The following is a 56,468-nucleotide window of genomic DNA, read 5'->3' on the forward strand; positions in this document are numbered from 1 at the left end:
CCGCCCTTTAACTCTTTCACATGGTCATTCCAACGTACAATCGCACCCCAGCCCCCGGGACCGGGATTGCCGGAACACGCGCCATCGGTGAAAGCTTCAATATGCTTCACGCGGCAGCTCCCGACAGTTCAAGACCATATTCCGTTGCGGATGTAACCTGGCGATGGAAGCGCATCCGGCGCACGTATTCCATCGGATCTTTTTTCATCACAAAGCTGCCATCGGGCACATTCAACCAGTCATAAAGACGGGTCAGCATGAAACGCACGGCAGCACCGCGCGCCAACACCGGCAGCGCATCGATTTCAGCCGTCGAAAGTGGACGAACTGCGTTATAGCCGCGCAGCAAAGCAGCACCCTTGGTGAGATTGAAGGAGAAATCCTTCTCAAAGCACCAGGCATTCAGACAAACGGCCACATCGTAAGCGAGAATATCGGTACAGGCGAAATAGAAATCGATGAAGCCCGAAAGCCTGTCGCCAAGAAAGAACACATTATCCGGGAACAGATCTGCATGGATAACGCCTTGCGGAAGCCCTTGTGGCCAGTTCTTTTCCAGATAATCGAGATCACCTTCAGCTTCGGCCACCAGCCCCTCTTCCACGCTGTCAGCACGGGCTTTTGACAGATCCCACAACGGACGCCAGTCCTGCAGCGTCAGGCCGTTGCGTCGGCGCATGGGAAAATCTTCCCCCGCCAGATGCATTTCAGCCAGTCCGCGACCAACCTCTTCGCAATGTGCAACCGTGGGCTTACGCATCCACATGCCTTCAAGGAAGGTGACGATGGCTGCCGGACGCCCTGCAAGCTCACCAATCGTCACACCATCACGACGGACAACAGGCTGCGGGCATTCCAGACCGCGCCTTGAAAGATGCTCCATCAAATTCAGGAAAAACGGAAGCTCATCACGGTTCACGCGCTTTTCGTAAAGTGTGAGAATGAAAGAGCCTGTCGTGGTATGCAGAAGATAATTGGTGTTCTCCACGCCTTCCGCAATGCCCTTATAGGATGTCAGCGCACCGATATCATATTGTTCTAGAAAAGCGCCAAGCTCGATTTCGTTTATATCTGTATAGACGGCCATGCCGCTTATTTCCCTTGCATGAACTTTGGTATTCCGACGACGCGGTTTTCGCCGTTGACGAAGGCCATATCCCGCACAGTCAGTTCCACGTCGCGTATTTCACGATTGACGAGGAAATTTTCAGTTTCAATCGTGGTCTCGGCGAGTTCAATTTTGACGGTGAAGCGGTCCTTGAAAGCATCCATAATTTCATCGACGATAATTTCAGGTGCGGATGCACCGGCAGAAAGTCCCACCACCGAAATATCGCCAATCTGATCCCATTGAATATCCGATGCGCGCTGCACCAGCATCGACATGCCTGCACCGGCCTTTTCCGCCACCTCAACAAGGCGCTTGGAATTGGACGAGTTGGGGGCGCCCACGATCAGAAACAGATCGCAGCCAGGTGCTGCCGCACGCACCGCATCCTGACGATTGGTGGTAGCATAGCAGATCGATTCTGCGGCTGGCGCTGTCAGATTTGGAAACCGCCGCTGCAACTCAACGATGATCCCCGCCGTATCGTCCACCGAAAGCGTTGTCTGGGTTACAAAACCCAGATTATCAGGATCGGCAAACTCGATTGTGCGTGCGTCTTCCACTGTCTCAATCAGCGTGACAGTGCCTTCCGGCAATTGCCCCATCGTACCGATGACTTCAGGATGCCCGGAATGACCGATCAAGATCACATGACGGCCAAGACGCTGATGACGCATCGCCTGTTTATGAACCTTGGAAACCAAGGGACAGGTCGCATCAAGATAAAACAAGTTCTTGGCTTCAGCATCCGCAGGCACAGATTTCGGCACACCATGAGCGGAAAAAACCACCGGCTGATCGCGATGCTCTGCCGGTATCTCGTCTAGTTCCTCGACAAAGATCGCGCCGCGCGATTGCAAGCCTTCAACAACATAGCGGTTATGTACGATCTCATGGCGCACATAAACTGGCGCGCCATATTTCTTCAAGGCCAGCACGACGATCTGGATTGCCCGGTCAACACCTGCGCAAAAGCCGCGCGGGCCGCAGAGGCGAATTTCCAGAGGGGGACGTTTATCGGTCATGAAGCATGCTCGCTTGATAATCACATAGGCCGGAGTTGGGCTGTAACACGGTCTTTGTCAAGACCTGACACCCTTCCGATATCGCCAGAACCACGTTCCGACAACCCCCAGCAGTGCCAATGCAAGCCCGTACCAGGTCAACGCATATTGCAGGTGATTGTTGGGAAAGTCGATGATGGTAATGCCGCCGATTGGCAAACCACCAAAATTCGGCGTCTTATCCGCATCAATAAAGAACGGCACGGCATCATCAAGCGAAGGAATATCCGCGCTTTCGGCCATCGCCGCCCAGTCCTTCCAATAAAAGATGTTCTTTGCAATGTCATTGTCTGGAACGAAATAGCCCGGCTTCGACGTGAGCGGATCACGGGCAAGGCCGGTGATCGTCACAGGTCCATCCAATTGACCGTCGAGCCGCGTTTCAGGATCTTTCCTGTCGTATGGCACAAAACCACGATTGACCAGCACAAAACGGCCATCCTCAAGCATCAGCGGCGTATAGACATTAAAGCCAGACTGGCCGTCATAGGTCGCCAGAAAATGACGCTCACCCTGATGCATGAAAGTGCCGGAAACCGTAACCGGACGATATTCGACCGATCCCTCATCGCGATAGATTTTTTCCATTTCAGCCAGAGGGATTGGAGCCTCATGAACACGCTGCTCTGTGGACGCAAGCAATGCTTCCTTCCAGTGCAGCCGCTCAACCTGCCACGTTCCCAATGCAACCAGAATCAAAAATGCGATTAAAGACGCAATCAGCGTAGCCCACGGAAACCTGCGCGACTTTTGTATCTGGTTCATTGACCATCATCCAGACGCCCCTGAGACGCCTTGTTGCGATATTGCATATTGATCAGAATACCCTTGATTGCGCGCATGGCAACAAGGCTGAGAATAATTGCCAGCGGCACCCACAAAATGAAATGCACCCAGAGCGGTGGCGCGTAATTCACGTCCAGCCACAGAGCCAGACCCACCACAATAACGCCGATGATAAGGATCACAAAGGCGGCCGGACCGTCGCCTGAATCCGCAAAAGAATAATCAAGGCCACATGCCTGACAGCGCGGCGCAACCGCCAAAAACCCGTTAAACAGCTTGCCCTCATCACAGCGCGGACAGTGACCAAGAATGCCGCTCTTTATGGGATCGACGGGTGGGTAAGGATTATGGTCGGACATGTTAACCCCACAAAAAGTGGAAAAAAGGAAAAGGCGGCCATGTTTCCAAGGCCGCCTGCAATTCAATCAGCACATGGATTATCCGCCGTGCATGGGTGCACCCCAGCCACCCCATACATAGATGGTGAAGAACAGGAACAGCCAGACGACATCCACGAAGTGCCAATACCATGCAGCCGCTTCAAAACCGAAATGCCGCTCCGGCGTGAAATCACCGCTCATCGCGCGGAACAGAATAACCAGCAGGAAGATCGTTCCGATGATGACGTGGAAGCCGTGGAAGCCAGTCGCCATGAAGAAGGTCGCGCCATAAATCGAGTCTTTGAACTCGAAAGGTGCATGAACATATTCGTAATACTGGACAAACGAAAACAGCACACCGAGCGCCACTGTCAGCGTCAAACCGATAATCATGCCCGAGCGATCCTTGTGCAGCAGCGCATGATGCGCCCAGGTCAGTGTCGTGCCTGAAAGCAGAAGGATAACCGTGTTGTAGAGCGGAAGATGCAGCGGATCGAGAACCTCAATTCCCTTTGGTGGCCACTGGCCGCCGGTGAATTCGGCGCGCGCGACCTGATGCACTTCATTCGGAAACAGGCTTGCATCGAAAAATGCCCAGAACCATGCAGCAAAGAACATGACTTCCGAGGCGATGAACATGATCATGCCGTAGCGCAGATGCAGGGCCACAACGCGGGTATGATGCCCCTCATGGCCTTCCCTGATCGCATCAGCCCACCATGCATACATGCAGTAAAGAACAATCGCGAGGCCAATGAAAAATATCCATGGCGTTGCCAGATTGATGCCAAAAAATGGCAGATCACCCGCATTGATATAGCGCATCCATGCGATACCGCCGATTGCCAGCACAAATGCGCCAACTGAGCTCAGAAATGGCCATGGGCTTGGCGCTATAATGTGGTAATCGTGATTTTTTTCGTGAGCGTTCGCCATGTCTCTCCCCATGCAACCCCTCAGGGCCCTCTCTCATGCATTTCAGCCCTTGCGCCTAAGGCAGCATCAGGCAGTTCCCTTCCCGGCACACCATAAAGCTGTGCGGCTTGTTTGTCTTTGCGGCATTATGTGCCGCACGTATTCAATCAGCTTCCACCGCTGTTTCCGATGACGCCCTTCGCATTTGCCACGGGCGCAGGCTTCTCGATCGGAAAGAACGTATAGGAAAGCGTAATTGTTTTCACATCTTTCAGATCAGGATCATTGATGATCTCCGGATCGATGAAGAACACCACCGGCATTTCCATGCTCTCATCGGGCTGCAAGGTCGTGTCGGTAAAGCAGAAGCATTCAACCTTATTGAAATAAGCGCCTGCCCGGGCTGGTGCGACATTGAAGCTCGCACGACCGTAAGTCGTCTGATCAAAAAGATTCTGCGCCTCATACTTGATCATCAAGGTTTCCCCAATGCGCAAGCTGACTTCACGCTCGACCGGCTTGAAATCCCAAGGCAGACCGTTTGACGTATTGGCATCAAAGCGGACCTTCATGGTTTTATCGAGTATGGTGTCGGAATATTGTTCGACGCGCTGGGTGGTGCCACCGTAGCCTGTCACCTGACAGAACAGACGATACAATGGAACGGAAGCGTAAGCTGCACCGACCATGCAGGCGAAAAAGGCAACACAAGCGATTGCAACCGTGCGGTTGGAACGGTTGAGCTTTTTTTGCTTCTCGTCGATGTTCTGCTGATCTTCCATCTTCTCCTCCCGAAAACGTCTGGTCAGTTTGTTGTTAAATCATCCCATCCCATGAATGGCCGTCATTACATTGGCCGCATAAACATGTTTGCACCGAGTTTTGCGACCGTACCGATATAGACAAGCACCACAAAAAGCAGAAGTGCGATTGCAAGCCCGATAGAACGATTACGCTGTGCCTTTTTCTGCGGCTCAGTCGGCACAATCAGTTCCAGCTCTTCCTTCACCGGCTCTTGCGCTGGCTTATCAATCACAACACTCTCCAATTCAGCCCGCTCCTCACAGGAACCCAAATCCAGTCAGAAGCTTGACCGCCAAAGCTTCAAACAACAGCACCGCAAAAATCACGGACAGATAAATCAGCGAAAAGCGGAAAAGCTTACGCGCTGCAAGCAACATCTGCGTTTCGGTTTCAGCCGCCCACATGCGCCATGCATAATAGACGAATGCCAGTCCGAGCAGAACAGAAATAACGCCATAGAAAATGCCCGCAAAGCCCATGATCCATGGCAGCACACCAACCGGCGCCATCAGAACAGCATAGAACAGAGCCTGCCTGCGGGTCGACAATTCGCCCTTCACATTGGGCATCATCGGAACACGGGCCGCTTCGTAATCATTTGATGTGAAGAGCGACAGTGCCCAGAAATGCGGCGGGGTCCACAAAAAGATGATCAAGAACAGAACGGTGCTGTCCCAAGTGATTTCACCCGTTGCAGTAGCCCAACCAATCATTGGCGGGAAGGCCCCAGCGGCACCGCCGATCACAATATTCTGTGGCGTCGAGCGCTTGAGCCACATGGTATAAACAACGGCATAAAAGAAAATCGTGAAAGCGAGGAGTGCTCCCGCCAGCCAATTGACCATCAGGCCAAGAGTAACCACTGAGAAGGCTGATAGTGTGAGGCCAAAGGCCAGCACCTGATTGGGCTGGATGATGCCAGCTGGAACCGGACGGTTGCGCGTGCGTTTCATCACGGCATCAATATCGGCATCATACCACATATTGAGCGCGCCCGACGCACCTGCGCCAACCGCAATGCAAAGAATGCTGATAGCAGCCAAGACAGGATTCATATGGCCGGGTGCGAGCACCAGACCGACAAGGCCGGTAAATACCACCAGCGACATCACACGCGGCTTCAGCAGGATAAGATAATCCCGCGCCGTCGCCTCAGAGAGTGCGAATGCTTCGTCGGAAACCGTGTTTTTTTCCACCAGAGACATTGACTTTACAACCTCGAATTCAACCGACCGATGCCGCGTCCTGCCCTGAACGCCCACCGGTATTCCAACAAACCCTACCTCCCGGAAATGCATTCACCCCTATCGGATTTTCCGAACCGCAACGCCAGCCAAGGGCTGACATAGCTGAATGCCGCTCGCACATATCATAGTTTTACAAAAGGGCGAACCCATTTCACAGATTCGCCCCCGTCCTAAACGTTACTTGATACGCGGCAACTGTTCCCACTGATGGTATGGTGGCGGCGATGAAAGCTGCCATTCGAGCGTTGTCGCACCCGGACCCCATGGGTTTGCACCTGCTTCTCGCTTCTTCGCAAATGCTTCAAACACATTGTAGAGGAAGATCAGCACGGCAAAACCGGAAATGTAGGAGCCGTAAGACGACACCATGTTCCAGCCCGCATAGGCATCCGGATAGTCGATATAGCGACGCGGCATACCAGCAAGACCGAGGAAGTGCTGCGGGAAAAACACCAGATTAACGCCGACAAACGTCACCCAGAAGTGCAGCTTCGCAGTGAACTCATCGTACATGTAGCCGCTCATCTTCGGGAACCAGTAATACCAGCCTGCAAAGATTGCGAACACAGCACCCAGCGACAGCACGTAATGGAAATGTGCAACCACATAATATGTGTCATGCAAAGCCCGGTCGAGACCGGCATTGGCAAGCTGCACACCCGTCACACCACCAATGGTAAACAGGAAGATGAAGCCAACAGCCCAGAGCATCGGCGCGCGGAAGGTTATAGAGCCACCCCACATCGTCGCGATCCATGAGAAAATCTTGATGCCCGTTGGCACCGCAATCACCATCGTTGCGAACATGAAGTAACGCTGCGTATCGAGTGACAACCCGACCGTATACATGTGATGCGCCCAGACCACGAAGCCGACCACACCAATCGCAACCATCGCATAGGCCATGCCGAGATAACCGAAAATCGGCTTGCGCGAGAAGGTCGAAATGATGTGGCTGACGATGCCAAATCCCGGCAGGATCAGAATGTAAACTTCCGGGTGACCGAAGAACCAGAACAGATGCTGGTAGAGAATTGGATCACCGCCACCTTCCGGTGAGAAGAAGGTCGTACCAAAATTGCGGTCTGTCAGCAGCATCGTAATACCGCCTGCAAGAACCGGCAGCGACAACAGAAGCAGGAACGCAGTCACGAGGACAGACCATGCAAAGAGCGGCATCTTGTGCAGCGTCATGCCCGGAGCACGCATATTCAGAATGGTGGTAATGAAGTTGATCGCACCAAGGATCGAAGACACGCCCGCGATATGGAGCGCCAGAATGGCGAAATCGATCGCCGGTCCCGGCTGGCCACTGGTTGAAAGCGGCGGATAAAGCGTCCAGCCACCGCCAACACCCCATGTACCGGGTGAAGCAGGCATAAACAGCGAGATCAACAGCAGCAGCAATGCAGGTGGCAGCAGCCAGAAGGAAATGTTGTTCATGCGTGGGAACGCCATATCCGGCGCGCCGATCATCAGCGGGATCATCCAGTTGGCATAACCACCGATCAATGCAGGCATGACCATGAAGAAGATCATGATCAGCGCATGCATCGAGGTGAACACATTGAACATGTGCTTGCCGGCATCCAGAGCAGCATCGCCCTCAACGCCATAAACCATCGCCGCAAGGCCATGGAAAATCTGAATGCCCGGCTCCTGCAACTCGGCACGCATGGCGATCGACAATGCGCCGCCAATAATGCCCGCCGTGATTGCAAAAATCAGGTAAAGAGTACCGATGTCTTTATGATTGGTCGAGTAAACCCAGCGTACCCAGCCCTTTGGCTTATGGTCGTCGTGGGCTCCATGCTCGTGAGCTGCTGTGCCAGCCATGGAATTCGCTCCCGTTTTTCAACAGTCTTGCGTATCGAAGTCTTAAAGACCCGCCGCAGCTACTTTATCATTTGTATCGCCTTCAAGCTCAGCCTGAAGCGCCTTGTTCGCACCCTGAAGGTCCGATGCTGCGGCCGTGAGCCATGTGTTATATTGCTCGTCCGAGACAACACGCACGGCAATCGGCATGTAAGCGTGATCCTTGCCACATAGTTCCGAACACTGGCCGTAATAAAGGCCTTCTTTGTCAGCCTTGAACCAAGCCTCATTGATGCGACCCGGAATAGCATCCATCTTCACGCCAAAAGCCGGAATTGTCCATGAATGGATAACATCGGCGGCGGTGACCAGAAGACGGACTGTCGTTCCAACCGGCACGACAACTTCATTGTCAACAGTCAGAAGACGCGGATAGATAGCGCGGTTTTCTTTGCCAGCCGCAGCCCGCTCTCCATCCTTTAGGATAAGAGAATCAAAACTGACCGGCGTCTCGGTCTGATACTCATAGCCCCAGTACCACTGATACCCCGTCGCCTTGACGGTCAGCGAAGGATCTTCGGGCGAATATTGCGCCGTCAGGAGCTGGAATGATGGCACCGCCAGAAAAAGCAGTACAATCACCGGACCCACCGTCCAGATGACCTCAATTGCCGTATTGTGGCTGGTCTTGGATGGTTCAGGATTTGCGTTCGCGCGAAACTTGAAAGCGCACCAGAACAGCAAAACCAGCACAAGCAGTGTGATGGGTACGATAAACCAGAGCGTATAACGCTCGAACCAATGAATCTGCTCGGCAATGCCCGTAGCAGCAGCTTGAAATGTCATTTCCCACGGACGCGGCTGATCCGCCAGAGCGGCACCGCTTGTCCACAGCAATGCGATAGCACCAACGACGGCGCCCCTCGTTGTGGCAACAAATTTATCCACCAGAACTCTCTCCCTTTTCGCCCTTGCAGGCTTGGACGCCGGACGTTAAGACGGCCGTATCCCCCGTCAGCGTTCAAACCACACCTTACCGCACACCGCAAGCGAGGCGAATATGTTCCTGTGCGGCATTTTTGCGCGCAGCCCTGCGTCAGAGCCCCGCATCCTGCGCGCTTGCTTGAGGTTCTTTGCATGACGAAAACTTGGGAAAACCCACAGAAACCCATAATGAAGCCATGATTTAGCAAGAGGTTTCCGTTACCGTGCCGATCGAAAATGGATATAACTGCCCAAACGCATCTTGGGACGCATCTGGGTGCAAAACCGGCATTGCCTTTGCGATTAAGGCCCGGAGGCGACAATAGCTTTTCACGGCCTGCTTCGCACGGTAACGTCACGGTGATTCGATCTGGAGATTTCATGTTTTTCCGTCCATCCGCCCGCTGCTCGATTTTCCCTCGTTTTGCCACCCTTGCAACGGGTGCTGCTCTTGCTGTGGCAGTCGCAACAACGCCATCCCTAGCGCAGGAAAAGCCCGCGCAGCTTCCAGCGCCAACGCAGGCACCGGCAGCACAGCCGCAATCGCCAGCAACACCGCAGCAGAGTGGCACGCTCAAGTCGCAGCATGGTGCGTGGGCAATTCTCTGCGATACGCCAGCGGGTGCCAAGACCGAACAATGCGCGCTTATCCAAAACGTGGTTGCGGCTAAACGCCCAGAACTTGGTCTATCGGTTGTGGTTCTGAAGACAGCCGACAACAAAGCGCGCATCCTGCGCGTTCTCGCCCCACTCGGCGTGCTGCTGCCAAACGGCCTTGGCCTCAATGTCGATGGCAAGGATATCGGTCGCGCTTATTTTGTGCGCTGCTTTGAAGATGGCTGCTATGCAGAGGTCATCCTTGAAGATGAGCTGCTCAAGACGTTTCGCAACGGCAAGTCTGCAACCTTCATCGTCTTCCAAACGCCTGAAGAAGGTGTGGGCATTCCTGTAGATTTAAAGGGATTTGGCGAAGGCTTCGACGCTTTGCCATAAGCTCAAGGTTGTTCTCGACCGATTTAACGCTTACATCCTGTGGCAAACACATGCCGCAGGATTTATTTTATGAAGAGCCTGATCGATAGTTTCGATGCCAACCGCGACGATATAGAACGCCTTGTTTCGCAAAGCCTGAAGGGCAGTGACGATGGCGAGCTGTTCATGGAATATCGGGAGGCGGAAGCACTTGTTTTCGACAATGGACGCCTCAAAACTGGCTCTTTCAATCAGGATCAGGGGTTTGGTCTGCGCGCAGTTTCCGGCGAAGCCATTGGCTATGCCCATGCCGGAGACTTGTCACTTGCAGCGCTCAAGCGCGCTTCCGAGGCCGTTTCAGCCACTTTAACGGGCCACAGCGGCGCCTATGCCGCCGCCCCCGCAGGCACCAACCGCCATCTTTATACCGACGAAAACCCGATCGGCTCGCCAACCTTTGATGCAAAGGTTCAGCTTTTGCAAAAGATAGACGCTTATTTACGCGCCAAAGACCCCAAAGTGCGGCAGGTTTCTGTTTCCATCGCCGGATCATGGCAGCAGGTGGAAATTCTACGTGCCGATGGCCATTTCGTGCGCGATATTCGCCCGATGGTGCGCCTGAGTGTTTCGGTTGTGGCCGGCAATGGTGACCGTCAGGAATCCGGCTCGCACACACTCGGCGGACGCAAAGGCTTTGGCGATTTCATCACCACCGAAAGCTGGCAAGGCGTTGCCGATGAAGCACTGCGTCAGGCGCTCGTCAATCTGGAAGCCATCCCCGCGCCCGCTGGCACTTACGACATTGTGCTTGGCAACGGCTGGCCGGGCGTCATGCTGCATGAAGCGGTCGGTCACGGACTTGAAGGCGACTTCAACCGCAAGAAAACATCTGCCTTTGCAGGTCTGCTCGGTCAGCAGGTTGCATCGAAGGGCGTCACGGTCGTTGATGATGGCACGATTTCCGAGCGTCGCGGCTCGCTGACCATTGATGACGAAGGAACACCGACCAATCGCACGGTGCTGATCGAAGATGGTAAGCTCGTCAATTATATGCAGGACCGTCAAAACGCGCGCCTGATGGGGATGAGTGCTACCGGCAACGGGCGGCGTGAATCCTATGCACACGCCCCTATGCCGCGCATGACCAACACCTATATGCTGTCGGGTGACAAATCACCGGAAGAGATCATCGCTTCCATGAAGAAGGGGATTTATGCCGTCTCTTTTGGTGGCGGACAAGTCGACATCACCTCCGGGAAGTTCGTGTTCGGCTGCACGGAAGCCTATATGATCGAAGACGGCAAGATAGGCGCGCCGATCAAGGGCGCAATGCTGATCGGCAATGGCCCGGATGCGATGCAGCGTATTTCGATGATTGGCAATGACATGAAACTTGATACCGGCTCCGGCAATTGCGGTAAGGGCGGACAATGGGTTCCGGTCGGCGTTGGTCAGCCGCACCTTCGCATGGATCAGGTGACGGTCGGCGGCACGGCGGTTTAAATCCTGCTCATGCAACTGATCAACAAATATCTGCCAGATTATGGTTTCAGCGAAGTGCATGGTTGTGATGTCAGCGCTTCACCGGAAGTCGTCTTGCGGGCAGCCATGAGCTACCGGCCCGAAACAGACGCGTTTTTCCGCAGCATGATTGCATTGCGTGAAATGCCTATGCGCGCGCTTGCACAATTGCGTGGGCGCGAAAAGGCTGTTGCGCCACCTTTTGGCCTGCATGAATTTACACTGCTCGAACATCGGCCCGGCGAAGCACTGGTTTACGGACTCGTGGGGCAATTCTGGAAAACGGATTTCGGCCTCTATCAGATGCAAAGCGCTGACGATTATCTGGCTTTCAAGGTACCCGGCGTTGCAAAGCTTGCACTGGCCTTCACCGCAACCGAACAAGACGGCAAAACGCGCCTTGTCACCGAGACGCGTATTTTTTGCCCGGACCGCGCCAGCCACCGGCGTTTCACACCTTACTGGTATCTGATCCGGCCTGTCAGCGGCATGATACGGAGCCGTATTCTCAACGCAATCAGGCGTGCCAGCGAAACAGCAATTTGATAAAGGCCATCATATTGCAATCCAAAGCGTATAAAGTGCAAACTCATTCAGGATTGTGTGACGGAGGAGACGATGCCTGAAACGCCATATGACTGGAGCGGAAAACAGCCTGAGAAGCACTCACGCCAGAAGCGCATGATGGTGATTGCGGCGGCGAGCATGATCGCCCTGCTTTTCACGCTGGCCGTGGTGGATGCGATCCTCATTCTGCTTGATTGAAATTATCATTCCGTGCAATTTTTATTGCGATCAAGCACTCAGCCCATCGGTAACCGTGATCACCGTTCTGCTCACCAATCCTGATTGTCGGATGCGAGCCACAGAGCGGTTTTTGCAATGTCGTTCCGCCCGTCCCATAGGTGTTATGGCGGCAATCCTATAGGTCGATCAGGATTGCCGCCCTGTGCGCGATTGAGCGTATTGGTCGTGCGAGCCCGAATAGCATTCACCCGTATGCCTTCCGGTGCCGCTCTCTGCCTGCTTTCAGATTTCCGGGTTTTCCTCCAAAAGCCCTTCGACAAAATCAAAAAGGCCCGGACGGCGATCGCGGCGCAGACGCTCGGCAACGATAATCCCTTTGATGCCGGAATAGGAGCGCTCAAGGTCTTCATTGATGACGATATAGTCGTATTTCACCCATTTCTGGATTTCAAAACGCGCATTCTGCAAACGGGTTTCGATCACATCAGCGGCATCTTCCGCCCGGCGGTTAAGACGGTTCTGCAATTCGCGCATCGTGGGCGGCAGAATGAAGATCGACACCACATCGGCAGGCATTTTGGCCTGCAATTGCTCGGCCCCCTGCCAGTCGATGTCAAACAGCATGTCCTGGCCGTCCGCAAGCGCTTCCTCAGCGGTCTGGCGCAATGTTCCGTAGAAATTGCCGTGCACTTCCGCCCATTCGATCAACTCGTCATTATCACGCAGCCGTTCAAATTCACGCTTGGTGATGAAATGATAATGGACGCCGTTGATTTCGCTCTGGCGACGCTCACGTGTGGTGACGGAGATCGACAGCGACAGTTTCATATCCGGATCACTGAGCAGCTGCCGCGCGATTGTGGATTTTCCCGCGCCCGATGGCGACGAAATCACCACCATCAAGCCTCTGCGTGCAATGCCATATTCGACCGAAGAGATGGCCATTTTCCGTTACTCCAGATTCTGTACCTGTTCGCGAAACTGATCGACAACCGCTTTCAGCTCAAGGCCGATTGCCGTGATCGATGCTGCATTCGATTTTGAGCAAAGCGTATTGGCTTCGCGATTAAATTCCTGTGAAAGAAAGTCAAGCTTGCGCCCGATTGGGCCTCCGTCAGCAAGTAGCTTGCGCGCAGACGCCACATGGGTTTCAAGCCGGTCCAGCTCTTCCTGAATATCTGCCTTTGTCGCCAGAAAAGCCGCTTCCTGATAAAGCCGCGCGTCATCAAAATCGCGTCCGGTTTCCATCAGCAAAGCCACTTGATTGTTCAGCTTTGTACGAATGGCTTCTATGCTGCGGGATGGATCATTGCGTGCTTCCTGCGTCAGTCGTTCAATCGTATCGACATGCCCGGATAAAATAGTGAAAAGCGACTGTCCCTCATGCGTGCGCGCTTCGGCAATCGCTTTCAGCGCCCCCTCAAAAGCCGCAACGACCGCGGCCTCAAGGCCTGCACGGGCATTTTCGTCATCGCTGACCTGTGCCTGATCGATAACTCCGCGCAGTGACAGAATGCCATCAACGCTTGCAGGCTGAAGTCCATGGCGGGCCTGTAGTTCCGCACCAAGTTTCAGCACCTCATCAAGCATCGCTTTATTGATGGTGAAGCCTGCCTGCGCTTCTGCGCGTTCAACCGCGAGACTGGCCTGAAAGTTGCCGCGTGAAAAATAGCGCGCCAGAAGCGAGCGCACGGCGTGTTCAGCGATTTCCAGCCCCTGTGGCAGACGCAGCCGCAGATCCAGTCCCTTGCCATTGACCGAGCGAACTTCCCAAACGATGCGCGCTTCATTATCCGCTGCGCCATATTGCATCGCGTGGCGCGCAAACCCCGTCATACTCTGAAGCGCCATATGCTCTTTCCCTCAATGCGAAATAAAACCGCCCATTACTGGGCGGTGTTTTGCTGCTGTAGCTGGTTCTTTTCCTGTTCAACCGCACGCCATTTGCGCACATTGGCGTTATGTTCGGCCAAGGTCTTGGAAAAGACATGACCGCCTGTCCCATCCGCCACGAAATAGAGGTCTTCCGTATCCAGCGGATTGGCCACAGCTTCAAGCGCTGCACGACCCGGATTGGCAATGGGTGTCGGCGGAAGTCCATTGATAATATAAGTATTATATGGCGTTGGCTTTTCGAGGTCCGACTTGAAGATCGGGCGATCGGATGGCTTACCTGCACCGCCAAACAATCCATAGATGATCGTCGGATCGGACTGGATGCGCATACCCTTGTTCAAACGATTGACAAAGACCGAAGCCACATGCGGGCGCTCCGAAGCAATGCCCGTTTCTTTTTCAACAATCGAAGCAAGCGTCACGAACTCATTCTTGTCCTTGATCGGCAGATCAGGGCGACGCTTCTCCCACGTTTCATCAATCAGCTTCTGCTGCGATGCAATCATGCGGTTGATGATTTCTTCGCGCGTTGTACCGCGTGTGAAATTAAGCGTATCGGTAAAAAGCCCGCCTTCCGGCGGCATTTCTTTTGGCATGTCGCCAACCAATATTGGATCTGCCGAAATACGATCGAAGACCTGCTTGACCGTCAGGCCTTCCGGGATTGTCAGCGGATACATGATCGACTTGCCACTGATGAGAATATTCATCACATCGCGCATCGTCGCACCGGCTGGGATGGCATATTCGCCAGCTTTCAGATCATTTTCATGACCGTAAGCGCGCATACCATAACGGAAAATACGGGCATCACTGACGATTTCGCGGTTTTCGAGGCTGTTGGAAACTTCCGACACACCGGCACCACGCTTCACGAGGAAGGTGGTTTCCGCGGTCAGAGGACCAGCAGCGTCAAACTGAAGCTTGCCAAAATAGAACAGCGCCGAGGCGCCAAGCAGAAGCAGCACCAGCAGCGACAACATGAAATTCATGAAGACGACGATCTGGCTACGCGCATGACGCGACCGCTTACGCGGCGGCGGCGTACCCGGTTCCGGGCGAAGAGCCTCTGAAGCCGACTTTGGCACGAAAGGCTTGGATGCCGCGGCCTGTTCAGGTGTTGCGGTAGCCTGTGGCTGCTGCTCAGCAGGACCGGCTCCGGGCTTTTCTTCTGAACTCACTCCATCACCTCGTCCTGAACCTCATATGAAACGGCATACAAATCAAACAAATTCTGTCAGATCACACTAACGCAATTAGCAGGTTTAAACATCGCATCGGGTTATATTTTGGCAAAAACGCGGAGAAATCCCCGCGTTTTTGAATAAATCGTCATTTCTTAGTAATCTACTCAAGAGTAACGGCGCAGAACCAACGAAGCGTTTGTGCCACCAAAGCCGAACGAATTCGACAAAGCCACATCGATTTTGCGTTCGCGCGCTTTGTGCGGAACCAGATCAATTTTGGTTTCGACCGCCGGATTGTCCAGATTAAGCGTTGGTGGCGCAATGTTGTCGCGAATTGCCAGCGTTGAGAAGATCGCTTCTGCAGCGCCAGCAGCACCAAGCAGATGGCCGATTGCGGATTTTGTCGAAGACATGGAAATCTTCGAAGCCGCATCACCGACGACGCGTTCAACGGCACCCAGTTCGATTGTATCGGCCATGGTCGACGTGCCATGTGCATTGATGTAATCAACCTGATCAGGAGCAATATCTGCACGCTTCAGTGCCGCAACCATGCAGCGCTCTGCACCTTCGCCGCTCTCGGTTGGAGCCGTGATGTGATAAGCGTCACCCGAAAGGCCATAGCCAACCACTTCGGCGTAAATCTTTGCACCGCGTGCAAGAGCATGGTCCAGCTCTTCGAGAACCACAACGCCTGCACCCTCACCCATGACGAAACCATCGCGGTCACTGTCATAAGGACGCGAAGCTGCGGTCGGATCGTCATTGCGCTTGGTGGACAGCGCCTTGCATGCGGCAAAACCTGCCAGCGAAATGCGGCTAACCGGCGATTCCGTACCACCGGCAACCATCACATCTGCATCGCCAAAAGCGATCAGACGCGCTGCATCGCCAATGGCATGAGTTCCGGTTGCGCACGCCGTTACCACGGAATGGTTGGGGCCGCGCAGTCCGTGTTTGATGGAAACATGGCCGGAAGCCAGATTGATCAGACGACCGGGAATGAAGAAAGGCGAAATACGGCGGGGGCCTTTGTCGCGCAGCGTATAGCCAGCTTCAACAATGCCCTCAATACCACCAATACCGGAACCGATCAGAACGCCGGTGCGAATCTGATCTTCGTCGCTTTCCGGATGCCAGTTTGCATCGTCCAATGCCTGATCGGCAGCGCCGACCGCATAAACGATGAACGGATCAACCTTGCGCTGTTCCTTGTGTTCCATATGGAGGTCGGGATTGAAGGTGCCATTGGTGCCATCGCCAACCGGAATACGGCAGGCGATCTGGCAGGCCAGGTCATCAACTTCAAACTCTGTGATGCGGCGAGCACCGCTTTCACCGGCAACAAGACGTTTCCAGGTCTCTTCGACACCGCTTGCCAGCGGCGACACCAAACCAAGACCGGTGATGACGACACGCCTCATATCCACCCCTTAAATTTGATAAATTTCATTGGAGCCATCCCGCAGGCGAAAATGCCTCATACGGACGATGCTCACTTAAATATCGAACTGCATATGAAACGACCGCATCGGGCCATTTCCAGCAATCGCTCTTCGCTTTTTCCGGGCACAGGGCTTAAACGCCTGACCAGAAGACAAGCAGGGCCGGGATTCGGAAGAATCCCAGCCCTTAAGCTCAGATTAGGCAGAAGCCTTATCGATGAACTTTACAGCGTCGCCGACCGTGAGGATCGTTTCTGCTGCGTCATCAGGAATTTCAACGCCGAATTCTTCTTCGAAAGCCATGACCAGCTCGACGGTGTCGAGGCTGTCTGCACCAAGATCATCGATGAAGCTTGCACCTTCGGTGACCTTGTCGGCATCTACACCCAGATGCTCAACAACGATTTTCTTGACGCGCTCTGCGGTATCGCTCATGTCGGAACCTCGACCTGTTTGTTTACTTGCTCTGCCTTGGTTAGCGGCATGCATGATTGTAATCAAGTTATAAGATGCCTGCCAAGTTTAGAGTACACTTCCTTTGACAGACATCCTGTGGATATTCCTTGCGGAACAGGATTACGGCATCTCTCTATCGAAACACCGGAACTCTCGTCGGGCGCATTACCATGCTTCTTGAGCGAGGCAAAGCGCATTTTGGTTTTCACCATCCGACTTTAAGACTTTTTATACCGTAAAATATTGATTGAACAGCCTGTAAAAGACCATCAAATCATAGCCATGCCGCCATTGATATGCAGCGTCTGACCAGTCACGTATGCGGCTTCGTCGCTTGCCAGATAAACAACCGCAGCAGCAATATCACCACCAACGCCCATACGCTTCATGGGGATACTGCCCATGATTGCTTCCTTCTGCTTCTCGTTCAGCTTGTCGGTCATCGCCGATTCGATGAAGCCCGGAGCAATGCAGTTCACCGTGACATTACGGCTTGCGATTTCCTGCGCCAGCGACTTCGAAAAGCCGATCAAACCAGCCTTGGACGCGCAATAATTTGCCTGACCCGGATTGCCAGTCACACCGACAATCGACGTAATATTGATGATACGGCCATTGCGGCGGCGCATCATCGGATGGGTCAATTCGCGCGTCAGATTGAACACAGACGTCAGATTGACATTGAGCACCGCATCCCAGTCTTCGTCGCTCATACGCACAAAAAGGCCATCACGGGTGATGCCGGCATTGTTGACGAGAATGTCGATGCCGCCCATTTCTTCCTCAGCCTTCTGACCAAGTGCCTTGACGGCTTCGCGGTCGGAAAGGTTGGCAGGAAAAATGAAAGTGCGCTCGCCGAGATCGGCAGCCAGTTCTTTGAGCTTTTCTTCGCGTGTGCCATGCAGGCCGACGATTGCGCCCTGTGCATGAAGTGCACGGGCAATCGCCTCACCTAAGCCCCCGGTCGCACCGGTTACAAGAGCCTTGCGGCCAGTCAGATCAAACATCTCAGATCCTTTAGCTATTCAATGCAGCGAGCGCCGCAGCTATTTCTTCAGCCGAACCAACGGTTACGCCGCTCACATCTTTGGAAATGCGGCGCGCAAGACCCGTCAGGACTTTGCCTGAACCTACTTCATAAAGCGTCGTGACGCCATTGCCTGCAAACCATTCGACAGTTTCGCGCCAGCGCACCTGGCCTGTGACCTGTTCAACCAGCAAATCGGCAATCTCATTGGCATCCGTCACAGGTGCCGCGCGCACATTGGCAATGAGCGGTACAACCGGATTGTGCTTTTCAACTTGTGCCAGCGCTTCGCGCATGGCATCGGCAGCAGGAGCCATCAGTGTCGAATGGAACGGTGCAGAGACAGGCAGCATGATGGCGCGCTTGGCGCCCTTTTGAGAAGCAAGCGAAGCTGCAAGTTCTACAGCAGCCTTGGCGCCTGAAATCACAAGCTGACCGCCGCCATTGTCATTTGCGATCTGGACCGGGCCAGAAGCTTTGGCTTCCGCGCAGATGGATTCAACATCGCTGTGCTCAAGACCGATAATGGCGGCCATTGCGCCTTCACCAACCGGAACAGCCTTCTGCATCGCATTGCCACGAATGCGCAACAGACGCGCGGTATCGGCGAGCGAAAAAGTACCGGCAGCACAAAGGGCTGAATATTCGCCAAGCGAATGGCCGGCAACATAGGCAACCTTGTCTTTCAACGAAAAGCCCTGCGCTTCCATGACGCGCAGCGTCGCAATGGAAACCGCCATCAAGGCCGGCTGCGCATTGGCGGTCAGAGTGAGCACATCTTCCGGGCCTTCGAACATCGTGGCGGAAAGCTTTTCACCCAGAGCCGCGTCCACTTCCTCGAAAACAGCGCGCGCTTCAGCGAACTGCTCGGCCAAAGCTTTGCCCATGCCAACTGCCTGGCTACCCTGCCCCGGAAAGGTGAATGCTACCGCCATGAATGCCTCACTTTAATACAACAATTTTGCGCGATGTGCCCCATCACAGGGCGAAAAGTCAAGTATTTGTGGTTTTTTACGCCCCCCAACGCTTGCAAAGCAGGGGAAAAGCACGTATTGAGCGCCCGTTCGTTGCTGGCATTAGCTGGGGGCTGAACGGAGGAGCGTGCAGTTCTTCAACACTTTGTTGAATTGTCCGTGGAAGTCGTAAGCGCTTCTGCCTCCCGTGTCTCCGCTCTCGATTGTCTTTACCCAAGCGTCCTTTCTTCTCCGGTTTTCCGGCAAAAGAGAAGTCGCAGAGGCTTAGCCGTTAGTGTCAGCGAAATGAAACAGAAGAAAGGCAAAGCCAATGGCTCTTTATGAACATGTGCTTCTTGCCCGCCAGGACATTTCCCAGCAGCAGGTCGACGCTCTCGTCGAACAGTACAAGGGTGTCCTCGAAGCTAATGGCGGCAAGGTCGGTAAGGTTGAAAACTGGGGTCTTCGTCCCCTCACCTACCGCATCAAAAAGAATCGCAAGGCGTATTACACGCTCGTAAACATTGATGCACCGGCAGCAGCCGTTGCTGAAATGGAACGCCAGATGCGTATCAACGAAGACGTTCTTCGTTTCATGACCATCCGCGTTGAAGAACACGAAGAAGGCCAGTCGGCTATGCTTTCGCGCCGCGACGAACGTCGTGACCGCGATGGTGATGACCGCGGCCCACGCCGTCCACGTGAAGGCGGTTTCGACCGTGGTGATCGCGGTGATCGTGGCCCACGTCGTCCACGTGACAATGAAGCTGGCGAAGGAGCATAATCATGGTTGATATCAATCAGATCCCAACCCGTCGTCCCTTCCATCGTCGTCGCAAGACCTGCCCTTTTACAGGTCCAAATGCACCGAAGATCGACTACAAGGACATCAAGCTCCTGCAGCGTTATATTTCGGAACGCGGCAAAATCGTTCCTTCGCGTATTACGGCTGTCAGCCAGAAGAAGCAGCGTGAACTCGCCAAGGCGATCAAGCGCGCTCGTTTCCTCGGCCTGCTTCCATACGTTGTTAAGTAAGGTCTGAGTGAAGTAAGACTTTTGGGGAGGCGATTCTTCGCCTCCCGATTCTTCCCGGATACGATGGGCGTAACCGGAGTACGAAAATCCCAAGTTGGGGCTATCGCGTGGAAACGCCGCCTCTAACTGCAAAACCGGGAAAGCCGGAGCAGGACAGCGAATTTATGAAGTTCAATGGAACCATCATTGGAGTCGGCATATTGGCGGGGCTTGCCTCGGCACTGATGTCGTCTGGCGTCATCGCCCAGTCGGGTATGGCGGTGGTTCTCTATTTCCTGACACCGCTACCGATTTTTGTTGCTGCACTGGGCTGGGGTTCGAGCGCGGGGATTATCGCTGCTGCTTGCGCCACCCTTGCTGTTGGTGTCGTTGCAGCACCTTTAGCAGCGCTGCTTATGGCTCTGACAAGCTATGCGCCAGCGGCGATCGCTGCTTATCTTTCAGGTCTTGCCCGCCCTGCCTCCGAACTCGGCGGCCCGAAGGATTTGATGGTCTGGTATCCGCTGTCGGACATCGTTTTCCGTCTCGCGCTGATGGTTGCTGCAAGCTTCATCATCATCGGTTTTATTCTGGGCTTCGGACCAGATTTGGCACGAGAATTCGCCAACACCTTGATCGACAGCCTCGCAGCCGCTGACCCACAATTCACGCCAAGCGACGAGATGCGCCAGAATGTCAGTGCGCTTTTGATGGTGGCACTGCCAGCAGTTCAGCCTGCAGCGTGCCTGGCTATTCTCGTCGGCAATCTTTATCTGGCTCTGCGGCTGACCGCCCTTTCGGGCCGGCTGCGCCGTCCGCGTGATGACTGGCCCGCAACCATGCGGATGCCACGCCCAGCGCTTTTGGTTTTTGCGGTCGCACTTGCTGTTGCATTCTTGCCGGGCCCTGCCGGTCTCATTGCGACGGTGGTTGCGGGTGCACTGAGCTTCGGTTTCATGATTGCAGGTCTTGCGACCTTCCATCAGCGCACGCGTGGCAAGCCATGGCGCCCGGTCGCGCTCTGGCTCATCTATGTCGCGATCATACTCTTCGCATTCCTGCTTGTCGTCTTCATGGTTTTCGGCCTTTTCGATACATCGCGCGGCGCACCAATTTCGAAAATTCCGAACACAGACAACCAATAAATCCAAATTTAAATCTCGAAAGGAAACTCAAATGGACGTTATTCTTCTGGAACGCATCGCTCGCCTCGGTCAGATGGGCGACACTGTCAAGGTTAAGGACGGCTTTGCCCGTAACTTCCTTCTGCCACAGGGCAAGGCTCTTCGTGCCAACGAAGCCAACCTCAAGAAGTTCGAAGGCCAGCGCGCACAGCTCGAAGCTCAGAACCTTGAGCGCAAGACAGAAGCTGAAGCCGTTGCAACCAAGCTTGATGGCGAATCCTTCATCGTTGTTCGTTCGGCTGGTGAAACCGGTCAGCTCTACGGCTCGGTTTCGACCCGTGACATCGCTGACATCATCACTGCAAATGGCTTCAACCTGCACCGCAACCAGGTTGAACTGAAGCATCCAATCAAGGCCATTGGCGTGCATGAAATCGTCATCTCGCTGCATCCTGAAGTCGAAGTTACGGTTTCCGTAAATATCGCTCGTTCAACTGAAGAAGCTGAACGTCAGGCAAAGGGTGAAGACCTGACTTCGATCGAAGCCATCTACGGCATCGAAGAAGCTCCTCTTGCTGAAGAATTCTTCGACGAAGACGAAGAAGCAGAAGATCAGGCTTAATTTAGCCATCGATTGAGTTGTGCGTGCCTGCTTTTATTGCAGGCATTCCCACAATGGTAAACTTTATATGATCATGCCCGGCGGTCTCTGTCGGGCATTTTCTCTTTTCAGATCAGAAAATTTGCCTATTCTTCATATTAGATTGTGATTGGAGAGGGTGCTGACGGAAACGTTCGTGCTTGCTCAGGCTATAAGCCAGAGGCCAATTGACCGAAGGGGAATTGCCTGAAAATCTGATGACAGCGCGGCGCATAATTCAGGGAACACGCCGCTCTGCCATGCAACCGTACGAATGTTTGCACTTGCTCCAATCATGCATCGACCCAAAATCGGAATCGATTTTGGAAAACACGATGCGAACCTGAAGATTAGAGCGTCTCTTGCGCGTCCTGTGGACGCAAGGCGCTCTGAGGAGGGAGATGGGGCCTATGCATGCAATGCTGCGAACAGTTTTAGTGCATATGATCAAAGTGGGTGATCTGTCGGTCACCGATTCTGATGGGAATGTTTTTCAATATGGGGACAAGACCGGGGAACCGGTTCACATGCGTTTTAATACGCGTCGTGCCGAACGCGCGGTGGCGTTTGATCCAGAGTTAAAACTAGCCGAATGTTTCATGGATGGCGAAATCGATTTTATTGATGGCGACATCTATAATCTGCTCAAGATCGTCTTCGAAAACACAGGTCCTACGGCTGCGACCGAGCCATGGATGAAAGCCGTCGGCAAAATTCGGGTGCTGTTGCGTCGCTTCCAGCAAATGAATACCATTGCGCGCTCATCCAGCAATATCAAAAGCCATTATGATCTTTCAGGCGCGCTTTACGATCTCTTTCTTGATCCGGACAAGCAATATTCCTGCGCCTATTTCGAAACGCCAACTGCGACACTGGCTGAAGCCCAACTCGCGAAGAAACGCCATATTGCAGCGAAACTTCTCGCCAATGAAGGCGATAAGATATTGGATATTGGTTGTGGCTGGGGTGGTATGGGGCTTTATCTCGCCCGTTATCTCAAAGCCAATGTGACCGGTGTCACGCTTTCAGAAGAACAGCACGCTATTGCCAATAGACGCGCCGCCGAGGAAGATCTCACGGACCGCGCAAAGTTTCAGCTTACCGACTATCGCAACATTGATGATCAGTTTGACCGGCTGGTATCAGTTGGCATGTTTGAACACGTGGGTGTTGGTCACTTTGCGGAATATTTCCAGCATGCCGCGCGGCTGTTGAAACCGGATGGTGTTTTTCTGCTCCACGCTATAGGCCGCGCAGATGGTCCCGGTGCAACCAATCCATTCATCCGCAAATATATTTTCCCCGGTGGCTATATCCCTGCCCTTTCAGAAGTCCTCCCGCATATCGAAAAGGCAGGACTTTATGTGACTGACATTGAAATCCTACGGCTTCATTATGCGGAAACGCTCAAAGAATGGCGCTATGCTTTTATGGCTCGCCGCGAGGAAGCCAAGGCGCTGTATGACGAGCGCTTCTGCCGTATGTGGGAGTTTTATCTTGCTGCTTCTGAAAGTGCGTTCCGTTGGCAGAATATGATGGTGTTCCACATTCAAATTGCGCACAAGCAGGAAGCTGTTCCGCTCACACGCAATTACATTGAGGCAGAGGAAAAGCGCTTAAAAAGGCTCGATAGCGCGCCCAAAGGCGCCAACAGCGAAACGCAAATGCCAAAAAAGCGCGTGAAAGCATAAAAAGACAAGCTGGAAAAATGGTCTGCGTGAATCGCTCACACAGACCACCTCACCTTACTTTTCTTGCGGAACACCGGCTTCCCACTTGTCCCAGTTGGTTGTGATGTCATCGACGACCGGCGCACCGACAAGATAGATGTTCCTGACTGTTTCAGCGAAACCACCTGCGGTTTCACCGGGTGCCGGATCAAGGTGCTGGAGTGTTGTTTCGTTCGGATTGCCCTGATCAAAATTGACCGCGCCGCGCAAACTGAGAATGCGGTCTGTTCCGAACTGACGCTTGATAACAAGCGCAATCGCCGCTGCTTCCATTTCAGTGATCAGATAGTCATCCGCACCGTAAAGCTTAGCAATATACTGTGCTTCATCAGACAGGCCCGGACCGTGGAAGAACGTATCACCCGTCATATGGGTACCTTCCTTCAAAGATGGCGCTGACTGTGCGGCTTTATTGGGGTAACGCATGCGGTAAGCTTGAGCTTCTTTGGAATCTTCGAGCTTCACGTCTTTGCCAAGACGCATGGCAGCGGCGACCAGATCGGGATTGAGCTTGAAAACGCGATAATCTTCATAGCCTTTGCGTGGCATAAACACCGGTTCACCCGATTTGCCTTCTTCCGGCGCCCAACGGTGCCCAAGATCATAATCAACAAGCCATGTCGCCCAACTCACATCCCCGATCGTCCCACGCGAAGGCGGAGTGCCTGCAACCCCAGACAAAACGTAATAGCTTTTTGAGAAATCAAAGGCCGGATCGAGCAGAATCGCCTGCATGCTGGCAGACGAGTTGACTTTTCCCATGCCAAGGACCGCCCCACACACACCATCGTCATTGCAATAGACCGGCTTGAAAGCGCCTTTTACCTTGATGGGTTTTGCATCTTTCCAATAGCGTTCATACCAGTTCTGAAATTCGCCAGCGCGATCACCGCTATTTTTGCCAATCTCGAACATTGCCGCGATAAAAACCTTAACCTTGATCGGCTCCGCTGCGGCCACAGGAAGCGACAAAAGTGAAAAAAAAGCGATGGCTGACAGCCATGCAGATAAAAGACGATAACGCATGCAAAGAATCCCTCTGAGGTTTGTTTTTTTGTTTCGTAGCAGCCGCCATTATGGATCACAACGCTCGTCAAGCCTCCGTGCAAAAGATTGAACAGCGAACTGTGGAAGCCTGTGAATCATGGTATAGCTTGTCACTTCCAGCAGGAATCACCTTGAGGCTGCGTTGCGTTTGGCTTCACTTCAGGCCTAGCTGGGAAGATCAGAGACAGGATAGACGAACATGGCGGAAGCGGCGGTACGCAAACTTGACGATGCGCGCGATCAAAAAGACGCGCTTTATCGGGAAGCTCCTCACAACATTGAAGCAGAACAGGCACTGTTGGGTGCTATTCTGATCAACAATGATGCGTTTTACCGTGTTTCCGACTTTCTGAAGCCGACCCATTTTTTTGAGCCTTTGCATCGTCGCATCTATGAGATTTCGACCGATCTCATTCGCGTTGGCAAAATGGCCAATCCGGTCACGATGAAGACCTTCCTGCCAAATGAAGGCAAGATCGGTGATTTGACCGTATTCCAATATGTGGCGCGCCTTGCGACCGAAGCCGTCACCATCATCAATGCCGAAGACTATGGCCGCGCGATCTATGATCTTGCGACGCGCCGCGCTTTGATTGGCATTGGCGAAGACATGGTGAACGTTGCTTATGATGCGCCGGTCGATAATGCGCCGCAAGAGCAGATCGAAGATGCCGAACGCCGGTTGTTCGAACTGGCAGAAACCGGTCGATATGACGGCGGTTTTCAGGCCTTTAAAGATGCGGTCACCACCGCCGTCGATATGGCCAATGCCGCTTTCATGCGCGATGGTCATCTATCGGGGGTGTCTACAGGCATTCACACACTTGATAACAAGATGGGCGGTTTGCAGCCTTCCGACTTGATCATTCTGGCGGGTCGTCCGGGTATGGGGAAGACCTCGCTTGCAACCAATATCGCGTTCAACATCGCCAATGCCTATGAGGCCGAACAGCAGGCCGATGGCACAATGAAGGCCAAGAACGGCGGCGTTGTCGGTTTCTTCTCGCTCGAAATGTCTGCGGAACAGCTTGCAACGCGTATTATTTCCGAGCAAACGGAAGTTTCATCCTCGAAAATCCGCCGCGGCGATATTACCGAATCAGATTTTGAAAAGCTGGTCGCCTGTTCGCAGCACATGCAGAAGATTCCGCTTTATATCGATCAGACCGGTGGTATTTCGATTGCGCAGCTTGCAGCCCGCGCGCGACGTCTCAAGCGCCAGCGTGGCCTTGATGTTCTGGTGATCGACTATGTGCAGCTGATGACTGGCTCATCCAAGGCTTCCGCGCAAAACCGCGTGCAGGAAATTACCGAAATCACCACCGGCCTCAAAGCGCTTGGCAAGGAACTCAATGTTCCGATCATTGCGCTCTCACAGCTTTCGCGTCAGGTGGAAAGCCGCGACGACAAACGCCCACAGCTCTCCGATCTTCGTGAATCGGGCTCGATCGAGCAGGATGCGGACGTGGTGCTTTTCGTGTTCCGCGAAGAATATTATGTCAAAAACCTCGAACCCCGCGATGAGTTTGACCCGAAATATGAAGAGTGGAAACAACATTTTGAAAAAGTGCGCGGCACTGCCGACGTTATCGTCGCAAAGCAGCGTCACGGACCAACGGGCACGGTCAAGCTTGCCTTCCAGGCTGAGTTTACGCGATTTGCAGATCTGGCCGAGGGGTCTTATATCCCGGAACAATATGAATAGTATTCTCATCAAAAAAGAGCGTGCCTGATGGCCAAGGCACGCGTTCAGTTCATCTGCCAGAATTGTGGCGCGGTTCATACGCGCTGGGCGGGTAAGTGCGACTCTTGCGGCGAGTGGAATACGCTCGTCGAAGAAGGCACCAATAGCGGCATTGGTTCCGGCCCCGGCTCCATGCTTTCAAAGCGCAAAGGCCGTGCGGTTGCCCTCACCTCGCTATCTGGTGAAATTGAAGATGCCCCGCGCATCATTTCCGGTATCAGCGAGCTTGATCGCGTCACCGGCGGTGGCTTTGTGCGCGGATCTGCCATCCTGATTGGCGGTGATCCCGGTATTGGTAAATCCACGCTCCTGACTCAGGCAGCAGCAGCCCTTGCCAATCGCGGGCACCGCATCGTCTATGTGTCAGGCGAAGAAGCGGTTGCGCAGATTCGTCTGCGTGCGCAACGATTGGGCGTTGCCAGTTCTTCGGTTGAACTGGCTGCCGAAACCAATGTCGAAGACATTCTTGCAACTGTTTCCGATGGCAAGCGGCCCGACCTCGTGATCATCGATTCGATCCAGACACTCTGGACCGATATGGCAGATTCCGCGCCCGGTACGGTGACACAAGTGCGTTCCTCCGCGCAAGCGATGATCCGCTATGCCAAGCAGACAGGTGCTGCCGTTGTTCTCGTCGGCCACGTCACCAAGGAAGGGCAGATTGCCGGTCCGCGCGTGGTTGAACATATGGTCGATGGTGTTCTTTATTTTGAAGGCGAAGGTGGGCATCAGTATCGCATTTTGCGGACCGTCAAAAACCGTTTCGGGCCGACCGACGAAATCGGCGTCTTTGAAATGTCAGACGGTGGTTTGCGTGAAGTGACCAATCCGTCTGAACTGTTTCTTGGCGAGCGCAACGAAAAATCGCCGGGTGCTGCGGTTTTTGCAGGCATGGAAGGCACGCGCCCGGTGCTGGTCGAAATACAAGCGCTCGTTTCCCCCTCCTCGCTCGGCACACCGCGGCGCGCCGTTGTGGGCTGGGACGGAAGCCGTCTTGCAATGATTCTGGCTGTACTCGAATCACATTGCGGCGTGCGCTTTGGTCAGCATGATGTTTATCTCAATGTGGCAGGCGGCTATCGTATCAGCGAACCGGCAGCCGATATTGCGGTGGCTGCAGCGCTTGTTTCATCAATTGCAGGCATTGCGCTCCCTGCAGATTGTGTTCATTTCGGCGAAATCAGCCTTTCAGGTGCTGTTCGTGCGGTTTCACATGCAGTACAGAGACTGAAAGAAGCCGAAAAGCTTGGCTTCAGACAAGCCGTTGTTCCTGGTGGAAGCAGCGAACTCTGGAAAGATCGCAACTTCGGCCTTATGGAAACAACAGCACTTTCGGACCTTGTGGTGCGCATTGCCGCATCGGGACCGAGTAAAAAAACTTGATCTGAGGCTATCAAGCTGTAGATCGTTGAAATTAATGAGCTTTAGCATGGGAAGATTTCGTCAACTTTCCGCTGTTAAACTATTGCAAATTTGACTGCCCCGCACGCGGCAAAGCCGGTGCGTATAAATTAAGGACAGGCCAGAATGCCGATTACCTTGCTTGATGGAATTTTACTCGGGATAACGCTGGTTTCCGCCGTTCTGGCGATGGTACGCGGTTTTTCTCGCGAAGTCCTGTCGCTGGTTTCATGGGCCGCAGCCGCCGCAGCCGCATATCTCTTTTATCAGCCGGTGCTGCCTTACCTGCAGCCTTACATCAACAACGAAACAATCGCGAAGATTGCAGCCGCTGGCGCAGTTTTCCTTGTTGTTCTGATTGTTGTCTCGCTGATCACCATGAAGATTGCCGATTTCATCATCGACAGCCGCATCGGTGCGCTCGACCGCACCTTAGGCTTTTTGTTCGGTGCTGCGCGCGGCGTATTGCTCGTTGTTGTTGCAATGCTGTTCTTCAACTGGCTGGTTCCGACAAACCAGCCAGCATGGGTCAATAATGCGAAATCCAAGCCAATGCTCGATTCCTTTGGCCAACAACTGATTGATTTGCTTCCGGCAGATCCTGAATCGGCTATCAAGCAGTTCAAGCCGGGTCAGGAAACGCAGGCTCCCGCAGGCGCCCCTGCCGAACAGCCGGTACCGGACGACACACCGGCTGCAAACTGATCCTGAACACCATTTTTTGAAACCGGCAGCATAAAGCTGTCGGTTTCATCTGTTTTTAGTCAAAGTCTTACATTATATCAGCGGCTGAAACGCACAGCATGTAAGGGACCGCTTTTAAAATAGCGCTCTTTCCTGTAAATGTTGCTTTTAGTAACCGCAATCGAAAGGCCTTGCGGACAATGTTCCAACAATCGCATGACGAAAACTCCTTTATGCTGGACGATGATACGTTGCATGAAGAGTGCGGTGTATTTGGCATTCTTGGCCATGAGGACGCCGCAGCGCTAACGGCTCTTGGTCTGCATGCTTTGCAGCATCGCGGACAGGAAGCTGCCGGTATCGTTTCCTATCACAACCGCCGCTTCCATTCGGAACGGCATATGGGTCTGGTGGGCGACCACTTCACGGATGCTTCGACGCTCAACCGCCTGCCCGGCGACCGCGCCATTGGCCATGTGCGTTATTCCACGACCGGCGAAACGATCCTGCGCAATGTGCAGCCGCTTTTCGCAGAGCTGGAAGTTGGCGGCATCGCAATTGCCCATAACGGCAATTTCACCAATGGCATTACTCTGCGCAAGCAGCTGATTGCTTCAGGCGCTATCTTTCAGGCAACATCGGACACCGAGGTCGTGCTGCACATGATTGCACGCTCACGTCAAGCCTCGTCGAGTGATCGCTTTGTCGATGCGATCCGTCAGGTTGAGGGTGGTTATGCGATGCTGGCATTGACCCGCACCAAGCTGATTGCAGCGCGTGATTCTATTGGTATCCGCCCGCTGGTGATGGGTGAACTCGACGGCAAGCCGATCTTCTGCTCGGAAACCTGTGCGCTTGATATTATCGGCGCGAAATATATCCGCGACGTTGAAAATGGCGAAGTCATCATCTGTGAAATTCAGAAAGATGGCTCCATCACCACCGATTGTATCAAGCCGGAAAACCCGCAACCAGAACGCCTCTGCCTGTTTGAATATGTCTATTTCGCGCGCCCGGACTCAGTTGTCGGCGGTCGCAGCGTTTATGTTGCGCGCAAGAACATGGGCATGAATCTGGCCAAGGAAGCGCCAATCGAAGCCGATGTTGTGGTGCCTGTACCAGATGGCGGAACGCCTGCGGCGCTTGGCTTTGCGCAGGCCAGTGGTATTCCGTTTGAATATGGTATTATTCGCAATCATTATGTCGGCCGCACGTTCATCGAACCAACGCAGAGTATCCGTGCCCTTGGTGTGAAGCTCAAGCATTCGGCCAATCGCGCGATGATTGAAGGCAAGCGCGTTGTGCTGGTGGATGATTCCATCGTGCGCGGCACAACCTCCGTCAAGATCGTGCAGATGATCCGCGATGCCGGTGCCAAGGAAGTGCATATTCGCGTCGCAAGCCCGATGATTTTCCACCCGGATTTCTACGGGATTGATACGCCCGACCGCGAAAAGCTGCTGGCGAACCAGTATGACAGTCTGGAGGCGATGTGCCGTTATATCGGTGCGGATTCGCTGGCGTTTCTGTCGATTGACGGACTGTACAAAGCAGTTGGTGGTGAAGCACGTGATCCAAAGGCCCCTGCCTTTACAGATCACTATTTCACGGGTGAATATCCGACCCGTCTCCTTGATCAGGAAGGCGAAGACAACGTTCACACGCTGTCACTGCTCGCCTCAAACGGCTGATCAATTGTCTTCACGCAGGCGGCTAAAAGGGCCGCCTGTTTCATATGTTAGCATTAAACTGGGGGTAAAATGAGTATCGACCTTACTGGCCGACTGGCTTTGGTAACGGGCGCGTCGCGCGGTATTGGCTATTTTCTTTCGCTTGAACTTGCAAAGCGTGGCGCACATGTGATTGCGGTTGCGCGCACGGTTGGCGGGCTTGAAGAACTCGACGATGATATTCGCAAGGTCGGCGGCAGCACAACGCTGGTGCCACTCGACATTACTGATATGGAAGCCATTGATCGTCTTGGCGGCTCCATTCATGAGCGTTGGGGCAAACTCGACATTCTGGTCGCCAATGCAGGTATTCTCGGCACGATTTCCCCCATCGGCCATATAGAATCCAAAGTTTTCGATCAGGTTATGAATGTAAATGTCACAAGCGCATGGCGCCTGATCCGCACAACAGACCCGCTGCTGCGCGCATCGGATGCAGGACGCGCCATTCTGCTTTCGTCAGGCGTTGCCCACACCTGCCGTGCTTTCTGGGCGCCTTATGCCGCTTCAAAAGCCGCTGTCGAGGTGATGGGGCGCAGTTGGGCCGAAGAAACCAAGCAGATGAAGCTGAACATCAATTCGGTCAATCCGGGTGCAACCCGTACCGCCATGCGCGCCAAGGCTATGCCGGGAGAAGATCCCGAAACGCTGCCGACCCCGCAATCAGTGGCCGAGAAAATCGTCAAGCTTGCCGATCCGAAGCTGGATGTGAGCGGCAAGCTTTTTGATGTGCGTCAGGACCGCTTCCTCGATTATCATATGCCTTCCTGATTTACCGTTTCCGGCCTTGCACAAAACCAAGGCCGGAATTATTCTTTTTTTCTTTTCCGCTCCAGCCGCATCTTTCGGCCCTGTTTTTAGAGCGAACTTTCTCAACCAATCATGCGACCGCCTGTTTTCCCAACGTTACTGGAGGATCGATGACACACGCCTATCAGCAATTTATCATCATAAGCGGCGGCCCAGGTTCGGGCAAAAGCACGCTCATCGACGCGCTCGAACAAAAGGGTTTTTCCCGTAGTGTCGAAGCTGGCCGCGCGGTTATTCAGCATCAGGTTAGGATTGGAGGAAAAGCGTTGCCTTGGGCTGACCGTGTGCTTTTTGCAGAGCTGATGCTTTCATGGGAAATGCGCTCTTACGATCGCGCGCGCGAGAAAAAAGGGCCGGTATTCTTTGACCGGGGTATACCGGATGTTCTTGGCTATCTCACGCTTTGCGGATTGCCAATTCCGCAACACATGCGCCGGGCAGCGCTGATGATTCGATATAACAGAACGGTGTTTTTGGCCCCACCATGGGAAGAAATTTTCGCACAAGATAACGAACGAAAACAGAGTTTTGCCGAAGCCACCCAAACCTTCGAAGCGATTGAAAACACCTATAGGAAACTTGGATATGAAATCGCGCTCCTGCCGAGATCATCGGTTCAGGAGCGCGTTCATTTCATTGCACAAAGCTTGCCGTCAGCTTTCCGCTGACGGCTCATTTTCTAGCACTGTACGGCGGTCGGCAGCTTCGCGTTTGTTCCACGCAACGAGGCTGAATGGCAGGAAAGCCAGATAGGCCAATGCCGTCAGTGTCAGCGTGTGCCATGTGAAACTCATAAGAAAGGCCACATAGATAACCACGAGCAAGATCAACGGCATAACGAAATCGCGGCGAATGAGGCTTCCCGCCGATTTGCCATTATAGACCGGCAATCGGCTGACCAGCAGGAAGGCAATCGCCACAGTGAAAATCGCAACGGCAAAAGCCAGCCCCTTGCTTGGCGTAAGCCCGAGAAAGCCGAGATAAACAGGCAGCAACACCAGCATAGCACCCGCAGGCGCAGGCACACCGATGAAGTAATTGCTCTGCCATGGCGGACGGTTCGGGTCCTCCAGCATCACATTGAAGCGGGCCAGACGCAGGCAGCAGGCAATCGCATAAAGAAGTGCTGCGATCCAGCCGAAAGAGCGCGCCTGATCAAGCACATAAACATAGAGAACAAGTGCCGGGGCAACGCCGAAATTCACAATATCTGCGAGCGAATCCATCTGCTCGCCGAACTTAGACGAGCCTTTCATCATGCGTGCAACACGGCCATCCACACCATCGAGGAATGCCGCAATCAGCACCATCATCACGGCAAGTTCAAAGCGGTGCTCAAACGCCAGACGAATACCCGTCAAACCTGCGCAGATGGCAAGAACCGTGATGACATTCGGAACAACAATACGCAGCGGGATCTGCGAAAGTTTGGGGCCGCGCGAAGAATCCACGCGGCCATTTGGCTCAAAGGGTGGGAATGGTGTTTCCATCAGCTCAGGCGATCCGCACCACAGGTTCTGCGCGTTCACTGCCAAATTCCGCAAGAACGGTTTCACCCGCCACAGCCGTCTGGCCAATAGCCACACGAACAGATGCACCGGCTGGCAGATAGACATCAACGCGCGAGCCAAAACGGATTAGGCCGAAGCGTTCGCCCACGCTAAGATTATCGCTTTCGCGCGACCAACAAACGATGCGGCGTGCAACCAGACCTGCGATCTGCACAACGCCGACTTTACCGTTTGCGCTGTCGATAAGAACGGAATTACGCTCATTATCGGTGCTGGCCTTGTCGAGTTCAGCATTGAGGAACTTGCCCGGACGGTGGAAAATCTTCTCGATCTTACCACGCACTGGTGCACGGTTGATGTGAACGGAAAACACATTCATAAAAACCGAAATACGCATCAGCGGCTCTGCACCGAGTTCCAGTTCTGCGGGTGGCACAGCCGGGCCGACAAAAGAAACCTTGCCATCAGCCGGACTAATCACAAGATCATCGGCAATCGGCGTTACACGTTCAGGATCGCGGTAGAAATAGATACACCAGATGGTGAGAACGAGGCCGATCCAGAACAACGGATTCCACAGCCAGCCCAGAATGAGCGAAACCACGAAAAACGCCGCGATAAACGGGTAGCCTTCACGATGGATCGGCACGAAAGTGTTTCGAATTGTATCAGACAGGCTCATCGCTTTTCCTTTAAGTTTGGCCGTTTTTACCTCATCCTGCCCAAAATCCAAATTGATTTCGAAAATTATTCACGGCTGTCAGGCCGCGTGATCCTATCACGCCTTATGGCCAGTAATTCGTATAGCGCGCGAAAATGATAAAGAGCGCAAAGAGGATCACAGCCGAGATCACAAAAACACAGGCGATTTTATACACGCTCCACACCAGCCACAGCGAAAATCTGATCATTTGCCTTCCTTGTGCAAATACTGGCTTCTCGACTCGTCTGTAAAAACGTGTGCAACGAAATTTGCTGTCCACTCACCCATAATTTCGTATGGCGTCCCACCCACCTCCAGGTCCTCTTCGAACCAGTTTGGGGTGTCAAAGGATCCTTGAACCTATCTGTAAAGTAGAATTGACTTTCGCCACTAATTAGCAACATGGCACCTTGCGTTTCAACGTCCCCGTTAAAATAACCATATACGCCGGCTGCTCCATGTGAGAATTGAATAGGTTTAAAGTCATAATTTCATTCAAAAATTATACCAGAGTGCCCCCACCCCGCGTTCTCGAGCTTTGCTTGCAATCTGCCCTGACAACCGACGAAATACACCTTCTTTTCCATCGTGATAAGCATAATGTTCCGCAATCTCTCGCAAATGGCCTATTTCCAACAAAGTTACCGGGCGGCCATTCCCATAATAATAATGCTTCACGAAATCCGAATTACTCCAGCGACCATAAGATGCTGCAAGACTCGATGAAAAATTATGCGTTGCATACTCTGTTGCCCCTTCGACATATGGCTCAGCGATACATCGCAATTATACTCTTCACCGGGATGGCCAGTCACAGGCCGTTCATTCCATGAGAATAATTTGCCGTCATTGGCAGCATGTTCGCTTCGCACGCGGCCATCACGCTTTGTACGCCAAATATAATGTGTGGTGCTCTGCTCCTCAGCACCAACATTCGCTTTGTGTGACACTGCTTGATGATAACGCGTCAGATACCGAAGAAACTTTTCTTCGGTGTGTGAAGCATCCATAATTTCGTTCCAAACACGAGGAACACTGCCATGTTTGATGTAGTGACTGAAAGCTTCCCGACGGCTTAATTCATTCAACCGCTGTCTGCTCTTATCGATCTTCGATAAATATGTATTCATGAGCCCTCTCAAATTACAATTCCTGAGAGGTTAAAGGCGATAGATCCTAAGGGGATAACTTATTCAAAAATTTGTTTTTATCAGGCTGGAAAGTTGCATTTCATCAGCGTGAACGACAACGGCGCTTTTCAAACCATGCAAGATTTTTCAAATTGGGATTATCGAAATTGCGTCGATCACAACGTGGCACCCGGCGATCTCTGTTCGTCACATATAGAAAATTTGGAGACACCCAGTCTTTGTAATAACCATTGCAGTCATCGTTCAATGGTCCCGAGGGGTCAACCTTCCTCCGGGCTTCATGGTCAGAAAGCGGAATAAGTCTGTTCATTTCCCCATCGATCAATTTGAGACCACCAGAGCTACGAACCTTAATATAGCGGTCATTAAAGCACATGCTTGAAATTCGAGTTGCAAGACGCGTTTTACCGTCAGATGCATAGAGGTTACTCTGACTCTGTCGTATTGAACCGTAAAATTCACGTTTCACAATCATGCCATTGGGCAAGATAAAACTGTCGGTCAAATAGACAGAAAGCAAAAACAAAATGCGCAAGCTGAGGATAGTTACAATCGTAACGCAGAAAAACTCATAGACCTTCCATATCCACCAGAGTGTCTTTTTCCAAAAAATCTTTTGCATTGTCAGCCCCCGCCGGGACTGACAATGCCTTAAATTTCGATCTCTGCAAAGCGAAATGCAACTCACTCAGCAGCAGGCGCGCCGCGTGTGACAACGCCCATATCATCGTTTTCACGAACCTGACGCAGGCGTTCTTCTGCTTCATCCGCCTCGCGCTGACGGCTCCACATCGACGCATAGAGACCATCCTGCAAAAGCAGATCGCGATGCGTGCCGCGTTCGGCAATCAGGCCATCTTTGAGCACGATGATTTCGTCGGCACTGATCACAGTGGAAAGGCGGTGTGCGATCACCAGCGTCGTGCGGCCCCGGCTGACAATATCAAGTGCCGACTGGATTTCCTGTTCTGTCGCGGTATCAAGCGCCGATGTCGCCTCATCAAGGATCAGGATCGGGGGCGCTTTCAGGATCGTGCGGGCAATGGCTACGCGTTGCTTTTCACCGCCCGAAAGCTTCAGCCCGCGCTCGCCGACCATCGCCTGATAGCCTTCCGGCAGATGTTTGATGAACTGGGAAATCTGCGCCATTTCAGCCGCCTTTTCCACTTCCTGATCGCTTGCATCGGTACGGCCATAACGAATGTTGTAGGCAATCGTATCGTTGAACAGCACCGTATCCTGCGGGACCATGCCGATCACTTTACGAAGGCTTTCCTGCGTCACGTCGCGTACGTCTTGCCCGTCAATCGTGACAGAACCCGACTGCACGTCATAGAAGCGGAACAGCAGACGCGAGATCGTCGATTTGCCCGCGCCGGATGGGCCGACAATCGCCACCGTTTTGCCCGCAGGCACTTCAAAGCTCACGCCTTTCAGGATCGGGCGGTTGGCATCATAGGCAAAATGCACATCGTTGAACCGGATTGCACCCTTATCGACGTGGAGTGGCGCAGCGGTCGGCTTATCCTGCACTTCCTGCTGCACATCGAGAAGGTCAAACATCTGCTCGATATCAGTGAGGCCCTGACGGATTTCGCGATAGATGAAACCAATGAAATTAAGTGGAATGGAGAGCTGCATCAGCATTGCGTTGATGAAGACAAAGTCACCCAGCGACTGCGTGCCAGCCTGCACCTCGCGTGCCGACATGACCATAACAATCGCCATACCAACACCAAAGATCACAGCCTGACCAAAGTTCAGCCAGCCAAGTGACGTCCAGGTCTTTGTCGCCGCATCTTCATAACGCGCCATGGACGCATCGAAGCGCTTGGCTTCCATGGTCTCATTGCCAAAATATTTAACGGTTTCGAAGTTGAGCAGCGAATCGATGGCCTTTGTGTTGGCATCGGTATCGGAATTATTCATTTCGCGGCGAATATTGATGCGCCAGTCACTCGCCTTAATCGTGAACCACGTATAGGCAACCACAGTCAGGGCCACGACCAGCAGATAGGAAAAGCCGTAGGCGTAGGCGAAAATCACCGCTGTCAGTGCAAATTCGAGAATAGTCGGCAGCGTGTTGAGGATTGTGAAACGAACAATCGTTTCAATACCCTTGGTGCCGCGCTCAATAACGCGCGAAAGTCCGCCCGTGCGCCGCTCCAAGTGGAAGCGCAACGAAAGCTGGTGCATATGCACAAAGGTCTTATAGGCAAGCTGGCGCACAGCATATTGCCCGACACTGGCAAACAGCGCATCGCGTAGCTGATTGAGACCCGCCTGTATGATCTTGGCTGCATTATAGGCCAGAACCAGCATAACCGCGCCAATGAGGACAACTGGAATATAGTCCGGTGCATCAAGCTGACCGTTCAGCGCATTCGTCACCCATTTGAAAAAATAGGGAACGAGGATCAGCACGATCTTGGAAATCACCAGAAAGAACGTTGCCCAAACCACGCGCATACGCAGATCCGGCCGCTCGTTTGGCCACATATAGGGCCAGAGATTTCGCAATGTCTTGAGCGTTTCGCCGGAATCGGCGGAAACCGTTTTAGGGGAACTCATGGTGTATCTTTCAAATCAGACGGTTTTTTCGCAGCAGCCATTTCGAAAAGCTGCAAGGTGCGAACGAATAAGGGTCAGTTGCTGCCAGTTGACGCTGTAGCGGGAGGTCTGGCGGTCAGGCCGGTAGTTAACAAGACCAGCCTGTACGAGAACTTTGAGATGCTGCGACACGGTGGACTGCGCAAGGTCAAGCCGACCGACAATGTCCTTGCAGCAGCAGGCATCCTCAAGAATAAGCTGTCGCAGAATGTGAATGCGCACCGGATGACCGAGCGCTGCATAAATGCGCGCTGCAAGATCGTCATCCACGCCCGGAAAAACATCGGTCATCGTTTCTAGGGAAATCTTCATCGTAGATCGACGATATACGATTATACTCAAAAAAGCAATGTAATGCAGCACCCTTTTCTAAAGGGTGCTGCATTTAAAAACAGATTTTGCCGTTCTCGGTCAGTCGGAAGAATTCTTCAGGCGGCGCTTCACCTCATCATCAGCAAGCGGCTGCTGCGGCATGACAAAAACCTGTCCCGGTAAAATCAGGTCGGGATTACGGATCTGGTCGCGATTGGCGAGATAAATCGTGGTATAACGCGTGCCATAGCCGTAAGTGCGTTTGGAAATGGTCCAAAGGTTATCCCCCTTACGGATGATCACCGAGCCTTCCACCTTTTGTAAAGGCGCGCCACTGGCCGCATTTTGCGCAGCATCATTCTGACCGCTCGTTCCCGGTGCAACAGCCGAAACATTCTGGCCAGCCTCACGGCGGAACGGCACGCGGGCCGTCGCGATCACCCGCCCGTTCGCATTGAGCAGATCGGCGCGGATAATGTAATCACCCACGGCAAGCGGCTTCTGGCTTTCAACCAGAAAGCGGCCCTCTGGCGAAATCGAGCTGGAGCCCAGAAGAATCTCATTGGCATTCACGACAACGCGGCTGCCCTCTGGCGAGCCTTTGGCGCTGCCTGCAACAAACACCTTGTTGCCTTCAATTTCGACGGCTTCAATGCCAAGCGGCGCATCGGGGTCAGCTTTCGCCTGCGGCACCGACTGTGAGGGCGCTGCACCTGCATCCGTCGATGACGCGCTTTGCTCGACAGGCGCTTCCGGCTTCGTGATCAAACGGCTTGCCTGCCCCGGTTCTTCGACAAGGGCCAGAACCTGACCATTGCTGTTATCAGGTACAGAAACGATCGCCGTCTGTGCAGAGGTTGCAACGGTGCCACCTGATCCGCCAGCGCGCAGCACAAGCTGATGATCACCGGGTTTGAGCGGCTGATCGAGAACGATCGCAAAATCGCCATTTGGCCCGGCCTTTGCCGTTCCAACAACTCTGGAGCCAGAAAGGATTTCAACATCGGCATTGGCTGCCGCCTGTCCTGCAATCACAACGGAACCGTCAGATTCGACACGCAGGATGTCAAAAACCGGTACTTTTGCCTCGTTGGGCGTTTCCGGCGTTGCAACTTGCGCTGTCGGCTCGGAAAGCTGTTGTGGCTGAACTGCCGCCGGTTTCTCAGGTTCGGCTGTAGCAACAGGGGCCTGCTCTTCCGCAGGTTTTTGCGCGCTGCCGGTTTCGGGCGCCTTTGCGGCAATATCCGAACCCGGTACAGCGCCTTGCTCCTTCGGCGAGTTCCAATAATACGCGCCCCCGCCCAGAATAAGGACGAGAAGAATACCGATAATTCCATATCTATAATTTTGCATTTCGGCATGAAACCCATATGAGTAAGTTAACTAAAGGGTTTACCGCTTTTTTTAACGCCTCACAAGAAGTGGAGCCGAACCGTGCTTTCCACCGCAGATATTATTCTTCTGTACAGCTTATTGGTTTTTCCTGATCAGGATCATCCATAAGGTTATAGAGATCCGCGGTTTCGCCTTTGGTCCACCAGATATAAACCCCGCCCGCATATTTGGCACCCGAACCTGCGAGAACATTGGCAGCAATAACTGAATTATCTTCCATTTCGAGCTGCACAAGAGAGTTTTCACCTGCATTATAATAGGTGGCCGAAATGCTTTGATCGCCGCATTTATAAAGAACGGAGTTTTCCGTTACTTCAACATCATCAGACAAAGGGATGGTAATCTCTCCAGCCATAGCCCCCGATGCCGCGAGCGAAAACCCCGCCAACAAAGCCCATTTCTTCATGCCATCCGACTCCTTGTCAAAATTTCACCTCTCCAGAAGTATAGCTATCGTGTTAAAAGTCCAGCCACAGCTTGACGCTCAAACGCCAAAGGCGCACAAGAAATCATGTCTCAGATTCGATCCATTTGTGTTTATTGCGGCTCTTCAACGGGCCTGAATCCCATCTATCGTGAAGCGGGCCTGACGCTTGGGCGCTCGCTTGCGGACAACGGCATACGCCTTGTTTATGGCGGCGGAACGCGCGGCATTATGGGCGCGGTTGCTGAAGGCGTGATGAAGGCTGGCGGCGAAGTCACCGGCATCATTCCGACCTTCCTGCTCGACAAGGAAGCGAGCCTTGAAAAGGCACAGGAGCTGACCGAGCTGATCGTTGTTGGCGATATGCACGAGCGCAAGCATCTGATGTTTCAGAAGTCAGACGCGTTTGTCACCCTCCCCGGCGGCATCGGCACGGTTGAAGAAATCGTGGAAATGATGACATGGGCGCAGCTTGGCAAGCATCGCAAGCCGATGGTTTTTGCCAATATCAACAATTTCTGGCAGCCGATGCTCACTTTGCTTGAACATATGACGAATGAGGGCTTTCTGCACACAGCCCATCAGGTGAAACCGCTGGTGATTGATCAGGCTGAGGACATCGTGCCTGCAATCCTGGCTGCCAATGGCCGTGCACATGAAGGCGATCCAAAGATCATCGAAAAGATGTAATCGCCGCTCTGCACGAGACGCATAATGAAAAAGGGCGGAGCAATCCGCCCTTTTTATCAGCGTGCAACCTATGCATTCACTGCCTTTAATGCAGATTCACGCTCATCGCTACTCAGTTCAAGACACTCAAACTTCTCATCCAACAGAACCGGCAGGGATGCCTGCGGATGTATGGCAACAATGCCATAGGTCTCATCTTCGGCTTCCACATAACGCATAAACGGTGCTTCTTTTTTCGAGAACCGCGAAACGATGTTCTTTTTCTTATGCACCGGATCAAGCGGATTATAAGTGATATTCGTTGCGCCCAAGTGCTTCTTGCTGGCAGTAATTTTCGCCCAGGCAAAGCGCAATGCAGCAGCCGATTTCATCGCCGATGCGCTGCCCGTGATACGGATGAAGCGAACCAGAAACAGAATGGCCATCGCGAGCATGATCGCAAACAGGCCAAGATCAAAAGCCAGACGGTTCCAGAATTCGTCAATGGCGAGTGTCAGCGTGACATTTTCCGGATCGGAACGCTGCATCACAACATCCGTTTCGTAATCACCACTCGAAAAGCTCACAAATGAGAATTCAACTTTTTTGACGCGACGTTCGCCTTCATAGTCATAGACAATGCCAGCTTTGCAGTTAACAGTCATTTTTTTTGACCGGCACTGACCATCCATAATGTTGGCGTCCTCTAAAATGACCGGATCGTTCATAATCAGGTGATCTTTGTAGAGGCCCGGAAACCATGCAAAAGCAACGCCAATACTCGCAAAGGCGAAGACGATGCTAAGAAACGGGTACAGCAAGCGGTGCGCTAGCCCGTGCTTTTTTATTTTAATTTCACGAGCAGGAAAAACGCCGTTCAGATCCGGCAATGAAGTGTGTTCAGTCATTTTATAATCGTCTATCGCAGGGCGCTGTTCACAAAGGGGAGGAAAGAACCGCGCCGGTGATACGTCTTGCAGCCTGTCGGCAAAAATCTGCACAAAACGCGATATGAACATGGCAATGCGACGCACAGAAACGTCCCATGCACGGCCATGAAATGAAAAACCTGAATGGCGAATATCACTCATTCAGGCCCTTATCTTTTAGCAATGTCGAATTTTACCGCAATATTGCGAGATCAGCTGATCCGGAAAAACAACGACCAGTCAGTAACAATTATAGACACCGTGACTCCGAATGTGAGGCCGCGGCAGTGTTTATTTCTTCACCAGTGTCGCCACCGCTTCAACATGGGGCGACCACAGAAACTGGTCAATCGGCGTGACACGCGTGATGCGATAACCGCCTTTCACCAGAATGGCGAGATCGCGCGCAAGTGTTACAGGGTTGCACGAAATCGCGACAACCTTTTCCACCTTCGACTTTGCCAGCTCAAGCGCCTGTTCTTCTGCACCCGCACGCGGCGGATCGAAAACCACCGCATTGTAAGGCAGCAATTCCTTCGGCATCAGCGGGCGGCGGAACAGATCGCGGCGTTCAACGGTTACGGGCTTCAAGCCCTGCACGTGGCGCACGCCGCGATCAAGCGCCGCGAGTGCTGGCGCATCGTTTTCAACGGCGTGCACGGCACTCTTTTCGGCAATGCGCAGCGCAAATGTACCAACACCGCAGAAGAGATCTGCCACGCGTTTCGCTTTGCCAAGATGTGCCTGCACCAGCGACACCATCGCCTCTTCGGCATCAACCGTTGCCTGCAAGAAGCAACCCGGCGGCACCGGAACCGGCACTTTGCCAAAATGAATGACCGGCTTTTTGGGCTCGACGATGATTTCGCCTTCATGCGAAAGGCGTGCAAAGTCCTTTTTCATCATAAGGGCGGTGAGCGCACGGCGCTGCTCGTCGCTGAGCGTGCCACAGCCACTTGCTGCAAGATCAAGCCCGGAGGCCGTAACAGTCGCGGCCAGTTTGAACGGCTTTGAGCCCGGAGCAATCAGTGCGCCCACTTCGCGCAGATCATCAAGGCGCGCAATAATTTCCGGCACGGTAACCGCGCATTCGACAATATCGATGATTTCGTGGCTCTGGTGACGGTTAAAACCGAGCAGCACGCCTTTTTCCGTCTTGCGTGCAGCGAAAGTCGCTCGGCGGCGCGATTGCGGCTTGCAAGTAACCAGCGCATCCACTTGCACATCAAGGCCACGGCCCTTCAAGGCTGAGACCACAAGTTCGCGCTTCCATGCGCGGTAAGGCTCGTCCTGCCAGTGTTGCAAAGCGCAGCCACCGCAATCTTCAAAATGCTGGCAGGCAGGGTCTTGGCGTTCAGCAGACGTTTCAAGCAACGCGATTACCGTGGCGCGGTTTTTGTCACGCGCAACATTGGCCACTTCGCCCGGCAGCGTGAAAGGGACAAAAAGCTGGCCATCTGAAAGATTGGCAACGCCATCGCCGCCCGCACCCATCGAGCGGATTGTTACCTGGGTCGTCATTGGTCTTTCTTTCCTGCCAAGAGATATTCACGATTGCCATCGCCACCTTCAATAGGCGACGGACAGAGGCCAAGAGCGCGCCAGCCGGGCTGCGTTTCAAGCCATGATTTCAATTCTTCCGCAATGCGTTCGCCGTCTTTCGGATCACGCAGAATGCCGCCTTTGCCGATAGCCTCACGCCCGGCTTCAAACTGCGGCTTTACGAGAAGCGCGCAGATAGCATCTTTTTGTGCCTGCGCCAATGCCGGAGGCAATGCGAGTTTCAATGAAATGAAACTGACGTCCGACACCACACAATCGACGTCGCGTCCATCAAGATGGGAAATCTCAAGCGCGCGGGCATTAACCCCCTCGCTGTTTGTCACGCGTGGGTCATTGCGCAGGCTTTCATGCAACTGATCATGACCGACATCTATGGCAAGCACATGGGTCGCGCCGCGCTCCAGCAAAACCTGCGTGAAGCCGCCAGTTGACGCGCCTATATCAAGCGCGGTGCGCCCCTTCACATCAAGGCCAAAATAATCAAGGGCTGCTATAAGCTTCAACGCACCGCGCGAAACATAGCTGCTTGCCGGATCATCGACAATGATTTTGACGGTGCGCGCAACCGTCTGCCCCGGCTTGGTGACGGGCTTGCCGTCAACCTTCACTGTGCCGCGCAAAATTGCATCGCGCGCACGCGAACGCGTTGCAAACAAGGCAAGCTCGACCAGCAACTGATCGAGCCGCACGCTTTTATCTTGCGTGAAATCAGGCACGGAAGGATGCTGTCACTTCTTCGCGGCCCAAAGCTGCAAAGACGCTATGGACAATACCGGCACGGTCAAGACCGGCATTGGCATACATGACTTCCGGCTTGGCATGATCCTGATAAGTGTCTGGCAGGGTCAGCACACGCACTTTCAGGCCGCGATCAAGCAGCCCGTCGGTGGCGAGGAATTGCAGCACATGGGCGGCAAAACCACCAGCCGCACCTTCTTCAATCGTCACCAGCACTTCATGCTCACGCGCAAGGCGACGAATGAGATCCTGATCAAGCGGCTTGGCAAAACGTGCATCGGCAACCGTTGTCGAAAGACCTGCCGCAGCAAGCTCGTCAGCAGCGCTCAGGCATTCCTGCAAACGCGTACCGAAGGAGAGAAGTGCCACTTTGGTACCTTCGCGCACGATACGGCCCTTACCGATTTCAAGCACCGAACCACGTTCCGGCAGTTCCACGCCGACACCATCGCCACGCGGATAGCGGAAGGAAATCGGGCCTTCATCATAGTCCGCAGCCGTGCGCACCATATGGCGTAGTTCGGCTTCGTCGGATGCAGCCATAACCACAAAGCCCGGAAGGGCCGCGAGGAAACCGGTATCGAACGAACCGGCATGCGTTGGGCCATCGGCCCCCACCAGACCGGCACGGTCGATGGGAAAACGCACAGGCAGATTCTGGATCGACACGTCGTGCACGACCTGATCATAGCCCCGCTGAAGGAAAGTCGAGTAGATCGCACAGAACGGCTTATAGCCTTCCGTTGCAAGGCCTGCGGCAAAGGTCACCGCATGTTGCTCGGCAATGCCGACATCGAAAATGCGTTTCGGAAAAGCTTCACCAAAAAGATCAAGGCCGGTGCCGGTTGGCATCGCAGCCGTCACTGCAACGATCTTGTCGTCATGGCGGGCTTCTTCAATCAGGCTGGTGGCGAAAATCTTGGTATAGCTTGGTGCATTTGCTGGCGGCTTTGCCTGCTTGCCAGTGATCACGTCAAACTTGTTGACGCCGTGATATTTGTCGGCAGCGGCCTCAGCGGGCGCATAGCCCTTACCCTTCTGCGTTACCACATGGATCAGCACCGGACCTTCCTGCGTGTCACGCACATTTTTGAGAACGGGCAGCAGATGGTCTAGGTTGTGACCGTCAATCGGGCCGACATAATAAAAGCCCAACTCTTCAAACAGCGTGCCACCAGTGAAAAAAGCGCGCGTAAATTCTTCCGATTTGCGTGCCTTGTCCTGCAAAAACTTCGGCAGTTTCTTGGCAACCTGTTTGGCAGCATCACGCACGCTGCGATAGGTCTTGCCGGAAACAAGACGCGCCAGATAAGCGCTCATGGCACCCGTTGGTGGTGCAATCGACATATCATTGTCGTTGAGGATCACGATCAGGCGCGCATCAAGCGCACCGGCATTGTTCATCGCTTCATAGGCCATACCAGCCGACATGGAGCCATCGCCGATCACTGCAATCACATTGCGCTTTTCGCCCGAAAGATCGCTTGCCACAGCCATACCAAGACCCGCCGAAATGGAGGTCGAGGAATGGGCTGCGCCAAAGGGGTCATATTCGCTCTCGGTTCGCTTGGTAAAACCAGAGAGGCCGCCTTCCTGTCTGAGAGTTCGAATGCGGTCGCGACGTCCTGTCAGAATTTTGTGCGGATAGGCCTGATGCCCCACATCCCAGATGATACGATCATGCGGCGTGTCAAAAACGTGATGCAGCGCGATGGTGAGTTCCACCACACCAAGCCCCGCCCCAAGATGCCCGCCGGTGGTCGAAACAGCATCGACCAGCTCGGCGCGCAATTCTTCCGCAAGCTTTGGCAAATCCTGTTCCGGCAATGCGCGAAGGGCTTCCGGGGTCGGCGCCTTATCGAGCAATGGGGTGATGGGTCGGGACATGAAAACAACCTGTTCTGGTTCGATTTTTATTTGTCGGTATAGCAGCAGTCAGCACAGATCAAGCTTACCGGGGCCCGGCGAGACATGTTGTCCTATACGATAGCTTTTTGTTTTTATCGCATTATGCAACGCAAAACCGCTTCACACTTTTGCTGGAAATGCTCCATCATTCCGGCAAAGGTATGAACTCTTCTTCATCGCCCGGCACAATATCAAAGCGACCGCTACGCCATTCTTCCTTGGCCTGCTCAATGCGTTCTCTCGAAGACGAGACAAAATTCCACCAGACATAGCGTTTTGAACCAAGCGTTGCACCACCGAACAACATAAAATGCGCGCCTTCAGGGCCAGCCTGTACAACAATATCATCGCCCGGACGAAACGCCAGCAGCCGATCAGGCGGGAACACCTCGCCCCCAATGCCAACATTGCCGCGCAGCGTATAGATCGCGCGTTCTTCGGTTGTTGGCGGAATGTGAAAGCGTCCGCCGGGCAACACGTCAATATCTGCATACAATGTTTCAGCATGCTGGATAACGGGAGATGAAACGCCGTGCATCGAGCCAATGATGAGGCGCCCGTTAAACTCGGGGTCTTCCATCAGCGGCAATTCAGGCGAATTGGTATGATAAAAATGCGGATCGCTCTCTTCAAATTGCTCCGGCAATGCCAGCCATGTCTGCACACCGGAGATCGACAGCGGTCCATCCCGCTCTTCTTCCGGCGAGCGCTCAGAATGCACGATGCCGCGACCAGCGGTCATCAAATTCACATCACCCGGACGGATCACCATTTCCGTGCCAAGGCTATCACGATGGCGGATATGGCCGTCGAAAAGATACGTGACTGTTGAAAGACCAATATGCGGATGCGGGCGCACATCCAGCGCGTCACCGTCCTTTAAAACAGCCGGTCCCATACGATCAAAGAAAATAAATGGCCCAACCAGACGCCTGCGCACAGTCGGCAAAGCACGGCGAACTTCCAGCCCGCCAATATCGCTTGTGCGTGGGATTACCAGCGTTTCGATTGCATCCACGGTTGTCTTGTCTCCAAGCACCGGATCAGGACAGGGGAAGAAACTCATCAGGCTGCCACCAATAAAAGCGCACCGGCAAGCCGTTTGCCGGTGCGTGACCTTAAAAAAGATAGGGCTATATCAGCGATTGTGCAACAGGCGCGACAATTCGTTCGTGTCTGGCACTTGCCCATTTGTAGTGAGCTTATCGACCAATCCCGGCAGCACCTGAGAGAGCTGATTAAGCAACTCCTGCTGATCAATACCGGCATGGGCTGCAATTTCGCTCAAAGTCTTCTGGCCAAGCGCATCGCCAAGCTGTCCCGGCTCAATCTGATGATTGCTGCCCTGCCCGACCCAGGAATCCACCTTGTCACCAAGACCTGCCTGTTTGAGCTGATCAAGCAGACCACCTAAGCCGCCACCCAATGGGCCGGGTGCTGCGGGTGCCGAGGCTGCTCCGCCACTGGCAAGCGTCCCGCCAAGCAGACCACCGAGCCCACCCAGAATACCGCCGAGCAAGCCGCCGCCATGATCTGCCTGCTGCGCCGACTGATCCGGGATAGGTGCAGGCTGCTCCGGCTCATCACTGTGCCCTTTGAGCATTTTGCCGACAAGCAATGCACCCAATGCAATCAGAACCGGCTTGGCAAGGCTGCCGCCGGGGATCGGCGAGTTGTTGGAATTGTCATCATAGCTTCCCATCACGCGATACTCCCTGTTGGACGCCGTGACTTTATCACGTGCGATTAAGTTAAGGTGAAATAAGTTTTTGCTTTTGACAAGGATTATACCTTGTCAAATCGAAACTATTGTGAAAATTTTCTAATTTCTTGATGCATATTATTATTTTCGCAATCGGAGATATTAGATGTCTGTTATAAGCTGGATTATTCTTGGACTGATTGCCGGCTTCATCGGCAGTAAAATCGTCAACAAAAGCGGTCAGGGTATGTTCTTCGACATTGCATTAGGCATTGTCGGGGCCATCGTTGGCGGTGTCATTTCTTCATTTCTGTTTGGCCGCGGCGTCACAGGTGCCTTCGATCCAATGAGCCTGATCATTGCCATTATCGGCTCTGTCATCGTTTTGTTGGCCTACCATAAGATTACCGGCAAGCGTTCCATCGGCTAAAAAACACGCTATAGTGCAAAGGCTCCGGTTTGTGCCGGAGCCTTTTTATGACGTTATCCACGAAAGCACCTGCACCTTATGGGGTTCATCGATCATTACATTGCCGCCTATGGTGCTTTCGCCATCTTCGTGATTGTCTATTTTGAATCTTTTGGCGCACCGCTTCCCGGCGAAAGTGCCCTGATAGCCTGCTCGCTTCTGGCGTTGCATGGCACGCTGGATATCGAACATGTTTTGCTGGCCGTCTTCATTGGTGCAGTTTTAGGAGATTGCACCGGCTATCTGATCGGCCGCTATGGTGGGCGTGCATTGATATTGCGCTATGGATATCTGGTGAAGCTAACGCCTGAGAGGCTTGATCAATTCGAGAAACTTTTCGACACTAAGGGCATCTATGTGGTCGCGACCGCCCGTTTCGTTGTGCTGCTAAGACAGCTTAATGGCGTTGTTGCAGGTTCAATGAAGATGAAGCCACTGCATTTTATTGCCGCAAATGTTGTAGGCGCTGCGGGCTGGACACTCGTCTGGGGGCTTGGCCCGTATCTGCTCAGTGGGGTTCTGGCCCCTTATGCGCATCACCTCAAGAAACTATTTTTTTAGAAAAAGCGAAAATACGTTCGAGCGCATCCCGAAAAGTGTGAAACGGTTTTCGGACAAAGATGCACGTTAAAACAAAGAATTAGAGCACCGATCTGATCCGCTTAAAATAGACGTCCTGAAATGCTGTCAATAAAGCTGTTACTCAAATACAACAGCTAAAAAATATCCCTAGAACTTATATTTTTCTATTGAGGTGTTGCTTCGTCATTAAAACTTCATTGATCTGACATCTAATTGATATTGTTTGTTTTTTAACGCTCTCTATAAGCAGCTCCGTCACACCTCACTTACGGAGACTCTTATGAGGGTTAAGCATTTTCTCTGCGCTTCGGCTGCAGTATTTTCTTTCGCTTCCGTTGCCCAGGCTGCTGATGCGATTGTTGCACCAGAGCCAGAAGCCGTAGAATATGTTCGCGTTTGCGACGCTTACGGCGCGGGCTACTTCTACATTCCGGGCACAGAAACATGCCTTCGCATCCATGGCTATGTGCGTATGGACATCAAGGGCGGCGACAACGTATATGCCAAGAATATTGCAGGTCGTGACCGCGACACCTACGACATTCTGAGCCGTTTCTCGCTCCGCTTCTCGACCGCTTCGGAAACCGAACTGGGAACACTGAAGACCTATGCTGAAACGCGCTTCCAGTACCAGAATGGCGCTGATGCAGGTTCAACCGGCACTCTGCGTTACGGCTACATCCAGCTCGGCGGCCTCCGTGTGGGTCTGGATGAATCGGCATTCGTAACCTTCACCGGCTATCTTGGCGATGTCATCAACGACGACGTTATTCTGGCAGGCGGCACGCGCACCAACGCAATCAGTTACACTTTCAAGGGCGGCAACGGCTTTTCGGCCATCGTTGCGCTTGAACAGGGCGGCAATGGCGATTCCAATGGTTCCGTCACCATCGACGACTACACGCCACATGTGGTTGGTGGTCTGAAGCTCGCTCAGGATTGGGGTTCAATCGCTGGTGTTGCAGCTTACGACGCGCTCAATGAAAAGTGGATGGGCAAGGTTCGCCTCGACGTCAACGTCACCGACCAGTTCTCTATCTGGACACAGGGCGCTTACAAGTCGAACGACGACCACTATATTGCAGGCGTTCGTCAGATCGACAGCTTCTACGGCACTTGGGGCGGCGATTGGGCTGTCTGGGGTGGCGCAAAGTACAAGATCAACAAGAAAGCAGCCTTCAACATTCAGGCGGCTTACGAAGAAGCTGGTCGTTTTGCGGGTACTATGAATGTCGCCTACACGCTCGTGCCGGGCTTCACTGTAACGCCTGAAATCTCGTACACCAAGTGGAACGACAATCACTCCGTTCTGAAGGGCAAAGATGCCGTTCAGGGTATGGTTCGCTTCCAGCGTTCGTTCTAAGCCTACTGGCTTGAAAACAGGGGTCACTGCAATCGTGAGACCTCCAGTCAGATCGTAGTGACACAAACAGATAGCGGCTCAAACGAGCCGCTATTTTTTTGATAAAGTGCAGTTGATCTTATTCCGCGTCGAGCGGCTCGGTGCCTGCCGGCTGGCCATCGCGACCAATGCGAATTTTCTCAACCTTGTCTTCCGCAGATTTGAGCAGCGTGTCGCAATGCTTTTTCAGCGCCTCACCGCGCTCGTAGATGCGGATAGACTCTTCCAGCGGCACATCGCCCCGCTCCAGAGCATCGACGATCTTCTCTAGCTGCTTCAAGGCATCCTCAAAGCTCATAACTGCAATGTCGGTGTTGGACGGTTCGATTACCATGGTTTATCCTTTCAACAGCCGCGTAATATGAGAAGACGCGGACTGCGACAAGCCCTCAAGATCATATCCACCTTCAAGCACACTCACCAGTCGGTGATTGCAGAACTTTTCTGCACGTTCCATGAGCTTGCCCGTCGCCCAATCGAAATCCGCCTCATCAAGATTGATCTCGGCAAGGGGATCGCGGAAATGCGCGTCGAAGCCAGCTGAAATAAGGATCAAATCTGGCCGGAAGTTGTCCAAAGCAGGCAATACACGACTATTAAATGCCTCGCGAAACTCGCGACTGCCGGTATTGGGCGAAAGTGGCGCATTCACGATGTTGCCCACACCCACTTCATCTTTCCGGCCTGTGCCAGGAAAAAGCGGAAATTGATGCGTGGAGCAGAACAAAACGCTTGGATCGTCTTTGAAAATGTCCTGCGTGCCGTTGCCGTGATGTACGTCCCAGTCAACAATCGCGATCCGTTCCGCGCCATGTCTACGCTGTGCATGACGCGCCGCAATTGCCACATTGTTGAACAGGCAAAAGCCCATCGCGGTGGCTGTTTCCGCATGATGGCCCGGCGGGCGCGAGGCGACAAACACGTTATCGGCGTCGCCTAAGAATACGTCATCGACAGCAGCGGTGGCCGCACCAATTGCAGTTAAAGCGGCATCCCAGCTTTGAGGACTTGCATAGGTATCGCCTTCAATACGATGGATCGGCGCCGCCGCTTCACCATCAATGAGCGGCTCAGGAATTTGCGACTTTATGGCTTGCAGATAGCTTTCGGGATGCGCGAGCAGAATGGCATCTTCATGTGCTTTTGGCGCTTCCACACGATCAAGGCGATAAAATTCTTCGCCCTCCAGCTCGCTCATCAGTGCACGAATACGGTCTGGCCGCTCGGGATGTCCGGGCGGCACAAGATGCTCAAGATAGATCGGATGCCAGTAAAGCCGAGTTGTCATAGCGCCCCTGTAGCATCTTTCATCGACATATCTGTGTCAGATAATCTCTGTTCGTGCGATGTTGATACCAAAACCTTCGAGACCGACATAGTGACGCTCACGCGATGCCAGCAGCACAATTGATGTAATGCCGAGATCCTTGAGAATCTGCGCGCCGAGACCAATCTGACGCCACTCTTCTTCGCGCGCTACCGCTTCGGCATGCGCCTCGTGTTCGCCAAGCAAAGCTTCGCGCGCACGCGCATCGCGGTGATCGGCACGCACACCGACCGAACCTTCGCGCAGGTAGACCAGAACGCCGCGGCCTTCCTTGCCCATGCGCTTCATGATCTCATCAAGATTGTTACCGCTGCTGCCAAACACGTCATTGAGCACGTCTTCGCGGTGCAGACGCACCGGCACCTCTTCGCCATCACGAATATCACCAAACACAACCGCGACATGCTGCATCGGCTCCCATGGCAGCTCATAAGTATAAGCATGCGCCGGACCAGCACAGGTTTTGATCGCTGCATCGCCGATACGCTTCACCAACGTTTCTTTGCGCTGGCGATAGGCGATAAGGTCCGCAACCGTCACGCGATGCAGATTATGCTGTTCGGCAAAAGCCTTCACGTCAGGGCCGCGCATGACCGTGCCATTATCATTGATCAGCTCGCAGATCACGCCAATTGGCGGCAGGTTTGCAAGCTTGCAGAGATCAACAGCTGCTTCGGTATGACCGGAGCGCATCAACACACCGCCCTCGCGCGCAATCAGCGGGAAAATATGGCCAGGACGCACGAAGTCGGAAGCACCGGCATTCGGATTTGCCAGATTGCGCACAGTGAGCGTGCGATCTTCGGCAGAAATGCCGGTGGTGGTGCCGTGACGATAATCGACTGTGACTGTGAAAGCGGTCGTGTGGGCGGATTCGTTTTCTGCAACCATTGGCGCCAGATTGAGGCGCTTTGCTTCATCGCGCGTCATGGGCGTGCAGACGATCCCCGACGTATAGCGCACGATGAACGCCATTTTTTCCGGCGTACAGTGAACGGCAGCGACGATCAGATCGCCCTCGTTCTCACGTCCGTCATCATCCATGACCACAACGATTTCACCACGCTCGAAAGCGCGCAGCGCATCAACGACCTGTTTCTGATTATAGCTCATTTCAGCCTCAATGGTTGTACCACAGCTTCAGTCGAAAACCGGCCCTCAGTTTCTGAAACTGAACTTTCAATATGTTATACGCGTCCTGTCTGTCCACGATGGCGCAGATAATGATCGGCAATCGCACAGGCGACCATCGCTTCGCCAATCGGCACAGCACGAATACCCACGCACGGATCATGACGGCCCTTGGTCATAACGTCCACTTCCTTGCCCTCAGCATCAATGGACTTGCGCGGTGTGAGAATCGACGATGTTGGTTTGACTGCGAAGCGCGAAACGACAGGCGCACCCGTTGCGATGCCACCCAGTACACCACCGGCATGGTTGGACAGGAAAACCGGCTGCCCATCATTGCCAATACGCATTTCGTCGGCATTGTCTTCGCCGGTGAGACGTGCCGCCTCAAAACCATTGCCAATTTCAACGCCCTTCACGGCATTGATCGACATGAGATAGCTCGCAATATCCTGATCGAGTTTGCCGTAAATCGGCGCGCCGATACCCGCTGGAACGCCTTCTGCGACGATTTCGATGATCGCGCCGATCGAAGAGCCGTTCTTACGGATGCCATCCAGATAGTCTGCGAATACGTCAACCGAGCCCGCATCAGGCGTGAAGAATGGGTTGTTATCGACTTCGTTCCAGTCCCAGCGGGAGCGGTCAATGTCATGGACACCCATCGAGACCAGAGCACCACGCACCTGCAAGCCCGGAACGACTTTGCGCGCAATGGCACCGGCTGCAACGCGGGCTGCGGTTTCTCGTGCCGAAGAACGGCCACCACCGCGATAATCGCGAATGCCATATTTCACGTCATAGGCATAGTCGGCGTGGCCCGGACGATACTGTTTAGCAATATCGCCATAATCCTTGGAACGCTGATCGGTGTTTTCGATCATCATCGAAATCGGCGTACCGGTCGTGGTCATGGTGACGCCGTCATCGCCCAAAAGCACGCCCGACAGCACGCGCACCTGATCGGGCTCGCGGCGCTGGGTCGTATATTTTGACTGTCCGGGCTTGCGCTTGTCGAGATAGGACTGAATTTCGGCTTCGGTAAAGGTAATGCCGGGAGGGCAACCATCCACCACGCAACCCAGTGCGATACCATGGCTCTCGCCCCAGGTTGTTACGCGAAACAGATGACCGAAACTGTTATGAGACATGAGCTGAGCCTGACTACGGAGCGCCTTTTCCGGCAAGATATGGGGCGGTTTTATTGGCCTTTTCCGTCACCGTCAAATTATAGCTCGCAATACCTCTGTCGAGATCGCAAAATTTCCTTCGGATCATCTCTATAAGGCATTCTTTTTGACACATTCCATGGGCTAAATTGCCCTCAGGAAACACATTGCGAACTCCCCATCGCGCAAACGCAAATCGTGTCGAATCAGTCACCGGCTGGCAGGCACACAGTTAAGGAGGATGACACCCATGCATTACCTAGTGGGACTGATCTTCATCATTGCCTCGGTCTTTTCAACCGTCGCCATGGCGGATGACGTTGAGGGCAAGATCACCGGCATCAACAAGGATCAGGAAACAATCACGCTCGATGACGGCAAAATCTATAAATTGCCCGGCGAGTTCGATTATTCCGTTATTTCCAAAGGCATGAAGGTTATCATCCTCTACGATGAAGCGGACGATACGCGCTTCATCACAGATATTCAGGAAGCCCCGTAAACGTCAGTTTACGGCAAGCACTTTTCCCGTGTCGTATTGGCGAACAAAATCGACACGGGTTCCATCCCAGTGATAGCTGTAATGCCGCCCCTGAACCGGAATTGTTATAACATTCGGCCAGAAAATGCCGATACATTGGCCACCACGCATCCGCACGCTTGGCCATAAAAGCCCATGACTTCCAAGTGCGCGCAGTTCCCTCCCCTCGACATGTGAAGCCGTATAATCAACAGGATCGAGCACGCCCGGCACGTTGCTCACATCGTCCAGTTCCCGCTCGACACTGCCAATCAGCACCCGAAAATCCGATGTCCATCCGGGTTCTTCATTGGTGGCGCGCATGAATTTTTCATGATGATGAATGGTCTCAGCGACCGCCACCTCTTCACGATCAGCAGCATAATAAATTCCGTAGCTGCCATCACTAAAACGCCCCGGACGGTCTGTCGAGCAATGCACAAAGGGTGCCATCACATAGGTTGCACCCTGACCCGAAACGCGCCGGTCAGCCGGAACTTTACCGAGATCGCCAATCTCAAAACGAATACGCGGATTGGTTTTTGCCTCAACGGAGGCAAGTGCCTCCCAGTCACGGGGGTCAGCGATATCTTCAAACAAATCAATGGGCGGATGAATGGAGCGGATGATGCGAAAAGTTTGCGGCCAGTGAACATGGCGTCTCCGAGCCAGTCCGCTTACCATGCGCCACGCTCCGCATTCAGCCACTCGCGAAGGGTTGCCAAATCAGAAATTTCACCGCGCAGCATCAAGTCAAGCGCCGATAAACCACCGAAAGCGGCGTTGGATTTTCTGATCCATGCATAACCGCGCGCAGTATCGCGGAACAGATAGCGCAAGCCCTTATGAATACCCATCAAATGCGCCATACGCATCCGCAAATCCCGGTCGATGCGACCTATGCTGCCTTCTTTCCAGCGTGCCCAAGTGCGCGGCGACATATCGCCCAAAAGCGTGCAGGCTTCGCTATCCGAGAGCTTCCAAGCCTTGAACAAATTGACCGTTGTGCGGGCCAATGCGCTCGCTTCTTCGTCGGTTATTGTCGCCGTAAACCCACTCGCAGGCGTTATGCTGATTGGATGAAGCTCCATCGCGCAATCTCCTTATGGCAAAAATATAACATACTCATGCCAAATGGCAAATTGTTCGCAAGGCTTGTCGCCGCAAGCTAGACATTCAAAGGCGAGTCTGGTTGTTTCGACAAACAGGGGCAGCGTGGGAAAAATCATTCTGATCGGCCCGAATATTGCGTTACGGAGCGGTTTTTGATGGATGATCCGATAAAGTCACTCGACAGGCCAGGCAATCGATCCGCGCAAGCGCGATATGTTTTCTTTGCTGCCATCACCGGCATACTCACTGGCACGGTCGGATCTTACTTTCATCTGATCATCGACACATTGATGACATGGCCACAGAAAGTCAGTGTATATTTCAGTGGCGCTCCACTCGTGATCATTGCCGCATTGATAACGATGTGCTGCACGGTTTTTGCTGCCTTCATAACACGGCGTTTCGCACCTGAAGCAGGTGGCAGCGGCGTGCAGGAAATAGAAGGCGCGATGGAGGGGCTGCGTGACGTGCGCTGGCGGCGCGTTTTGCCGGTCAAATTTCTGATGGGTGTTACCTCGATTTCATCGGGGCTGGTGCTTGGTCGCGAAGGACCAACCATCCATATCGGTGCGTCGCTTGGTGCGGCGATTACCGACTTTTTCAAAGTCAGCGAGACAGAAAAACGTGGCATTCTGGCGGCCGGTGCCGCAGCCGGTCTTGCCTGCGCTTTCAATGCGCCGCTGGCCGCTATCCTTTTCATTGTCGAGGAAACACACAAGCAGTTTCCCTACACATTCCGCACCTATATGGGCATCATCGCAGCCGCTTTGCTTGCAACCGTCATGACACAGATCATCGGCGGCACGGCACCAGACATGTCAATGCCGGATGTTCAGGCATCGCTGGAGTTGCTGCCGGCTTTCGTCGCGCTTGGCTGCATCTTGGCCGTTGTCGGCGTGGCGCTGAATGGCGGCATCATGTGGGCTGTGGAGTTTGCAGCCGCAATGCACAAACGCGTACCCTATCTTTATCCGGCGCTCATCGGGCTGAGTGTGGGGGCATTGTTTGTTCTCCTGCCCTATTCGGTAACAGGCGGTGAACACATCATCATGGAGCTTGCGCATCAGAAGACCGGGCTGATGCTTTTGCTGGCATTGGCGTTTATTCGCTATTTTACCATGGTTGGCAGCTATTCAAGCGGTGTGCCGGGCGGAATTTTTGCGCCTATGCTCACCCTTGCCACCTGTGTCGGGCTGGCATTCGCCGGTGTGATCGATCTTGTAATTCCGCAGGGCGGCACAGTGCCGCTGGCCTTTGCCATCGCCGCCATGGGCGGTCTGTTCACTGCATCGGTGCGCGCGCCTGTCGTCGGCGTTGCACTGACCCTTGAACTGACCGGCGCTTATGGCATGACCATGCCGTTGATTGCGACCTGTCTTACGGCCAATCTGATCGCGCAGTGGATTGGCGGGAAACCGATCTACGAACAATTGCTTGACCGCACATTGGCACAGGCGGGTATTCAGCGAAAAGAAAAATCCAGCGAATCACGTACCGGACTGGCCTGAAAAGGCCAGTCTTTATATCCACGCCAGCTTACCACTTTCAAACTTCAGGATTTTGTCCTGCGGAATTGAGAGATTGGCAGCGGCGTGACCATCCATATCGCCATAAAGATAAAACAGTGTGCGCATGCAACCGCCATGCGTCACGCAGACGGTTGGCCATTCAACCGCTTCAACCCAGCGACCAATGCGCTGCGACAGCCGCATATAGCTTTCAGCGGCTTCACCGGGCGGGATAAAATTCCACTTGTCGCGCGCGCGTGCCTGCACGAGATCTTCGCGCTCTTTGGCAATGTCTTCTATCATGAAGCCCTGCCAGTCTCCGAAATTGACTTCCATAAGCTGCGGATCGGTCCGGAAATCATAAGGGTCGAGGTCCATGCGCGAACGAATGCGCTCCATGG

The 56,468-nt window shown here is 53.5% G+C and carries 62 protein-coding genes (2 of these 62 cut by a window edge); 21 read left to right on the forward strand and 41 right to left on the reverse strand.

Translation table 11 applies throughout. The features are described from left to right. From rnhA to coxB, 11 genes are all read right to left on the reverse strand, one after another. Positions 1-110, reverse strand: the 5' end (the start) of a protein-coding gene (gene rnhA / locus VBH83_RS04040) for a ribonuclease HI (RefSeq protein ID WP_396996464.1). Its footprint begins 355 nt before the window's first position; only the first 110 of its 465 coding nucleotides appear in the window; the start codon lies at positions 108-110; its stop codon lies off the left edge, out of view. Next, on the reverse strand, positions 107-1,087 hold the full coding sequence (locus VBH83_RS04045; RefSeq protein WP_396996466.1) for a homoserine kinase: 981 nt from the start codon (positions 1,085-1,087) through the stop codon (positions 107-109). The genes rnhA and VBH83_RS04045 overlap by 4 nt, the downstream gene beginning before the upstream one ends. Before the next feature lie 5 nt (positions 1,088-1,092). Continuing rightward, positions 1,093-2,133: a 4-hydroxy-3-methylbut-2-enyl diphosphate reductase gene (gene ispH / locus VBH83_RS04050; RefSeq protein WP_396996468.1), complete on the reverse strand. Its 1,041-nt coding sequence runs from the start codon at positions 2,131-2,133 to the stop codon at positions 1,093-1,095. 57 nt (positions 2,134-2,190) lie between these two features. Continuing rightward, a complete protein-coding gene (locus VBH83_RS04055; protein WP_396996470.1) occupies positions 2,191-2,937 on the reverse strand; it encodes an SURF1 family protein in 747 nt (248 codons plus the stop codon). After that, positions 2,934-3,317, reverse strand: a complete 384-nt coding sequence (locus tag VBH83_RS04060) for a DUF983 domain-containing protein (protein WP_265983111.1) — start codon at positions 3,315-3,317, stop codon at positions 2,934-2,936. The genes VBH83_RS04055 and VBH83_RS04060 overlap by 4 nt, the downstream gene beginning before the upstream one ends. 78 nt (positions 3,318-3,395) lie before the next feature. Further along, positions 3,396-4,274 (reverse strand): cytochrome c oxidase subunit 3, encoded by an 879-nt coding sequence (locus VBH83_RS04065; RefSeq protein WP_265983110.1) that lies wholly within the window; start codon positions 4,272-4,274, stop codon positions 3,396-3,398. A gap of 146 nt (positions 4,275-4,420) precedes the next feature. Continuing rightward, on the reverse strand, positions 4,421-5,035 hold the full coding sequence (locus VBH83_RS04070; protein WP_265983109.1) for a cytochrome c oxidase assembly protein: 615 nt from the start codon (positions 5,033-5,035) through the stop codon (positions 4,421-4,423). Positions 5,036-5,100: 65 nt separating this feature from the next. Next, the gene (locus VBH83_RS04075) at positions 5,101-5,286 is read right to left on the reverse strand and encodes a hypothetical protein (protein WP_265983851.1); all 186 of its coding nucleotides are present in this window, start codon (positions 5,284-5,286) and stop codon (positions 5,101-5,103) included. Positions 5,287-5,314: 28 nt separating this feature from the next. Continuing rightward, positions 5,315-6,262 (reverse strand): heme o synthase, encoded by a 948-nt coding sequence (locus VBH83_RS04080; RefSeq protein ID WP_396996472.1) that lies wholly within the window; start codon positions 6,260-6,262, stop codon positions 5,315-5,317. A gap of 219 nt (positions 6,263-6,481) precedes the next feature. Further along, complete coding sequence (gene ctaD / locus VBH83_RS04085) at positions 6,482-8,140, reverse strand: cytochrome c oxidase subunit I (RefSeq protein WP_265983107.1); 1,659 nt, start codon at positions 8,138-8,140, stop codon at positions 6,482-6,484. Between the two features lie 42 nt (positions 8,141-8,182). Next, the gene (gene coxB, locus VBH83_RS04090) at positions 8,183-9,067 is read right to left on the reverse strand and encodes a cytochrome c oxidase subunit II (RefSeq protein WP_265983106.1); all 885 of its coding nucleotides are present in this window, start codon (positions 9,065-9,067) and stop codon (positions 8,183-8,185) included. 417 nt (positions 9,068-9,484) lie between these two features. Here coxB and VBH83_RS04095 point away from each other — a divergent pair, with 417 nt between their 5' ends. The 4 genes from VBH83_RS04095 to VBH83_RS04110 all read left to right on the forward strand — a co-directional run bounded on the left by VBH83_RS04095 (position 9,485) and on the right by VBH83_RS04110 (position 12,361). Beyond that, positions 9,485-10,096: an invasion associated locus B family protein gene (locus VBH83_RS04095; RefSeq protein ID WP_265983105.1), complete on the forward strand. Its 612-nt coding sequence runs from the start codon at positions 9,485-9,487 to the stop codon at positions 10,094-10,096. Positions 10,097-10,165: 69 nt separating this feature from the next. Continuing rightward, positions 10,166-11,578: a metalloprotease TldD gene (gene tldD / locus VBH83_RS04100; protein WP_265983104.1), complete on the forward strand. Its 1,413-nt coding sequence runs from the start codon at positions 10,166-10,168 to the stop codon at positions 11,576-11,578. 9 nt (positions 11,579-11,587) lie between these two features. Continuing rightward, positions 11,588-12,142, forward strand: a complete 555-nt coding sequence (locus VBH83_RS04105) for a hypothetical protein (RefSeq protein WP_265983103.1) — start codon at positions 11,588-11,590, stop codon at positions 12,140-12,142. Positions 12,143-12,214: 72 nt separating this feature from the next. After that, positions 12,215-12,361: a hypothetical protein gene (locus VBH83_RS04110; protein ID WP_265983102.1), complete on the forward strand. Its 147-nt coding sequence runs from the start codon at positions 12,215-12,217 to the stop codon at positions 12,359-12,361. A gap of 264 nt (positions 12,362-12,625) precedes the next feature. Here VBH83_RS04110 and gmk read toward each other — a convergent pair whose 3' ends face one another. From gmk to fabD, 7 genes are all read right to left on the reverse strand, one after another. Beyond that, positions 12,626-13,288, reverse strand: coding sequence for a guanylate kinase (gene gmk, locus VBH83_RS04115; RefSeq protein WP_265983101.1), 663 nt, complete (start codon positions 13,286-13,288; stop codon positions 12,626-12,628). Positions 13,289-13,294: 6 nt separating this feature from the next. Continuing rightward, complete coding sequence (locus tag VBH83_RS04120; protein ID WP_265983100.1) at positions 13,295-14,194, reverse strand: YicC/YloC family endoribonuclease; 900 nt, start codon at positions 14,192-14,194, stop codon at positions 13,295-13,297. Between the two features lie 35 nt (positions 14,195-14,229). Beyond that, positions 14,230-15,420, reverse strand: coding sequence for an endolytic transglycosylase MltG (gene mltG / locus VBH83_RS04125; protein ID WP_265983099.1), 1,191 nt, complete (start codon positions 15,418-15,420; stop codon positions 14,230-14,232). A gap of 170 nt (positions 15,421-15,590) precedes the next feature. Further along, complete coding sequence (gene fabF, locus VBH83_RS04130; RefSeq protein ID WP_396996477.1) at positions 15,591-16,850, reverse strand: beta-ketoacyl-ACP synthase II; 1,260 nt, start codon at positions 16,848-16,850, stop codon at positions 15,591-15,593. A gap of 219 nt (positions 16,851-17,069) precedes the next feature. Continuing rightward, positions 17,070-17,306 (reverse strand): acyl carrier protein, encoded by a 237-nt coding sequence (locus VBH83_RS04135; protein WP_002963616.1) that lies wholly within the window; start codon positions 17,304-17,306, stop codon positions 17,070-17,072. Positions 17,307-17,596: 290 nt separating this feature from the next. Next, positions 17,597-18,334, reverse strand: coding sequence for a 3-oxoacyl-[acyl-carrier-protein] reductase (fabG, locus tag VBH83_RS04140; protein ID WP_265983097.1), 738 nt, complete (start codon positions 18,332-18,334; stop codon positions 17,597-17,599). Positions 18,335-18,344: 10 nt separating this feature from the next. After that, positions 18,345-19,289 (reverse strand): ACP S-malonyltransferase, encoded by a 945-nt coding sequence (fabD, locus tag VBH83_RS04145; protein WP_396996501.1) that lies wholly within the window; start codon positions 19,287-19,289, stop codon positions 18,345-18,347. A 349-nt stretch (positions 19,290-19,638) separates the two neighbouring features. Here fabD and rpsF point away from each other — a divergent pair, with 349 nt between their 5' ends. The 5 genes from rpsF to VBH83_RS04170 all read left to right on the forward strand — a co-directional run bounded on the left by rpsF (position 19,639) and on the right by VBH83_RS04170 (position 23,776). Beyond that, positions 19,639-20,091: a 30S ribosomal protein S6 gene (rpsF, locus tag VBH83_RS04150; RefSeq protein WP_265983095.1), complete on the forward strand. Its 453-nt coding sequence runs from the start codon at positions 19,639-19,641 to the stop codon at positions 20,089-20,091. Positions 20,092-20,093: 2 nt separating this feature from the next. Next, positions 20,094-20,342 carry a 30S ribosomal protein S18 gene (gene rpsR / locus VBH83_RS04155; protein ID WP_022712184.1) on the forward strand — a complete coding sequence of 83 codons (249 nt, stop codon included), beginning with the start codon at positions 20,094-20,096 and terminating at the stop codon, positions 20,340-20,342. Positions 20,343-20,506: 164 nt separating this feature from the next. Next, on the forward strand, positions 20,507-21,466 hold the full coding sequence (locus VBH83_RS04160) for a DUF2232 domain-containing protein (RefSeq protein ID WP_265983849.1): 960 nt from the start codon (positions 20,507-20,509) through the stop codon (positions 21,464-21,466). 31 nt (positions 21,467-21,497) lie between these two features. Then, complete coding sequence (rplI, locus tag VBH83_RS04165) at positions 21,498-22,067, forward strand: 50S ribosomal protein L9 (protein WP_265983094.1); 570 nt, start codon at positions 21,498-21,500, stop codon at positions 22,065-22,067. Between the two features lie 428 nt (positions 22,068-22,495). Continuing rightward, on the forward strand, positions 22,496-23,776 hold the full coding sequence (locus VBH83_RS04170; protein WP_265983093.1) for a cyclopropane-fatty-acyl-phospholipid synthase family protein: 1,281 nt from the start codon (positions 22,496-22,498) through the stop codon (positions 23,774-23,776). Positions 23,777-23,830: 54 nt separating this feature from the next. Here the strand turns inward: VBH83_RS04170 and VBH83_RS04175 are convergent, their stop codons facing one another. Next, on the reverse strand, positions 23,831-24,841 hold the full coding sequence (locus VBH83_RS04175; RefSeq protein ID WP_265983092.1) for a purine nucleoside permease: 1,011 nt from the start codon (positions 24,839-24,841) through the stop codon (positions 23,831-23,833). Positions 24,842-25,061: 220 nt separating this feature from the next. Here VBH83_RS04175 and VBH83_RS04180 point away from each other — a divergent pair, with 220 nt between their 5' ends. The 6 genes from VBH83_RS04180 to VBH83_RS04205 all read left to right on the forward strand — a co-directional run bounded on the left by VBH83_RS04180 (position 25,062) and on the right by VBH83_RS04205 (position 31,899). Then, positions 25,062-26,567: a replicative DNA helicase gene (locus VBH83_RS04180; protein ID WP_265983091.1), complete on the forward strand. Its 1,506-nt coding sequence runs from the start codon at positions 25,062-25,064 to the stop codon at positions 26,565-26,567. Positions 26,568-26,594: 27 nt separating this feature from the next. Beyond that, positions 26,595-27,989 carry a DNA repair protein RadA gene (gene radA / locus VBH83_RS04185; RefSeq protein ID WP_265983090.1) on the forward strand — a complete coding sequence of 465 codons (1,395 nt, stop codon included), beginning with the start codon at positions 26,595-26,597 and terminating at the stop codon, positions 27,987-27,989. Between the two features lie 144 nt (positions 27,990-28,133). Beyond that, entirely contained in the window at positions 28,134-28,712 is a 579-nt protein-coding gene (locus VBH83_RS04190; protein ID WP_265983089.1) for a CvpA family protein, read from the forward strand. A 212-nt stretch (positions 28,713-28,924) separates the two neighbouring features. Then, a complete protein-coding gene (gene purF / locus VBH83_RS04195) occupies positions 28,925-30,382 on the forward strand; it encodes an amidophosphoribosyltransferase (RefSeq protein WP_323054536.1) in 1,458 nt (485 codons plus the stop codon). 69 nt (positions 30,383-30,451) lie between these two features. Beyond that, positions 30,452-31,192 carry an SDR family NAD(P)-dependent oxidoreductase gene (locus VBH83_RS04200; RefSeq protein WP_396996506.1) on the forward strand — a complete coding sequence of 247 codons (741 nt, stop codon included), beginning with the start codon at positions 30,452-30,454 and terminating at the stop codon, positions 31,190-31,192. Between the two features lie 149 nt (positions 31,193-31,341). Then, on the forward strand, positions 31,342-31,899 hold the full coding sequence (locus VBH83_RS04205; protein WP_265983086.1) for an AAA family ATPase: 558 nt from the start codon (positions 31,342-31,344) through the stop codon (positions 31,897-31,899). On the opposite strand, the gene pssA is transcribed toward VBH83_RS04205, so the two are convergent. From pssA to VBH83_RS04250, 9 genes are all read right to left on the reverse strand, one after another. After that, positions 31,885-32,721, reverse strand: coding sequence for a CDP-diacylglycerol--serine O-phosphatidyltransferase (gene pssA, locus VBH83_RS04210; protein WP_265983848.1), 837 nt, complete (start codon positions 32,719-32,721; stop codon positions 31,885-31,887). The genes VBH83_RS04205 and pssA overlap by 15 nt on opposite strands. Positions 32,722-32,725: 4 nt before the next feature. Further along, entirely contained in the window at positions 32,726-33,475 is a 750-nt protein-coding gene (locus VBH83_RS04215) for a phosphatidylserine decarboxylase (protein ID WP_265983085.1), read from the reverse strand. Positions 33,476-33,527: 52 nt separating this feature from the next. Continuing rightward, positions 33,528-33,653: a hypothetical protein gene (locus VBH83_RS04220; protein ID WP_265983084.1), complete on the reverse strand. Its 126-nt coding sequence runs from the start codon at positions 33,651-33,653 to the stop codon at positions 33,528-33,530. A gap of 466 nt (positions 33,654-34,119) precedes the next feature. Next, positions 34,120-34,575, reverse strand: a complete 456-nt coding sequence (locus VBH83_RS04225) for a phage minor head protein (protein WP_265983083.1) — start codon at positions 34,573-34,575, stop codon at positions 34,120-34,122. A 103-nt stretch (positions 34,576-34,678) separates the two neighbouring features. Further along, positions 34,679-35,218, reverse strand: coding sequence for a hypothetical protein (locus tag VBH83_RS04230; RefSeq protein ID WP_265983082.1), 540 nt, complete (start codon positions 35,216-35,218; stop codon positions 34,679-34,681). 62 nt (positions 35,219-35,280) lie between these two features. Continuing rightward, positions 35,281-37,167, reverse strand: coding sequence for an ABC transporter ATP-binding protein/permease (locus VBH83_RS04235; RefSeq protein ID WP_265983081.1), 1,887 nt, complete (start codon positions 37,165-37,167; stop codon positions 35,281-35,283). A 15-nt stretch (positions 37,168-37,182) separates the two neighbouring features. After that, a complete protein-coding gene (locus VBH83_RS04240; protein WP_265983080.1) occupies positions 37,183-37,518 on the reverse strand; it encodes a helix-turn-helix transcriptional regulator in 336 nt (111 codons plus the stop codon). Between the two features lie 99 nt (positions 37,519-37,617). Further along, positions 37,618-38,871 carry an Ig-like domain-containing protein gene (locus VBH83_RS04245; RefSeq protein ID WP_396996511.1) on the reverse strand — a complete coding sequence of 418 codons (1,254 nt, stop codon included), beginning with the start codon at positions 38,869-38,871 and terminating at the stop codon, positions 37,618-37,620. A gap of 100 nt (positions 38,872-38,971) precedes the next feature. Then, positions 38,972-39,319 carry an MliC family protein gene (locus VBH83_RS04250; protein WP_265983078.1) on the reverse strand — a complete coding sequence of 116 codons (348 nt, stop codon included), beginning with the start codon at positions 39,317-39,319 and terminating at the stop codon, positions 38,972-38,974. A 105-nt stretch (positions 39,320-39,424) separates the two neighbouring features. Between VBH83_RS04250 and VBH83_RS04255 the strand changes: the two genes are divergently transcribed. Further along, positions 39,425-40,027 (forward strand): TIGR00730 family Rossman fold protein, encoded by a 603-nt coding sequence (locus VBH83_RS04255; RefSeq protein ID WP_265983077.1) that lies wholly within the window; start codon positions 39,425-39,427, stop codon positions 40,025-40,027. Between the two features lie 68 nt (positions 40,028-40,095). Here VBH83_RS04255 and VBH83_RS04260 read toward each other — a convergent pair whose 3' ends face one another. The 6 genes from VBH83_RS04260 to VBH83_RS04285 form a co-directional block, all read right to left on the reverse strand. Further along, positions 40,096-41,097: a hypothetical protein gene (locus VBH83_RS04260; protein WP_265983076.1), complete on the reverse strand. Its 1,002-nt coding sequence runs from the start codon at positions 41,095-41,097 to the stop codon at positions 40,096-40,098. Positions 41,098-41,226: 129 nt separating this feature from the next. Beyond that, on the reverse strand, positions 41,227-42,456 hold the full coding sequence (locus VBH83_RS04265; RefSeq protein WP_265983075.1) for a class I SAM-dependent RNA methyltransferase: 1,230 nt from the start codon (positions 42,454-42,456) through the stop codon (positions 41,227-41,229). Next, positions 42,453-43,214 (reverse strand): TlyA family RNA methyltransferase, encoded by a 762-nt coding sequence (locus VBH83_RS04270; protein WP_265983074.1) that lies wholly within the window; start codon positions 43,212-43,214, stop codon positions 42,453-42,455. The genes VBH83_RS04265 and VBH83_RS04270 overlap by 4 nt, the downstream gene beginning before the upstream one ends. Then, positions 43,207-45,123: a 1-deoxy-D-xylulose-5-phosphate synthase gene (gene dxs, locus VBH83_RS04275; protein ID WP_265983073.1), complete on the reverse strand. Its 1,917-nt coding sequence runs from the start codon at positions 45,121-45,123 to the stop codon at positions 43,207-43,209. Before dxs ends, VBH83_RS04270 begins: the two co-directional genes overlap by 8 nt. 166 nt (positions 45,124-45,289) lie before the next feature. After that, positions 45,290-46,210 carry a pirin family protein gene (locus VBH83_RS04280; protein ID WP_265983072.1) on the reverse strand — a complete coding sequence of 307 codons (921 nt, stop codon included), beginning with the start codon at positions 46,208-46,210 and terminating at the stop codon, positions 45,290-45,292. Between the two features lie 72 nt (positions 46,211-46,282). Beyond that, on the reverse strand, positions 46,283-46,846 hold the full coding sequence (locus VBH83_RS04285) for a YidB family protein (protein ID WP_265983071.1): 564 nt from the start codon (positions 46,844-46,846) through the stop codon (positions 46,283-46,285). A gap of 166 nt (positions 46,847-47,012) precedes the next feature. Between VBH83_RS04285 and VBH83_RS04290 the strand changes: the two genes are divergently transcribed. From VBH83_RS04290 to VBH83_RS04300, 3 genes are all read left to right on the forward strand, one after another. After that, the gene (locus tag VBH83_RS04290) at positions 47,013-47,276 is read left to right on the forward strand and encodes a GlsB/YeaQ/YmgE family stress response membrane protein (RefSeq protein WP_265983070.1); all 264 of its coding nucleotides are present in this window, start codon (positions 47,013-47,015) and stop codon (positions 47,274-47,276) included. 78 nt (positions 47,277-47,354) lie between these two features. After that, a complete protein-coding gene (locus tag VBH83_RS04295; RefSeq protein WP_396996517.1) occupies positions 47,355-47,876 on the forward strand; it encodes a DedA family protein in 522 nt (173 codons plus the stop codon). A 301-nt stretch (positions 47,877-48,177) separates the two neighbouring features. Continuing rightward, positions 48,178-49,260, forward strand: coding sequence for a porin (locus VBH83_RS04300; RefSeq protein ID WP_396996519.1), 1,083 nt, complete (start codon positions 48,178-48,180; stop codon positions 49,258-49,260). A 118-nt stretch (positions 49,261-49,378) separates the two neighbouring features. Here VBH83_RS04300 and VBH83_RS04305 read toward each other — a convergent pair whose 3' ends face one another. The 4 genes from VBH83_RS04305 to aroC form a co-directional block, all read right to left on the reverse strand. Then, on the reverse strand, positions 49,379-49,633 hold the full coding sequence (locus tag VBH83_RS04305; protein ID WP_265983067.1) for an exodeoxyribonuclease VII small subunit: 255 nt from the start codon (positions 49,631-49,633) through the stop codon (positions 49,379-49,381). Positions 49,634-49,636: 3 nt separating this feature from the next. Beyond that, positions 49,637-50,587, reverse strand: coding sequence for a histone deacetylase family protein (locus VBH83_RS04310; RefSeq protein ID WP_396996521.1), 951 nt, complete (start codon positions 50,585-50,587; stop codon positions 49,637-49,639). A 36-nt stretch (positions 50,588-50,623) separates the two neighbouring features. Further along, entirely contained in the window at positions 50,624-51,739 is a 1,116-nt protein-coding gene (ribB, locus tag VBH83_RS04315; RefSeq protein ID WP_265983065.1) for a 3,4-dihydroxy-2-butanone-4-phosphate synthase, read from the reverse strand. A 74-nt stretch (positions 51,740-51,813) separates the two neighbouring features. Further along, on the reverse strand, positions 51,814-52,908 hold the full coding sequence (aroC, locus tag VBH83_RS04320; protein WP_265983064.1) for a chorismate synthase: 1,095 nt from the start codon (positions 52,906-52,908) through the stop codon (positions 51,814-51,816). 268 nt (positions 52,909-53,176) lie between these two features. On the opposite strand from aroC, the gene VBH83_RS04325 reads away from it, so the two are divergent. Then, positions 53,177-53,428 carry a DUF1344 domain-containing protein gene (locus VBH83_RS04325; protein WP_265983063.1) on the forward strand — a complete coding sequence of 84 codons (252 nt, stop codon included), beginning with the start codon at positions 53,177-53,179 and terminating at the stop codon, positions 53,426-53,428. Between the two features lie 3 nt (positions 53,429-53,431). Here VBH83_RS04325 and VBH83_RS04330 read toward each other — a convergent pair whose 3' ends face one another. Both VBH83_RS04330 and VBH83_RS04335 read right to left on the reverse strand, forming a co-directional pair. Further along, the gene (locus VBH83_RS04330; protein WP_265983062.1) at positions 53,432-54,130 is read right to left on the reverse strand and encodes an RES family NAD+ phosphorylase; all 699 of its coding nucleotides are present in this window, start codon (positions 54,128-54,130) and stop codon (positions 53,432-53,434) included. After that, the gene (locus VBH83_RS04335; protein WP_265983061.1) at positions 54,124-54,537 is read right to left on the reverse strand and encodes an MbcA/ParS/Xre antitoxin family protein; all 414 of its coding nucleotides are present in this window, start codon (positions 54,535-54,537) and stop codon (positions 54,124-54,126) included. The genes VBH83_RS04330 and VBH83_RS04335 overlap by 7 nt, the downstream gene beginning before the upstream one ends. 177 nt (positions 54,538-54,714) lie before the next feature. Here VBH83_RS04335 and clcA point away from each other — a divergent pair, with 177 nt between their 5' ends. Next, positions 54,715-56,067, forward strand: a complete 1,353-nt coding sequence (gene clcA, locus VBH83_RS04340) for a H(+)/Cl(-) exchange transporter ClcA (RefSeq protein WP_265983060.1) — start codon at positions 54,715-54,717, stop codon at positions 56,065-56,067. Positions 56,068-56,079: 12 nt separating this feature from the next. Here the strand turns inward: clcA and VBH83_RS04345 are convergent, their stop codons facing one another. Continuing rightward, positions 56,080-56,468: the 3' portion of a histidine phosphatase family protein gene (locus VBH83_RS04345; RefSeq protein ID WP_265983059.1), read on the reverse strand. The gene runs 202 nt beyond the window's last position; 389 of the gene's 591 nt are visible here — the last part of the coding sequence; the start codon falls outside the window, past its right edge; the stop codon is at positions 56,080-56,082.

The sequence above is a fragment of the Ochrobactrum sp. S1502_03 genome (genome assembly GCF_044435015.1).
GTDB lineage: Bacteria > Pseudomonadota > Alphaproteobacteria > Rhizobiales > Rhizobiaceae > Brucella > Brucella chromiisoli.

Bases quoted from the DNA above. Each gene is read 5' to 3' on its own strand.
- VBH83_RS04055 (WP_396996470.1), bottom strand. From the start codon at position 2,937: ATGAACCAGATACAAAAGTCGCGCAGGTTTCCGTGGGCTACGCTGATT.
- VBH83_RS04300 (WP_396996519.1), top strand. From the start codon at position 48,178: ATGAGGGTTAAGCATTTTCTCTGCGCTTCGGCTGCAGTATTTTCTTTC.
- VBH83_RS04170 (WP_265983093.1), top strand. From the start codon at position 22,496: ATGCATGCAATGCTGCGAACAGTTTTAGTGCATATGATCAAAGTGGGT.
- VBH83_RS04190 (WP_265983089.1), top strand. From the start codon at position 28,134: ATGCCGATTACCTTGCTTGATGGAATTTTACTCGGGATAACGCTGGTT.
- ctaD (WP_265983107.1), bottom strand. From the start codon at position 8,140: ATGGCTGGCACAGCAGCTCACGAGCATGGAGCCCACGACGACCATAAG.
- VBH83_RS04265 (WP_265983075.1), bottom strand. From the start codon at position 42,456: ATGACGACCCAGGTAACAATCCGCTCGATGGGTGCGGGCGGCGATGGC.
- purF (WP_323054536.1), top strand. From the start codon at position 28,925: ATGCTGGACGATGATACGTTGCATGAAGAGTGCGGTGTATTTGGCATT.
- VBH83_RS04105 (WP_265983103.1), top strand. From the start codon at position 11,588: ATGCAACTGATCAACAAATATCTGCCAGATTATGGTTTCAGCGAAGTG.
- VBH83_RS04060 (WP_265983111.1), bottom strand. From the start codon at position 3,317: ATGTCCGACCATAATCCTTACCCACCCGTCGATCCCATAAAGAGCGGC.
- VBH83_RS04280 (WP_265983072.1), bottom strand. From the start codon at position 46,210: ATGAGTTTCTTCCCCTGTCCTGATCCGGTGCTTGGAGACAAGACAACC.
- VBH83_RS04220 (WP_265983084.1), bottom strand. From the start codon at position 33,653: ATGATCAGATTTTCGCTGTGGCTGGTGTGGAGCGTGTATAAAATCGCC.
- VBH83_RS04110 (WP_265983102.1), top strand. From the start codon at position 12,215: ATGCCTGAAACGCCATATGACTGGAGCGGAAAACAGCCTGAGAAGCAC.
- VBH83_RS04235 (WP_265983081.1), bottom strand. From the start codon at position 37,167: ATGAGTTCCCCTAAAACGGTTTCCGCCGATTCCGGCGAAACGCTCAAG.
- VBH83_RS04250 (WP_265983078.1), bottom strand. From the start codon at position 39,319: ATGAAGAAATGGGCTTTGTTGGCGGGGTTTTCGCTCGCGGCATCGGGG.
- radA (WP_265983090.1), top strand. From the start codon at position 26,595: ATGGCCAAGGCACGCGTTCAGTTCATCTGCCAGAATTGTGGCGCGGTT.
- VBH83_RS04180 (WP_265983091.1), top strand. From the start codon at position 25,062: ATGGCGGAAGCGGCGGTACGCAAACTTGACGATGCGCGCGATCAAAAA.
- fabG (WP_265983097.1), bottom strand. From the start codon at position 18,334: ATGTTTGATCTGACTGGCCGCAAGGCTCTTGTAACCGGTGCGACCGGG.
- rplI (WP_265983094.1), top strand. From the start codon at position 21,498: ATGGACGTTATTCTTCTGGAACGCATCGCTCGCCTCGGTCAGATGGGC.
- VBH83_RS04310 (WP_396996521.1), bottom strand. From the start codon at position 50,587: ATGACAACTCGGCTTTACTGGCATCCGATCTATCTTGAGCATCTTGTG.
- VBH83_RS04135 (WP_002963616.1), bottom strand. From the start codon at position 17,306: ATGAGCGATACCGCAGAGCGCGTCAAGAAAATCGTTGTTGAGCATCTG.
- VBH83_RS04230 (WP_265983082.1), bottom strand. From the start codon at position 35,218: ATGCAAAAGATTTTTTGGAAAAAGACACTCTGGTGGATATGGAAGGTC.
- VBH83_RS04330 (WP_265983062.1), bottom strand. From the start codon at position 54,130: ATGGTAAGCGGACTGGCTCGGAGACGCCATGTTCACTGGCCGCAAACT.
- tldD (WP_265983104.1), top strand. From the start codon at position 10,166: ATGAAGAGCCTGATCGATAGTTTCGATGCCAACCGCGACGATATAGAA.
- VBH83_RS04255 (WP_265983077.1), top strand. From the start codon at position 39,425: ATGTCTCAGATTCGATCCATTTGTGTTTATTGCGGCTCTTCAACGGGC.
- clcA (WP_265983060.1), top strand. From the start codon at position 54,715: ATGGATGATCCGATAAAGTCACTCGACAGGCCAGGCAATCGATCCGCG.
- VBH83_RS04325 (WP_265983063.1), top strand. From the start codon at position 53,177: ATGCATTACCTAGTGGGACTGATCTTCATCATTGCCTCGGTCTTTTCA.
- rpsR (WP_022712184.1), top strand. From the start codon at position 20,094: ATGGTTGATATCAATCAGATCCCAACCCGTCGTCCCTTCCATCGTCGT.
- aroC (WP_265983064.1), bottom strand. From the start codon at position 52,908: ATGTCTCATAACAGTTTCGGTCATCTGTTTCGCGTAACAACCTGGGGC.
- VBH83_RS04175 (WP_265983092.1), bottom strand. From the start codon at position 24,841: ATGCGTTATCGTCTTTTATCTGCATGGCTGTCAGCCATCGCTTTTTTT.
- VBH83_RS04245 (WP_396996511.1), bottom strand. From the start codon at position 38,871: ATGCAAAATTATAGATATGGAATTATCGGTATTCTTCTCGTCCTTATT.
- dxs (WP_265983073.1), bottom strand. From the start codon at position 45,123: ATGTCCCGACCCATCACCCCATTGCTCGATAAGGCGCCGACCCCGGAA.
- gmk (WP_265983101.1), bottom strand. From the start codon at position 13,288: ATGGCCATCTCTTCGGTCGAATATGGCATTGCACGCAGAGGCTTGATG.
- VBH83_RS04225 (WP_265983083.1), bottom strand. From the start codon at position 34,575: ATGAATACATATTTATCGAAGATCGATAAGAGCAGACAGCGGTTGAAT.
- VBH83_RS04095 (WP_265983105.1), top strand. From the start codon at position 9,485: ATGTTTTTCCGTCCATCCGCCCGCTGCTCGATTTTCCCTCGTTTTGCC.
- VBH83_RS04200 (WP_396996506.1), top strand. From the start codon at position 30,452: ATGAGTATCGACCTTACTGGCCGACTGGCTTTGGTAACGGGCGCGTCG.
- VBH83_RS04080 (WP_396996472.1), bottom strand. From the start codon at position 6,262: ATGTCTCTGGTGGAAAAAAACACGGTTTCCGACGAAGCATTCGCACTC.
- VBH83_RS04065 (WP_265983110.1), bottom strand. From the start codon at position 4,274: ATGGCGAACGCTCACGAAAAAAATCACGATTACCACATTATAGCGCCA.
- VBH83_RS04295 (WP_396996517.1), top strand. From the start codon at position 47,355: ATGGGGTTCATCGATCATTACATTGCCGCCTATGGTGCTTTCGCCATC.
- VBH83_RS04160 (WP_265983849.1), top strand. From the start codon at position 20,507: ATGAAGTTCAATGGAACCATCATTGGAGTCGGCATATTGGCGGGGCTT.
- VBH83_RS04290 (WP_265983070.1), top strand. From the start codon at position 47,013: ATGTCTGTTATAAGCTGGATTATTCTTGGACTGATTGCCGGCTTCATC.
- pssA (WP_265983848.1), bottom strand. From the start codon at position 32,721: ATGGAAACACCATTCCCACCCTTTGAGCCAAATGGCCGCGTGGATTCT.
- VBH83_RS04120 (WP_265983100.1), bottom strand. From the start codon at position 14,194: ATGGCGCTTCAGAGTATGACGGGGTTTGCGCGCCACGCGATGCAATAT.
- VBH83_RS04285 (WP_265983071.1), bottom strand. From the start codon at position 46,846: ATGGGAAGCTATGATGACAATTCCAACAACTCGCCGATCCCCGGCGGC.
- VBH83_RS04260 (WP_265983076.1), bottom strand. From the start codon at position 41,097: ATGAGTGATATTCGCCATTCAGGTTTTTCATTTCATGGCCGTGCATGG.
- VBH83_RS04045 (WP_396996466.1), bottom strand. From the start codon at position 1,087: ATGGCCGTCTATACAGATATAAACGAAATCGAGCTTGGCGCTTTTCTA.
- ribB (WP_265983065.1), bottom strand. From the start codon at position 51,739: ATGAGCTATAATCAGAAACAGGTCGTTGATGCGCTGCGCGCTTTCGAG.
- VBH83_RS04335 (WP_265983061.1), bottom strand. From the start codon at position 54,537: ATGGAGCTTCATCCAATCAGCATAACGCCTGCGAGTGGGTTTACGGCG.
- rpsF (WP_265983095.1), top strand. From the start codon at position 19,639: ATGGCTCTTTATGAACATGTGCTTCTTGCCCGCCAGGACATTTCCCAG.
- VBH83_RS04070 (WP_265983109.1), bottom strand. From the start codon at position 5,035: ATGGAAGATCAGCAGAACATCGACGAGAAGCAAAAAAAGCTCAACCGT.
- fabF (WP_396996477.1), bottom strand. From the start codon at position 16,850: ATGAGGCGTGTCGTCATCACCGGTCTTGGTTTGGTGTCGCCGCTGGCA.
- VBH83_RS04240 (WP_265983080.1), bottom strand. From the start codon at position 37,518: ATGAAGATTTCCCTAGAAACGATGACCGATGTTTTTCCGGGCGTGGAT.
- fabD (WP_396996501.1), bottom strand. From the start codon at position 19,289: ATGGCGGTAGCATTCACCTTTCCGGGGCAGGGTAGCCAGGCAGTTGGC.
- VBH83_RS04305 (WP_265983067.1), bottom strand. From the start codon at position 49,633: ATGGTAATCGAACCGTCCAACACCGACATTGCAGTTATGAGCTTTGAG.
- ispH (WP_396996468.1), bottom strand. From the start codon at position 2,133: ATGACCGATAAACGTCCCCCTCTGGAAATTCGCCTCTGCGGCCCGCGC.
- VBH83_RS04205 (WP_265983086.1), top strand. From the start codon at position 31,342: ATGACACACGCCTATCAGCAATTTATCATCATAAGCGGCGGCCCAGGT.